The sequence below is a fragment of the Synechococcus sp. W65.1 genome, assembly GCF_047461615.1.
Taxonomy (GTDB): Bacteria; Cyanobacteriota; Cyanobacteriia; order Thermostichales; family Thermostichaceae; genus Thermostichus.
Genome location: NZ_JANSHI010000001.1, coordinates 160,295 through 214,310, shown reverse-complemented (window position 1 = coordinate 214,310; position 54,016 = coordinate 160,295). Strand labels below are relative to the sequence as shown.

The following is a 54,016-nucleotide window of genomic DNA, read 5'->3' as shown; positions in this document are numbered from 1 at the left end:
GATCCCAGGTAAAGTGATCCTTGCTGGTGGGCACGCCGACAAAGCCAGTTTGCACAAAGTAGGTGGCGGGGTAGTTGTACTCCTTTAGAAGCGGGTAGGCGTTCTCGTACAGGCCAAGGTAGGCGTCGTCAAAGGTCAGCAAAATAGCCTTTTCCGGCAAGGGATCCCCGTCCCGCAGGTGTTTGTACAGTTGGTCAATGTGGATGGGGGTCAGCCCCGCCTGCTTAATGGCCTCGAAGTGCTGCCGCAGCTCGGCTACCGTGGTGTCAAACCAGACCTGTTTGCGGCCAGCTACCACGTCGTGGTACATGATGGCCGGCACGTAAGAGAAGCTGGCTGTGGGATGAAGGGCAAAGGGATCCCGCTTTTGGGGGAGGGTCAGGCGCTGTTGGGCCGCCTTGGCTTGGGCGCGGGGAGCTGGTATCTCGGCTGCAGGCCCTAGCCCCAGCAGGCGGCTGGCCCAGTTGGGATGAGCAGTTACCCAGGCCGCTAGGGCGCCGGCTCCAAACCCCAGCACCGTGACTAATAAGGCCAACAAGCCGAGGAGCCGGAAGCGCAACTTCGTTGGCAGTTGCCGTACGGAAGCAGAAAAACTTCGGTGGCGGAAGGAGGAAGGAGGGAGCTGGCTTCCCCTTTTTGCGCTAGGGACTGGATAGCCACCCCAGCGCCTCGGCGGCTGTCGAGACGTCATGTTCTCCTCCTCACCGGCAAAACCAGCGTTAGCCTACCACCCTCATCTGCTGGTGGGGATCCAGCAGAGCCACAGCTCACCGCCCCAGCTGCCTTCTGGGCAAGTTAGCTGAGGTTGCTCAACAAATTGGACTCCGTAATGCTGACGATTTTGCCTCCCATTTGGGTAATCCGCTTAACTTCTTGGGAGAGCCGGCTGAAGGGCACTTTGTACTCGACAACGCTCTTGCGCACGCCTCCTCCTACCAGGCCGGATACCTTGATGGTAAAGACCTTATCGCGGTTGGACGCCGAGGGGCCTGAGGCAGGGCTAGCTGGGGCAGCCTTGGATGGGGAAGCTGCAGCTTCCTGAGGGATCTCGGCAGTTGCCCGCTCCAAGAGGAGTCGCCAGCTGCGGGGATAGGCAGGTGCCAAACGATAGACCACCTTGTAGGAGCCCGCTATGTGGTCATCCTCGGACTCCACCCTCACCACCGTTCCTGGGGGGATATCTAGCTTAGCTCCCTTGGACATGACTTTAATTCCAGGCCAATTGGTGGGCACATCCGTTAGCAGCTCCACCTCAAAGGACTGATCCCCCAACAACAACTTGGCCATGGGAATAACTCCGTTGTGCTCGCTAGCGTCTGCAGCCAGGGATCTGCCCTCGGCCGCCCCTTCACCGCTAGACATTTTACCGTCGCCAGGTGTTCCCCTGAAGCCTCTGGCTAGCCGCTGTCATCCAGGGTAGGTTTGTTGTAGATTTGTTACAGACTGTGGGTTTGTGGCGCTAGTGGAGGGATCCCGATGTTGGGCTTGGCCTTGCCCGATCTGTCGGCAGTTTCCGAGTCGCTGACGGCTGCCTTGCAGCCAGTAGCCCAGTTCTTTGCTGGCTTCAACCTGCCCCAACCAGTTGTGCAATGGGGACATCCTCTGATGATGGGCATTGTGGTAGTGGTCATGGGCAGCTTTGTTGGCCTAACGGGCTGGCGGGGGCGGGTCTTGCGCCTGGCAGGCGGGGGCTCCCTATCGGAATCGGCCCAAAAGCCCCTCTTGGATCACCGCAAAGTAGCCCCCTGGATGGCCACCTTCATTGCCTTGGGCTACACCGGCGGCCTTCTTTCTCTTGTGATGCAGGGCCAGCCCCTGCTGAGGAGCCCTCACTTCTGGACGGGATCCCTGGTGTTGCTGCTGCTGGCGGCCAACAGTGCTTTGTCCCTGAGCGGTTTTGGCGGCAACCGTGAGACCTGGCGCACAGCCCATGCCTATTTGGGCAGCCTCATTCTTTGCTTGCTCTTTACCCATGCCCTGCTGGGCCTGAAGCTGGGTCTATCTCTGTAGCGAGTCCTTAGTAGCCCCTGGAGCCAAACCTAGCGAAGGTACTGCACCAAAGTTCGCGAAGAACGGCCCACCCGTAGCTTGCGCAAGGCATCCCGTTCGATCTGCCGAATCCGCTCCCGCGTCAAGTTAAAGTGATCCCCCACTTCTTGCAGGGTTCTTGCCCTTTGCCCGTCTAGCCCATAGCGCAACTCCAACACTTGCCTCTCAATGGGCTTCAGGGTCTGCAGGGCAGAACGCACATCTTGCCGCAGGGATTGCTCCAGGATCTCCTCAAAGGGTTGCTCCTGCCGTTCATCCGGCAGCAGATCTCCCAGGCGGCTTTCCCCTTCCTGGCCAACCGGCACATCCAACGACAGAGGCAAAGCGGCAGCCTGTTGGATCAGGCGCAACTTCTTGATCTTGATGCCCAGTGCCTCAGCCAGCTCGGCTTCGGTAGGCCGCCGTCCTCGGGCCTTCATGAGCTCGCGGTTGGTGCGCTTGAGCAAGCGCACTTTGTCCACCATGTGCACTGGCAGGCGGATGGTTCGGGCTTGGTTGGCAATGCAGCGGGTAATGCCTTGGCGAATCCACCAGTGGGCGTAGGTGCTGAAGCGAAAACCTCGCTCGGCATTGAATTTCTCAGTGGCTCGAATGAGGCCCATGTTGCCCTCTTGGATTAAGTCCAGAAAGGGCACCCCCCGGTTGAGGTACTTCTTGGCCACACTAACCACCAGACGCAGGTTGGCGTTGATGAGCTTGCGCTGAGCTTGCTCTCCCTGGCGGATGCGCGAGCGCAGAGTAGCTACAGGGATCTGCAGGGCTGCCGCCAATTCCTCATCGCTGGGATCCTGCCCCCGCTGCTGCCGCCATTCCTTGCGGGCTTGATCAATGAGCAGCTTCTGCTGAATTTTGCGCGCCAACTCGATTTCTTCCGCGTGATCGATGCGGGGCACCCGGCCAATCGTATTCAAGTAGTGATCGACCGCATCTTCATTGAGGCGCCGGCTACCGGCCTCTAAATCAGCCTCTGCAGCCGAATCCAGAGCCTCCGGCCAGGGCTCCTCGAGCTCCTGAGGGGATAAAGGACGAGAGAAAACCACAGCCACCTGAGGAGAGAACTTCACTCCCTAGTCTAGGAAAGTTTCTCCTCCTGTGTAAGCGAAAATCGATCATGCTAGTCATTCTTGCTAAGAATTCTCTTCCCTGTAGGCGGGAGTAACGGAGATTGATAGGTCAAGCATCCTGGACATAAACGGCTGTGAGCAATTTTCGATCCAGAGCTTGATGTAGGATGCCTAGGAGACAGCTAGGCTACCTGCTCCGACAAAATCGTGCTAGCTTAGGCTATCATGGGGCGCCGGAGAAGCCATCAGACCCCCCAAGCTGGAAAGGACCAGCACCGCCCTGCGGCCAACTTGATTGGAGAGCGGGTGCGCTGGGTACGAGAGAAGTTGCAGCTAACCCAAGATCAACTGGCGGGTCGCCTGGCCAAGTACGGTGTGCATTTGGACTACGTCAAGGTTGGCCAGGTGGAAAAGGGCAAACGGCGCGTCATCGACAAAGAACTGGTGGCTTTTGCCAAGGCGCTGGGAGTCTCGGTTACCTGGCTGCTGAGCGGCGACGAGTCCCACCTCTAGTTTGCAGCAGCAGGAAGAGCAGCCCCTGCTGGGCCTGGGCTTAGTCTGGCCTGTAACTGGTAGCAATCGTTACAGATAGTTGAGAAGCTGCAGCAGAGCAAAGCAGAGACTGGCGCTGCCCAATGGCACAGTCAGATTGTCCAGCCCCCACCAAGACAACATCTCCAAGCCCATGGCCACCCCCCCCACCCCGACGCTGACAGCAAGCAACAAGGGGGAGAAGCCAAAGTACCCCACAAGCAGCAGTGCCATCACCAAACTGCTCACCACCCACATGGTCAGGGATCCCTCCCAGCTCTTTTGGAGAGATCCCAGTTGATAGAGGTGTTTGCCCCAGCTTTTGCCCACCAGCCCCGCCAGGGCATCGGCCCAGGTCATCACCAGAATGCCAATGACAGCGAAAACTTGTTGCTGGGGCCGCCAAAACCAGAAGATCAGTAGACCAATGCTGACAGCGTAAAAAAAAGTACCGAAGCTGCGCCGCCCAACGCCGTTTAGGCTAGGCAAGATGGCCACCCGGTAGGAGAGCAGCGCCAAGCCCGCAAACACCAGGGAGAACCCCACTCCCACCCAGCGGGGCACCTGGAGGGCCCAGGCCAGCAAGATGATGTTGCCTACGCCAATGTGGATAACTTTGCGCACCCATTCGCCGTCTACCTGCTGGGAGCGCAGCCATTCCGCAAAAGCAAAAACGGAGGCCAGCCAGAGAGCATAGCAAGCAAGCTGCTGTGTCAGGCCCATGAGCCGGCCTCAGAGCGTTTTCAGGTAGCTAAGCAAGTCTGCCATTGCTTGGGGATCAGGCTGAAACTGGGGCATGGGCGGGGTTTTGCCGCTAGTTACTTGGTAAATAATAAACCGGTCGGAGCGGCGGCTGCTTACTCCCCGCAGGCTGGGGCCCACACGGCCATCCCCTTCTTCGCCATGGCAAGCCGCACAGTTAAGGGCAAATAGCGAGGCTCCCCTGCTGGCTTGCCCTTCTAGACTTAAAACAGCCTCGGTGTAGGGATCCGGCCGCATGGCTGCCGCTAGCCAACTCCAGCCAAAGACCGCTAGACCCACAAGAGCTAGACTCAATCCCAGGTTCCTCGCCCAGTCAACTGACCACATCGCCTGCAGGAGGGCAAAAAATGGGCTCAGGGGCTGCCACCTGGAGGGCTGAGAGCAGGCTTGCCCTCCTCCCTTGCCAAAAGCCAAGCGAGGGCTACTGGAAATGTCGAGGTGGGGGAAGAAGAAAGGCACAGCGGACAACCCTGAGAGAGACGTTTCAATCTTTTACATTTCCACCAATACAATAGCTTAGGAGCCCCTTCCTGCCAACAATCCGTAACGGCATTAACTTTCTCTTAATGATCTGCAGCAGCTTGCTGAGGCCTGGACTTCTCCAGCATGAGTCGGCTGGGAAACAGGCGTTGCATGACTGTCAATTGAGCAAGGGGATCGGCGTTGAGGCTGTGGATGGCGTTGGCCCATTGAAAGTAACTCTGGAGGCGATGACAAACCGCCAAGTTTCCATAAGTAACAACGGCTGCTATCCGCTCCCGCCACCGCCCCAGCCAATCCACCACGTAGTTGGGCAGAGCCTCGTGGACAAAGGCCTGGAAAATCAACTGGCCGCCGCTACTGAGGGCTGCCTCCAGCAAGCTCAAGGGGGTAAGGGAATGGCTGAGTAGGGGCGGAAGACCCAGGCTAGCGGGAATGCTCAGGGCAGGGGACTCGGCTAGGAGCGCCGCCTCAGCGCCCAGGGAGAGATCTTGCCAGATCCAGTTCCAACTGCCAGGCGGCAAGGGGAGAGGCAGAGGCTGACCGCCGGTCACTCCGCCGCGGGCCATGGCTGCCTGACAAGGGGCAATGTCGCTCTCGGCTAGAAGAGATCCCAATTGGGCAGCCCTAGGAAGGTGGGAGCGGGCGCTAAACAGCTTGGCAAGGGGTGAATCCTTGGCGAGGGGATCCCCCAGCAGCAGGGGTTTTAGGTGCTCGTCGGGAAAACCGCGGTTGACCCGAGCCCCCATCCAGCCAGGCAGCAAGCTAAAGTCCGTTTCTGCCAGGGGCGGCCACACCTGCTTGAGTAGGGCCGAGGCGGAGGGAAAAAGCCGCTGCTTGGCCCGCAGCAGCCGCGTTACCGACTGGGCAATGGCCTGGGGGTCTAGGGATCCCCGCTGCACAGCTTCCACAACGGCTGCGAGAGCCGCCAAAGGGTCGGGAGGGGCCAAAAGGAGGTCGGCGCCGGCCTGGAGAGCCCGAACCGCCAGCAGGGGGGGATCAGCCAGGTTGGCTAGGAAGTTTTGGTCGAGGCCCTCTGCCACAATGAGACCGCTAAACCCCCACTCTTGGCGCAGCAGCTGGGTCAGCCGCCCCGGCAAAAGAGAGAGCGGCCAGCGCTCGTCCCACTCCGGCAGCACCACTGGCGCAACCGAGATGGCTCCTACCTGGTCCACCAGACCGCGGAAGGGCAGCCAGGGTCCTGCTTGCAGCTCCTCCAAGGTGAGGCTTAGGCGAGGACACCAGGGGTCAGCAGTTGGCTTTAGCAACAGCAGGGGGTTGGCCCGCCCCTCTGCCCAGCCCTGGCCGGGGAAGGCTCTGGCGGTGGTTAGAATCCCCTCCGGAACCGCTTGCTCGCAGCCGCGCACAAAGGCCCGCGCCAGTTGCAACGCCAGCTGTGGCTCCTCCGCCAGCGCCAGTCTTGCTAGACCCTGCCCCAGGGGCTCAGCCACCGGGCCAAGCAGCCAGTTGATGCCGATGGCCGCCGCCTCCCGCGCCGTGATCCTTCCCCACTGTTCCGCCCAGCGCTCGGCCTCAGAGCCCAGGCGGCTCAGGCCTAGGGGGTGGGGGAAGGAAGTGGCTCCCTGCAGAGCCAGGCCGCGACTGGCCTCGGCTGCCACAAGAAGGGGCAGAGTCGCCCAAGACTGCGCCTCCTCAATGAGGAGCAGGGCCTCAGCCACATGACCCTCAGTAATCCAGATGCCTCCAATCTCCACCTCTTGGATCAGCCGCTTGAGAACCTCTCGGGGAGGAGCCTGGGATCCCAGGCGGGCCGAGACCGGCACCACTAGCAGTTGCGCCACCTGCTGCGCCAGGGACAAGGGCTGCTCAAGCGCTGCAACCGGGGGTCCAGAACTACCCATGGACACTCCAGGAAAGTCTTCAGCGAGGGGATCCTATCGCTGGCCACAAGGCTGGGCAAGCACCCATCAGCGCCTTTGGGAAGCCCGGCAGCGGTCGCAGGTGCCGCAGGGCAGGCCAGGCTGGTTCTCAGGGTAGCCAAAATGCCGCAGGATTACCTGCCAGCGACAGCCGCGGCTGTGGATGAAGTCGTCCATCCCCTGCCAGGGATCCTGCCGCGGCGGCGGCTGCCAGCGGCGGTGCAGCACTTGAAAGTGAAAGGGATCTGGCCAGTGCAGACAGCCCATCTCCTGCAGCAGGCCCAGGGCCACCCGCGTCTCTCCGGGGGGCAAGTCGGCGTAGGATCCCTGGGGGGGCAGCGTTTGCAGCAAACGCCGCGCCTGGGCCAGCAAGCGCTCCTGCTGGGAATAGGAATAGGCTTGGCGCTGGCGATCGGTGGGATCCAAGAGGCCTGTCGGCTCGGAGACCAACATCAGGGCCTGGCAAGGGCCGCCATCCCGCCCGCCTCGACCCACCTCCTGCAGGTAGTCCATTAAGTTGGGGGGCGGGTGAAAGTGCAGCACCCAGCGCACGTCGGGCTTGTTGATCCCCAAGCCGAAGGCGTTGGTGCAGACCAGAAAGCGCAGCTCGCCCTCCAGCCAGGCCCGCTCCAGCCGACGGCGGGATCCCGCCTCCAGGCCGCCGTGGTAGGTGGCGGTTTTCTGGTTGTGGCGGCCCAACCACTCGGCCAGCTCCTCCCCATCCCGTCGCGTGCGCACGTACACCAGGCCCGAGCCGGGGTTTTCCGCCAGAAAGCGCAGCAGGCGCCGACGGCGATCCGCTGGGCTCCAGGCCACCGCCACGTTGAGAGAAATGTTGGTTCGCAGCGGGTCAGCGCGAATGCATTCCGGATTCTGCAGGTCGAGGATGTGGCGCAGGCGGCTGAGGGTTTCGGGATCGGCAGTGGCGGTAAAGGCGGCAATGGGAAAGGTAGGCTGGCCCAGGGCAGGGCGGACCAACCCCAGACGGCGGTAGTCGGGCCGGAAGGATCCCCCCCAGTGCACCAAGGTGTGCGCCTCGTCAACAATGAGGCCGTTGAGGGGCACCTGCTGCAGCCGCTCCCAGACTGGCGGGCTGAAGAGGGTTTCCGGCCCCAGATACAGTAGACGCAGCCGGTTCTCCTCCAAAGCCCGCAACACCCGCTTGCGCAGAGCTGGATCCAGCTCGCTGTGCAAACAGGCCGCCGGCAGACGGCGCTTCCAGAGATCCTGCACCTGGTCTTCCATCAGGGCAATCAGAGGCGAGACCACCAGGGTCAGCCCTGTCTGCAGCAGAGCCGGCAGTTGAAAGCACAGAGACTTGCCAAAACCCGTCGGCAACACCACCAGCGCATCCCGCTTCTCCAGCAAGGCGCGGATGACCTGCTCCTGAGGTGGGCGTAGCGCCTCGTAGCCCCAGTACTGCTTGAGGGCCCGTTGAACTTGCTGCCAATCCTGCAAGGAACACTCTCCCCCTCTGCAACCTGAGCCCGCCTGCCCCCCTTGCCAAAGACGCTGATTCTGACACCCCTACCTGTGCGATCCTAGAGCTGGGACTTCCTAGTGCTCCCCTACCCTTGCCATGACAGCCATCGACTCCCCCCGCCTACTGCAGCCCAGGACGGCCTCGGTTCACCGCCGCACCAACGAAACGGACGTTCAAGTGCATCTCAACCTCGATGGCAGAGGGCAGTACGAGATCGACACTGGGATCCCCTTCTTGGACCACATGCTGGCTCAGCTCAGCACCCATGGGCTAATTGATCTCCAGATCAAGGCCGTGGGGGATCTGCACATCGACGACCACCACACCAATGAGGACGTGGGCATTGCCCTGGGACAGGCGCTGGCGCAGGCGCTGCAGGATCGGCGCGGCATTTACCGTTTTGGCCATTTTTGGGCGCCTTTGGATGAGGCCTTGGTGCAGGTAGTGCTGGACTTTTCCGGGCGCCCCCACCTCAGCTATGGTCTGGAGCTGACTGTCGAACGCATTGGCCGCTACGAGACCCAGTTGGTGCGCGAGTTTTACCAGGCGGTGGCCAACCACGCCCAGCTTACCCTGCACATCCGCCAGGTGGCGGGTCTCAATGCCCACCACATCGTCGAGGCCAGTTTCAAGGCCTTTGCCCGCGCCCTGCGCATGGCCGTAGAACGGGATCCGCGCCGACAAGATGGGATCCCTAGCTCAAAAGGAGTGCTGTAAGCCTAACTCCCGCCCAAGCCGAGGACGGCGCGACTGGCCAAAACAGCACTGCCGCAAGTGGGCCAACTCCGCCTCGCTGAGATCTTGCCACTGGCCAGGAGCCAGCCCCGCTAGGGAAAGGGGGCCTAGTCCTACCCGAACCAGCCTTAGCGTCGGGATCCCGACCGCAGCAGTCATGCGGCGCACCTGGCGATTGCGACCTTCCCGCAGCGTCAGCTCCAGCCAGGTGGTGGGGATGGAGCGGCGAAAGCGAATGGGCGGATCCCGCGGTGGCAGATCCGGCTCCTCGGCCAGAACTCTAACCTCAGCCGGTCGGGTCTTTCGCCCCTGGATGATCACTCCCTCTTGCAACTGTTGCAGAGCCTGCGGCGTAGGGATCCCTTCCACCTGCACCCAGTAGGTGCGCTTGTGGCCAAATTTGGGATCGATCAGGCGGGCGTGGAGCTGGCCGTCATCGGTGAGCAAGAGCAGTCCTTCGCTATCGCGATCTAGCCGCCCCACCGGATAGACGCTGGGCACTGGGATGAAGGCCTTGAGGGTGAGGCGCCCTGCCGGGTCGGTAAACTGGGTGAGCACGCCGTAGGGTTTATAAAACTTGAGGTAGCGCATGGCAGACGGCTTCCGTCTTTGGACTAGGCAGTGCAACTTCAACGGTAAGATTCAGGAAGCAGTATTTCTCCACAGGCAGCAGCGTTTGGTGGATTGCACCTAATGGCGATAGACAACACTCTACTCTGGGTTTTAGTGGCAACGGCAGGGCTCTCCCTTCTCAGCTTGGTCTATGTCTGGGTGGACGAAGCCCTCAAACGGCGCCGCTACGAGCGGCAAAAGCAAGAAGAAGCCGTTCCCTCCACCGCTGCTGCTTCTGAACCTGAAGCCGAGATCCCCCCTGCTGCCCTAGAGCCAGAAACCGAGCCTAGCCCTCCTGCTCAGGAAGTAACGGCAACCCCTGAAACCCTCGACACCACGCCCGAGCAAGTCGATAAACCAGGGGAAACGCCGGAGACCTAAGGGCAACCTCCTTTCTAACCTCGCTCCAGGAGCAGCTGCGCTAACCTGAGACAGAACTGCCCTAGCCACCGCTAGCGACGCGTCGGGCAGGTGGGGTATGCTGCGCCTGTTGCGGATTGAAAACTTCGCCCTGATTGAGCAGTTGGAGATCCCCTTTGGGGCAGGGCTCAACGTGCTTACCGGGGAAACGGGGGCAGGCAAGTCCATTATTCTCGAGGCTCTCGATGCGGCTTTGGGGGGGCCAGCGCGGGCTTTGCGCAGTGGCAGCCAGCGGGGCCTAGTGGAAGCTATTTTTCAACCCAATGCCGATCTGGAAGCCTGGCTAGAGCAGGAACAGATCGAGCCCCTGGAAGAGGGCCTGGTCTGCAGCCGCGAACTGGTGGTGCGTAGCGGCAAGCTCACCAGCCGCCTGCGAGTCAACGGGGTGGTGGTCAACAAAGCCCAGATGCTCAGGCTGCGCTCCCAACTGCTGGAGATCACTGCCCAAGGGCAAACGGCTCAAATTCAGTCTCCCCAAGCCCAGCGCCGCTGGCTGGATGCCTTTGGCGGCGAAGAGCTGCTGCGGGCACGGACCCAGGTGGCAGCTTGCTACCAGACCTGGAGCCAGCTCAAAGCTGAAATGGAGTCCCGGCAGCAGACTCAACAACTGCGCCTGCAGCGCCTAGATCTGTTGGAGCTGCAAGCCCGAGAGCTGGCTGCCCTGCGCCTGGAGGATCCCGAGGAGCTGAGCAAACTGGAGCGGGAGCGGGAGCGCCTAGTCCACCGGGTGGAGTTGCGGCAGCAAAGCCATGCCGCCCACCAACTGCTCTACCAAAATGACAGCGGCTCGCCAGCCATTGCCGATCTCTTGGCCCAGGCCGAGCGGCTGCTGCGGAGCATGGCTCAACGGGATCCCGAGCTTGCCCCCTTGGCGGAAATGGTTAGCAACGCCCTCGTGCAGGTAGAGGAAGCGGGGCGGGAGCTGCTGCGCTACAGCGAGGCCCTGGAGGCCGATCCCAGTCGGTTAAGCAAAATTGAACGGCGCTTAGCTCAACTGCGCCAGGCCTGCCGCAAATACGGCCCCACCTTGGCGGAGGTGATGGCTCATGCGGAGCGGGTCCAGGTGGAGCTAGCCCGCCTGCGGGACGAGAGCACCGACTTGGAGGAACTAGAGGCGCAGCTGAACCAAGCAGCCCAGGAGCTGGAGCACCACTGCCAGAGGCTCTCCCAACTGCGGCAGCAGGCAGCCCGGAAACTGGAGAGAGCCCTGCTGCAGGAACTCAGACCCCTGGGGATGAGCGGCGTGCAGTTCCAGGTGCAGATTCAAGCCGGATCTCCCACTGCCGAAGGGGTGGATCAGGTGAGCTTTTGGTTTAGTCCCAACCCTGGGGAGCCCCTGCAACCGCTAGCCGACATTGCCTCCGGCGGCGAGATGAGCCGTTTTCTCCTGGCCTTAAAAGCAGTCTTCAGCCGCGTCGATCCGGTGGCTACTCTGGTCTTTGACGAGATCGACGTCGGCGTATCCGGCAAGGTAGCACAGGCCATTGCCGCCAAACTGCACCAGCTTGCCCGTAGCCACCAAGTTCTCTGCGTTACCCACCAACCCTTGATTGCTGCCCTAGCGGATCACCACCTGCGGGTTCACAAAGTGGTGCAAGAAGGGCGAACTTGCGTGCGGGTGGATCCTCTAGGAGAAAAGGAGCGCCGGGAAGAACTGGCCCAACTGGCTGCCGGCCACTCCGCCCAGGAAGCGATGAGCTTCGTGGAAGCTCTTCTCAAGCAAGCAGCCCAACTGCGCCAGCTGCAACTAGCTAGCTCTGCTTAGCTCCTGTCTCAGCCCCCCAAAAACAGCTCCAGCACCTGGGGGTTGCGCAACAAGTTGGGGCCAGTATCTTCAAAGCGGTTTTCTCCCATCGAGAGGACGTAGCCCCAGTCCGCTAAGCTCAGGGCCTGCTTGGCATTTTGCTCCACCATCAGGATGCTGACGCCAAGGCGGTTGATTTCTTGCAAGAGGGCAAAGGTCTGCTCGACATACAGCGGCGACAGGCCGGCTGTCGGCTCATCCAGCAACAACAGTTGCGGCTCCGCCATCAACGCCCGCCCTATGGCTAGCATCTGCCGCTGCCCGCCGGAGAGGGATCCCGCCGCTTGCTTTCGCTTTTCCCTTAGCGGCGGAAACAGCTCGTAAACCCGCTCCCGTTGGGCAGTGTAGTCGTCTCGTCGGATAAAGGCCCCCATCTCCAGGTTTTCCTCGACGGTGAGGGAGGGAAAGACATTGTTGGTCTGAGGCACAAAGCCGATCCCCCGCCGCACCAGTTGCTCGGCAGCAAGATGCGTGATGTCAGAACCTTGGAACAGCACTCGGCCCGAGCGGATGGTGGCCAACCCAAAGAGGGATTTAAGCACTGTCGATTTGCCTGCTCCGTTGGGGCCGATGATCACCACGATTTGCCCCGGGTTGACCTTGAGGCGGATCCCTTTGAGGATGTCCACGCCGCGGTAGCCGCTGTAGAGATCTTGAATCTCGAGCAAAGGAGTCATGGCGGGGATCCCTCCGGCGAGAGGGTGGAGGCTGGCCCCGAGCTGAGGGCATCTGCTAAAGCGATGGATCCCAAATAGGCCTCGCGCACGGCAGGGTTCTGCCGAATTTCCTGCATGGGTCCCTGGGTTAACACCCTTCCCCCCGCCATGACCACCACGTGGTGGCAAAGGCGGGTCACCAGATCCAGGTCGTGTTCAATGATGCAGAAGGTGCAGCCGCGCTCGCGGTTGAGGTACTCAATAAAGCGGATTAGGTCTGCCAGCAACGTGCGGTTGACCCCAGCCCCCGGCTCGTCCAAGAGGATGACCCGCGCATCGGTCATCAGGGTGCGTCCCAGTTCCAGCAGCTTCTTTTGCCCGCCCGAAAGGTTGACTGCCAGTTGATCCCGCAGGTGGATGAGGTTGAGCCGTTCCAAAACTTCTTCAGCCCGAGCCTGAAGCTGGCGCTCCTGCCGCTGTACTCGCCGCCAGCGGAACCAGGCGTTAAATAGGTTTTCTCCAGCCTGATGGGGAGGAACAACCATTAAGTTTTCCAGAACGGTCATGCGGCCAAACTCCCGCGGGATCTGGAAGGTGCGCACCAGCCCACGTTGAAACAACTGGTGGGGAGGCAAGCCCGTGACGTCTTCCCCATCTAGCCAGATGCGTCCGCTATTGGGCCGAATAAAACCGGCAATGATGTTGAAAAGAGTTGTTTTCCCCGCCCCGTTGGGGCCAATCAAGCCCGTGATCCGACCAGCTTCGATGCGGAAGGAACAGTGATCTAGGGCATTGACGCCGCCAAACTGTTTGGAGATGTCGTCAATAACGATCACACCGCTACCCTGGGAAAGCTCCATTCCCTAATGGATTCACCATTTTATGAGCTTTCGTCGTAGGGTAAAGAAGCTTGCTTAACCAAATGCGGGTAGGTTTGCCAAGAAGCCCTTCCGCGGGGGTTGGGCTGGCTCTTGGAGGGAACCCTTTGAGGTGGGCCAGCGTCTACCTCTATACCACCGACCTTTGAGAATTGCAGTTTTATTCCCTCATTGGAGCTCATTGGAGGTTCTTGGTTATGTCTCCCATGCACAAACTGACCCGGCGGGCCTTCGCGACGGCGGCAGCCCTGACGGCAGCGGCGCTGGCCACCACCCTGCTGCCAAGCACAGCTCAGCAAGCAGCCAAAGCCCCGATCAAGATAGGAGCGCTGCTGTCTTTGACGGGCGACCTGCAGGCCTATGGGGAAAACTGCCTCAAGGGCATCAAGCTGGCCCTCCAGCAGATCAACGAAGCTGGCGGCGTCCTCGGATCTCAAGTTCAAGTGGTGGAAGCGGATGACCAGACGTCAGCCCAGCCGGCTATTGATGCGGCCAAGCGGTTAGTGAACGTGGAGAAGGTGGCCGCCATTGTTGGCGCTTTGGGCAGTGGCGTTACCATTCCGGTGGCCACGACAGTAACGGTTCCCAGCAAGATTCCGCAAATTTCACCGGCCTCTACCGCGCCCACCATCACCACCTTGGACGACAATGACTTTTTGTTCCGCACCGTTCCTTCCGATGCTTTCCAAGGGGTAGCCCTAGCGCAGATTACCCGTGAAGAGAAGCTGGATCGCCTGGCTGTTATCTACATCAACAACGACTACGGCCAGGGTCTAGCCGACAGTTTCAAGGCTGCCTTTGAGAAGCGGGGGGGCAAGATCACCAAGGCCGTCCCCTACGAGCCAGGCAAAGCTTCCTACCGCGGCGAGCTGGATCAGCTCAAGGAAGGGAACCCCCAGGCGCTGGTGGTCATTGGCTATCCAGAAAACGGCGCGGTTATCTTGCGGCAAGCCTTGGAAGGGGGGCTATTTAAGCGCTTTGTCTTAACAGACGGCATGCGCTCTCCTGATCTGGCTGCCCAGGTGGGGGCAGATAAGCTAGAGGGATCCATTGGCACTTCGCCCCAGGCCCGTACTGACACCAAGGCTTACCAGAGCTTTGTTCAAGCCTACAAAGCTGCCTACGGGGAAGTGCCCCCCACTCCCTACATCGACACTGCCTACGATGCTGCCTTCCTTCTGGCTCTGGCCATCCAAAAAGCAGGCAGCACCGATGGCACTGCTATCCGCGATGCCCTGCGGCAAGTGGCCAATCCCCCTGGCACCGAAATCCTGCCTGGCGAGTGGGCCAAGGCGGTGGAGCTGCTGAAGAAAGGGGAAGACATCAATTACACTGGCGCTTCTGGCTCGCTGGACTTCGATGAAAAGGGAGACGTAGCCGGAACCTTTGCCCACTGGACCTTCAAGGGCGGGAAGATCGTAGACTTGAAGGTGTTTGAGCCGAAGAGCTAAAGACTGGGCTGCTGTCTTCGACAAGTAGGGGTTTGCCGGGGAGATGACTGGCAAGCCCCTGCTTTTCACTGCCAGCGCAACTCCCACTCGTTGGATTTTGGGGTAAGGCCAACCTTGATTGAGGGGAGGACGTCACGCGTACTCGGCAACAACGACCGTGATGTTGTCCCGACCTCCTCGCTCTTTGGCTGCCTCGATTAACTCGAGGACAAGCTGCTCCAAGTCTGGCACCTTCAAGCAATATTCGGCAATGACTTCGTCGTCCAGCTCCTCGGTTAGTCCATCGCTGCACAACAGGAGGCGATCCCCAGGAAGCAGGGTAATGGGTTGGATAGCAGGTGGCCCTGTGTCAGGCCGGCCCAGGCAGCGCTCAAGGATGTGCCGCCAGGGGTGGATGCGGGCCTGCTCTTGGGTTAACTCCCCCTGGCGAACCGAGCGGGCGACTAGCGTGTGATCTTCCGTCATCTGCTGCAGCTGGGATCCGCGCAGGCGGTAGAGGCGGGAGTCGCCGATGTGAGCACTCCAGCAATTGTTTTTGGGATCCACCATCGCCACCACCACAGTGGTGCCCATGTCTGCCCGTTGCGGGTTTTCCCGCTGATCTTTGAGAATGGCCTCGTTGGCGGCTTCCACTGCTTCGCTAAGGAGCTTGGGCGCCGGCACCATCTCCCAGCCTCGATCCAAATAGGCTCGAATGGTCTCAACTGCCAGCTGGCTGGCTACGGCTCCTGCTGCATGTCCACCCATGCCATCGGCAACGATGAAGTAGCGACCTTCCGGATCGCAGTAGTAAGCATCCTGATTGCCGCTGCGAACCTTGCCCGGATCCGTAGCGCCAGCATAGCGTCGCATCACCTCAGCCGATCCAATTCCTTTGCCTTTAAGAGTACCCTGAGCAGCGCCGCGGCAGCCAAGACAGCCAAGGCCAGGGCGACAATCGCTAAAGTAGCATGCCCAGCCAAAAATAGCTGCGTGGCGCTAAGAAAAAAAGTTGCAAACAGCACCGCGTAAGTGGTGCCCCAGCCCGTCGAGTTGAGCTGACGCAGCAGGCGTTCCGTCTCACTGGAGCGAACCCGCAGGCGCAGCTCCCCCTGTTCCAATTTACTTAAGGCCGTCTCCAGACGGCGGGGCAGGCTGAGGCTGGTGCTGGTAAACTCTACCGCCTGGCGGCTGACCCGAGCCAGCAGGGTTTCCCTCTCGGGGTGGCTACTGTTCATGAGCTCCTCTGCAAAAGGCTTGGCCACCTCAATAAAGTTAAACTCTGGATCCAGCCCTTTTCCCAGCCCCTCCAGGGTCGTGAGGGCTCGCAGGACAAAGGTAAAGGTGGCGGGGAAGCGAAACGGCTGCTCATAGGCCAGCTCGTAGAGGTCTTCGCTGATGGCCGCCACCGAGATCTTATCCAGCTTGCTGGAGAAGGGTTTGTCTAGGAAGTGATCCAGAAGGTACTGCACCGAGCGGCGTACTGGTGCCAGATCGGCAGTGGGTACTAGAACACCCAGCTCCACCAACAGGGCCACCACCTGCTCGGCATCTTTGGCCACCACCGCTGCCAGCATACCTGCCAGTTTTTCCTTGATGCCGGGACGAAGGCGCCCCATCATACCGAAGTCGTAGAAGATCAGCGTGCCATCTGGCTTGACGGCAATATTGCCAGGGTGGGGATCGGCGTGGAAAAAGCCGTCTTTGAGCAGTTGCCGCAGATAGGCCTCCGCCCCCAAGCGGGCCAAAGCCTTGCGATCCAATCCCGCCGCGCTCAGTGCCTCGTAGTCGCTAATTTTGATCCCTGGCAGGTATTCCAATGTCAGCAGACGGGGGGAGGTGTAGCGCCAGTACACCTTGGGAACAGCAATCTGGGGCATGTCGCGAAAGTTGCGGCGGAAAGTGTCGGCGTTGCGGCCCTCGTTGAGATAGTCCACCTCCTCCCAGAGGGTGCGGCGACACTCTTCGTAGATGCCAAGCCAGTCGCGGCCCGCTCCACCCCACGGGGTGTGGTGCTGAAAAAACTCAGCAATGCCGCGACCGATCTCCAGGTCAATGGTAAATAGCTGCACCAAGCCCGGTCGCTGTACCTTCACCACCACTTCTTCGCCGCTTTTCAGCTTGGCGCGATGCACTTGCCCCAAGCTGGCTGCTGCCAAAGGGGTGGGATCGAAGTAGCTGTAAATCTGCTCAATGGGCTTGCCGAGCTCCTGCTGCACGATGGCCGCCACCTGTTCGTAACCAAAGGCGGGCACCTGATCCTGCAGCTTGGACAGCTCCTCGACGTACTCGGAGGGGAAGAGATCAGCGCGGGTGGAGAAAAACTGCCCCACCTTAATAAAGGTAGGGCCGAGGTGGAGCAACGTCTCGCGGATCCAAATGGCTCGGGCGCGGCGGCGTTTAGCCTTTCGCTCTGGCGTGGGCTGCCCCCCATAGCTCCAGGCCTGCTGATCCAGCCAGAGATAGAAGAGCCAGGTCAGCACAAAGCGCCAGATGTCGAAAAGACGGCCCCAGCGGCTGTAGTTCTCTCGGGCCCACCGGTAGGCGGTATAGGGCTTAGCAGGCTTGGATCCCTTTGCTGTGCTTGCCTTCAAGCGCTTCGATTCCGGTACTTCTGCAACTCAGAGCGTAGCTGCGCCACCTCGGCCCGCAGGTCATCTAGAGTTGCCTGCAAATCCTCCACCTTGTAGGTGGACGAGGCCATCTCTTGGGTAGCTAGCGATGCTTCCGCCTCAGCTCGGGCCATGACATCCTGGGCAAAAGTCTGCCAGCCCTCCTGCAGCTCTGCCCACAGCTTGCCCACCTCCGCAGCAAGGTCGGCAAGAGCGCCTTCCCAACGCTCGCGCAGAACATCGGCCACTGCTTTGCCGACGAAAAAAGCTCGCACAACGGGATTCCTCATGCAGCCCAAGTGTTAAGAAGCATCACCCAGATTATAACGAATCTTGCCGCAACCGAACTGCCGAGCCCCCCCAGCCAAACAGCCTCGGAGCATCGGCCCGGCAGTCCCGCAAGCAATTGTCCTAGAGAGCTTGTCTAGGGCTAGCGACGGTTGGTGGTCATGTCGGGGATCTTCAGATCGAAGACGCTAATGTTTTGCCGCGCTGCCGGCTTGGGGTTGAGCATGCGAGCCATGTTGAGGAAGTTCTCCGGATCGCCGGGCTTAGGCAAGCGAACAACCCGATAGGTGCGCACCACCTCCCGAGCCGAGGGCCTCACGCCGGAGATATCCCGCCAACGGGCTCCGTAGCGGGGGGTAACCAAGTTGGTCGGTTTCTCCGAAAGGCGGCGGCGCTGGTAGGGCACCACATCGTCCCCAAAAGCAGCGTCGTACTCCTCGCTATCGACAATGGCGTCGATAAAGCCGTCTAAGCCGCGGGTGGCCAGAATGATGGAGTACTTGATGCGCTCCATTTGGCTGTAGGTGGGCCGACCCAGGAAGCGCTGGAAGGTGATCTCAACGAAGCGGTAGTTGTCGTTGGGAACCATGACCAAGTTGCGGTAGACCTCCGACTTGCCCAGGCCCCGGATAAACTCTTTTACCGAAATTGCCCCGTTGCGCAGCTGGGATTCCAGCGCTTTCTGCCGGTAGCTCTCCAGCATCAGGTGCTCGCTGAAGATTTGGCGGTAGGCAGCGCGGATAACATTCTCAATGCCCGCCGGGTCATCGGGGCGGTAGACGGGGGGAGTTTCGTCGCTGGGTACAAAGTAGCGGTTTACCCGCTCGTTTTGCGTAGTGGGGCGATCGGCAATCAACGGAAGAGACATGGGCTGTGCTCCTAACAAGAAACAAACAACAAAGAAGAGAGCCTACGCCTCCCTAGCCAGTTCCTGCTGGCTTAGGCGAGCGCGGAGAGGGATCAGAGGATCCGCATCCTGCAAAGCTATCTGAAGGGCTGCCTCGGCAGCAGCTCGCAGAGAAAGTTCTCCCAGGCGGGCTAGATCCGTTAGGGCTGCAACGGCGGCATAGCGCACTCCCCAATCGGCATCCCCCAGGCATCGCCGCAGTAGCTGCAAAGCTTGCTCTTGATCGGACAGGGGTCGCTGGGCAGCCACCCGTCCCAGCCCGCGCGTTGCTGCCCGCCGCACGCTGGGGGCAAAATCGGCCACAATGGCCTCGACCAAAAAGGGGTAGGCATCCCCATGGCCAATGCGGGCTAAAGCTCGCACCGAGTAGGCCCGCGCCCCGTAGTCAAAGCCGTCAATGTTGGCCAGCAAGGGCTGTACTGCCGCTTCTCCAAAGCGCAGCACCTCCTCCAGAGCCGCCTCCCCTACAGCAGGACGGTTGAAGCCAAAAGCGCGAATGAGCAGGGGGATCCCTTCTACCTGTCCTAGGGATCCCAGGGCTCGCACCGCCCCTAGCAGCTCTGCCTCTGAAGTGGCCTGCTCCAGCTGGGTAGCCAGTTGGGCCACAGCAGGAGGAAGCCCTTGTGCAGCTGATGAAGAGGACATGACCAGCCTAGAAGCTAAGGTAGTAAGGTTAGAGGTTCCAGGTCTAAAACAGCTTGTCCAGCTGGGGGATAATTGCCGCTGCCACCTGATCTGGCGGCACCCACCCCAACTGCAAGGCCACGTCAAACAGCCGCTTTAAAGCATTGAGGCGCAGGTTGAGGGCTACGTTGGCGGTTGCCAGCGGGGATGCCCCCGCCAGCCAGCCCGATTCAGCCAGATCAAAGAGGGCCGCCTGGCGCAAGCTAAAGTTAGGGTGGGCTAGCAGCGCCACCAAAATCTGGGTCAGCTCCTCCGCTTGGGTAAAGCGATAGAGTACCCAAGCTGCTGCCGAGCGCACTCTTTCTGAGGGGTGATCTAAGAAGGGCCGAATGGCTGCTTCCGCTTCTGTGGCGTTGAGGTGGCCCAGCGCCTCAATGAAAGCCTCCCAAGGCTGCTCCTCTTGCGACCTTAACAAAGCTAAAAGAGGCTGCACCGCTCGCCTGTCTCCCAACTGGGCTAGAGCGTAGGCCGCCTCCTCTCGCACCAGCAAATCGCTACAGCTAAGCGCCTCAATTAGCCCAGGTACCGCCCGGACATCGCCAATCTGCCCTAGAGCTTTAGCGGCACTGCGCCGCAGCGGATAGCCTCCCAACGCTGTGCGATCCCGCTCGTCCTGCAGCGCCAATAGCAAAGGCTCCACTGCCCGCGCCTCGCGAATCGTGCCCAAGTACCAGGCTGCATAGTAGCGATCCTGCGGATCGTCTCCTTGCAGCCAGGCTATTGCCTGCTCCCAGGTAAGCTGCTGGGGCAGCACCGCCGTGTTGGAGGCTATGCGAGCTGTTGCCGAACCGTTCATGAAACTAGGGCAGCTCTCTCAACGACTGCTTGCCCAGAGCCACGCTCCAGCGCAGCCAGATCCTTCACTGGGAAGTAGGAGATCCCGTAAGAGGAGTAACCCGGAGAACCTTGCCACCCATCCGGAGAATGCGCTGCATCTCAGCAGACAGCCGGCTGTAGGGAACTGTAAGCGTAGCGGTGCTGCGGCGTACCTTCGCTGAGGTGGTCAGGGCATCGGGCGGGTTAAGGAGGCCAGTGTACTCAATCTTGTAAACCCGGCTACCGGCTTCTGTTAGAGCTTCCGGGCTGCTGGTGCTTTGACCAAACATGGCTTTCCCCCGCTGTTAACACTCCCGCTTATCAAAGTCGCATGGGCAAAAAGGAGCTTTTCCAAAGCGCTATCAAGCTGCTTTGCAGCAAGTTTAGGAATGCTTTCCCTCTGGCTTGAGCCTGCAGGCAAGCAACCCGGCTTTCTCCAGGCTGCTGCCTGCCAGGCAAACTGCTAGAAGGAATTGCTCCCCTGCCTAAGGAGCCCTAGCTTAGCCTCCCCTAGCTAAGGGCGTTGATGGCGTAATCGAAGTAGATGGCAGCTTCATTGGCCGCTTGGCCCTTCAGCATGCCCAGAGCACGGCTCTTCATGTGTTGCAGAGCCACAATGTACCAGCTGGGGGAAAGGTTAAAAGCGCGGTTCACTTCCCGCAGACCGGCCACCAGGTATTCATCGAGAGGACCAGTGCCACCGGCAACCAGCGAGTAGGTGATAAAGCGCAGGTAGTAGCCGATGTCACGGGCACACTTGGCCTGGAAGACCTCGCCATGCCCCATTTCACCCGGCTGGCTCAAGTAGGGGAAGCGCTTGAACACTTCCTGCACCGCTTCGCGCACCAGCGTCTGCTGGTTCTGGGTCAACACCCGAGCCGCTTCTAGGGAGGCAGCAGCCCGCTGGTAGCGACCGCTCACCGCCTGCAGCTCGCTGGCGTTGAGAAAGCGCCCTTGATTGTCAGCAGCGGCAATTGCTTCGGTGATAACGGTTTTCATTTGCAACTCCTCAATACGTTGACTGTTAGTAAAAGCAACCAACAGGCAGCTCCTTTACTGCCCCGTTAGATTCTCGGCTGGCTATGAAAGAAACTGACCCTCGCCGAAAACCGAGATACCTTACAGAATGGCAGCAGCCGCCTTATCGAAGTAGCTGGCCACTTCGCTTTGGATTGCTGAGCAGTCGCCAGGGGTGATGCCGTTTGGATCCATAATCTTGGCCAGGGCTTCCCTCTTCATGGCCGCAATGGCATTGGCCATGGAGCTGGTGGGCACCCCCAGGGCAATGTAAGTTTCTCGCAGACCGTTCAGGCAGCGATCTTCCAGCACTGAGCTGTCCCCTGCCAAGGTGGCGTAGGTAATGTAGCGCAGGATAATCTCAAGGTCGCGCAGGCAAGCAGCCATGCGACGGTTAGTGTAGGCGTTACCGCCAGGAGCAATGAGATCTGGCTCCTGGGCAAACAGAGAACGGGCTGCGTTGACCACAATTTGAGCAGCGTTGCTGGTCATGCGATTGACGGCATCCAGGCGCTTGTTGCCTTCTGCCACCAAAGCTTCCAAACGGGCAAAGTCTTGTTCGCTTAGAAAAGCCCCACGTGCATCTGCCTGAGTAATCACCCGGGTAAAGGCGTCTTGCATAATGGATCTCCTTTTGTTTTTTTCCAAAGTCAAGGATGAGCGACTGGCTGATCCTCTCAAAAGCCAGCTACCGAGCCTTGCTGGATGCGGAATCTGCTTCCCAAAAACCGGGGATCCCGTGGAGGTTGCTTGAAACTCCCCCACTGAAGCCCCAGAGTTTGAGATCGGTCGAGAACTCCTGCAACCTTCAGACAGCCGAGCATCCAGGTCAATTTTATAGCGCGGGAGCGATGAGGATTTTGTGAAGATTTACAAACAAGCCGACACCGAAAGGTCTAGTCGGCTGCCGAGTTTCCAGTTCTAGAGTCCAGCGAGCAGGGAATTGGCCGGCAGGGGGCTAAAAGGATGTAAATATTTGTTTCATTCCCTTTGAGGGCTCCGGCTGCAGCCGTCAAAGGTGCGGAGTTCCCACTCCTTGCAGGGCAGCCTTGAGATCGCGGCAGAAGTGAGCAATTTGTTGCAGCCCCTGGGCAGGGGTGGGAGCTCTGGCCAGCCGCTGCACAAAGGCGCTGCCAACAATGGCTGCATCTGCTCCCCAGAGGGCGATCTGGCGGGCTTGCTCAGGGGTAGAGATGCCGAAGCCCACCCCAATCGGCAGGGAGGTGGATTGGCGCAACTGCTGCAGCAAGGCGGGGAGCCGCTGCTCCAGAGTGGATCGCTCGCCAGTGACGCCGGTGGTGCTGACCAGGTAGATGAAGCCGCTGGAGTGTTGGGCAATGCGCCTCATGCGCTCAGGGGGGCTGGTGGGGGCCACCAGTAAGATGAGGTCGATCCCCTCTGCCTGCGTTGCTTCCCGCAGGGGTTCAGCCTCTTCTAGGGGTAGATCGGGGACGACTAAGCCAGCACAGCCAGCCCGACGTAGCTGCTGCACAAAGGTGGGAATGCCGAGCTGGTAGATGGGGTTGTAGTAGGTAAAGAGGATGAGAGGGGCCTGCAGCGAGAGGCCCCGCAGACCCTGCAAAATGGCGCCCAAGGTCACGCCCCGCCGGAGAGCACGGCTAGCTGCTGCTTGGATCACCGGCCCATCGGCGAGGGGATCCGAGTAGGGCACCCCCAGCTCGATAAGATCGGCGCCGCTCTGATCCAGAACCTGCAAAGCCTCAAAGGTGGTTTCCAAGTTGGGATCCCCAGCGGTGAGGTAGGGGATGAGGGCTGCTTCACCACGGCTGCGCAGCGCCTGAAAGCAGGCTGTGATCCGAGTGGGCATGGGATCCATTCGACTCTGAGGAGATTGAGAGCATCCCCCACTGTAGCGTCTGCCGGGATCCCTAGGGGAGAGGCACAAAATCGTAGCCGGTACCGGAGCGGTTGCCGGGCTCAACCCGCACCAGCACATAGGGAGCATTGCGGTCGCCGGAGGGCAAGAAGCGCACTTCTCCGGAAGCGCCGTCCGGCAAGCGGAAGTTCGGGTCGCCCAGGGCGGCGAGAACAGCGCTACGGCTGGGGGATCCCTGCTGGATGGCTCGCAAAAAAGCCCGGGTGGCGTCGTAGGCCAGAGCGGTGCGCCAGCTCACCTGCCCTCCCCAGAGCTGGGCTGCCTTCTGGGCAAACTCGCGGTTGCGCGGCACCTGGGGATGCCAGGGTACCGCCACCACCAAGCCCTCTACCGCTGCTCCCCCTTCTTGCAATGTGGTGAGGCTGAAGAGCACATCGCCGCCCAGAAGAGCAAGGGGCCTACCAGCTACAGCGTTCTCGCGGGCTACGGCCAGCGCTTTTTCGGCTACGGAAGCCGTGGGAGCTAAAAAAGCTACCTGGGCTCCTTGGCCGACGGCCCTTTGCAGGCTGGCCTGGGGGTTGAAGTCCGACGCCGATAAGTCGAACTCCGCCAGCACGATGCCCCCTTCGCTGGTCAGGGTGGAGGCAAAGGCGTCCCGCAGGCTGGTACTGTAAGCGCTGTTGGGGTTGTAGAAGATGGCCACCCTTTGCAGCCGCAACGTGTTGAGAGCATAACGGGCCAGTTGTGTGCCGGCCACTTGATCCGAGGGCACGGTGCGAAAAATGGCATCCCCCAGCATGCTGATGCGAGTGCTGGTGGAGGTGGAGGAGATCATCGCCAAGCCGGCAGGCTGATAAACCTCGGCTGCAGCCAGGGTGGCGTCGCTGGTGTTATGGCCAATCACCCCCAAGATCTCAGGCTGCGCCACCAGGGCTTTGGCCACCGCTGCTGCTCGCTCAGGGTTATCGCCATCGTCGGCAATCACTACCCGCAGCAGCCGTCCTCCGATTCCCCCCTGTTGGAAAAGCTCCTCCTGAGCTTGCGCCACCCCGCGCAGGGTCTCTTTGGCGCGGTTGGGGTTGCTGGAGATGGGCACCACCACCGCCAGGCTCAAGGGACTGCCCTGCTGCTGGGCGCGGGCGTTGTTCAAGAAAATGCGAGCTTCTGGGTCGTTGCGGTTGCTTTGCAGCCCCATCTCCAACACCGGGATGGCTGCGCTGAGGTTACCTTGGCGCAACAGCTCTGCAGCGGCAACGGCAGCGGGACTGCTATCGGCAAACAAGGTGCGCTCGCCGCTGGTCAGGAGCAGATCTTGTGCTCCACCCCCCAACCCTGGCAGCGATACTGGCGGTAGAGAAATGCCTTCCGGCCAGCGAACATAGCCCGCCTGCCAAGCGCGATGACCGCCCCAGAGTAGCAATAGCCCCAAGGCAATGTAGACAATGGGTGGTGGAGACTTGGCAACCATATATAGAGAGAGAAAACGCTAGCTTTTGGCCAGCAAAGACACTGCTTGTATCCTCAGGAATCCTCAAAAGTCATCTTTCCAAGGATCTCTATCCGACTATGCATCAGCATGAGTGCGGGAGTATGTCACGGATCGGGACGGTAGGAAGGGCTGTTGCGGTATTGGCGCTCTAGCTGCTCCACAATGGAAATGGGAACGGATGAGGTCTCGGAGGGCTCTTCTGGCGAGGTGCCGATCTGCGTCTCGGTCTCCACATTGAACTGCCGAGATGTTGCCCAAACCACTGCTGCAATCAGCAAAAGGACAATAGCGGCACCGTAGAGAAAGGCGACGGTGGCCATCGGGTCAATGGTTTAGCTTTCCCCTTCCATGATAAAGGCTGTCGAGAATTACCCACTTCAGGATCCCTTAGAGCAAGCCCTATGGGACTGGCACCGAGGAGAGGCCAAGGGATCCCTGCGCTTGTACGCCTACAGTCTGGAGGGGATCCCTCTGGCGGAAAAGCCCCAGGTGGTCTCCCCCGAGGTGTTCTTCACCCAAGAGCTGCCGGAGGTGGAGGCCCTGGCTTTGGATCTCTGTCGGGGTCGGGTGTTGGACCTGGGCGCTGGCACAGGCCGCCACAGCCTGCTGCTGCAGGAAGAAGGGTTGGCGGTGGCCGCTTTGGATCGCTCGCCCGTGGCGTTGCAGATCATGGCCGAACGGGGAGTGCGCTGCCGCATTGCTGCCGACCTGTTCCACTGGGCAGGGCCGGAAGAGCCCTTCGACACGCTGCTGTTGCTGATGAACGGCGCTGGCCTACTGGGATCCCTAGCGGGGTTAGAGCGTTTTTTGTGCCGGGCTCGCCATTGGATTCAGCCCACCGGCCAGTTGCTTGTGGACTCCACCGAGCTCAGCGACTTCAGCGAAGAGGGCGACTCGGCGCCTCTGGAGGATCTGCTGCCAGATCCAGAGCCGACCGTTCCTAGGGACTTAGAGGGGGGGAAAGCAAAAACCAAGGTAGTGAACTTTGTGGCTGAATACAACGGCCGGCGCGGGGATCCTTTCCCCTGGCTTTTTGTGGACCCGGAAACCCTGCTGCACTATGCCCACGCCAACGGCTGGCAAGGACAAATTCTCTACCAAGAGGCGGAGGGGGCTTTCCTAGCGCGGCTTACCCCTTTGTGAGCGGCTCATCTCTAGGGAGGCCAGCCAAACCCCACAGCGGGGCTCTAGGCGATACTCTAGAAGGTGTTCTCGAGTTCAACCGGTGCAAACGATGGCTCAGCCTGCCCTGCGCATCCTGCTTGTGCGCCACGGTGAGAGCACCTTCAACGTCGAAAACCGCATCCAAGGCCGCTCCGATCTCTCTCGCCTCACCCCCAGTGGAGAAGCGCAGGCGCAACGGCTAGCTGAGGTCCTGACCGGGATCCCTTTGGACTATGTCTACTCTAGCCCTCTCTCCCGCGCCCTCGACACTGCCCACATTCTTCTCAAGGAGCGAGCGGGAGTCCCTTTGTTCATCAGCGAGCAGCTGCGGGAGATCGACCTAACGGAGTGGGAAGGCCTGACCTTTGCCGAGGTGAAGGAAAAGTACCCAGAAGAGTACTCCCGATGGCGGTACCGTCCCGACGAGCTGGAGCTAGGGGGACGCTTTCCAGTGCGGGATCTCTGGCAGCAAGCCCAGCGCTTTTGGCAACAGTTGGCTGAGCAGGTGCAGGCGGATCCCCGCTCAGAGCGGGGGGGGGATCCTAAGCATCCCCTCAACGTTCTTATCGTCGGCCACAGCGGCCTCAACCGTGCCCTGGTCAGCACGGCCATTGGCTTGGGGCCAGTCCACTACCACCGCCTGGGGCAAAACAACTGTGCCATTAGCGTCCTCAACTTTCCCCAGGGCCTGGGGGGGCCACCCCAACTGGAATCCTGGAACATCACCGCCCATCTGGGCCAATCCCTGCCCCAGCGCAAGCAGGGGATGCGCATTCTGCTGGTGCGCCATGGCGAGACGCAGTGGAACCGGGAGCAACGCTTCCAGGGGCAGCGGGATATCCCCCTCAACGCCACCGGTGAGGAGCAGGCAGCCAAGGTAGCCGAATTTCTGGCGGATCAGCCGCTGAATCTAGCCTTTTCCAGCCCCCTCAAGCGGCCCTGGGCTACTGCTGATGCCATTTGCCGCTACCACCCCAACCTCATCCTGCGTCCAATGGTGGAGCTGCAAGAAATCTGCCACGGCGACTGGGAGGGCAAGCTGCAGAGCGAGGTGGAGGCCCAATACCCCGGCGAGCTGGAGCGCTGGCAGCGGGATCCTGCGGCTGTGCAGATGCCCAACGGGGAAAATCTCTACCAAGTTTGGGCCCGCACCCGCTCAGCCTGGGAGGAAATTTTGGCCACTACTGCTGCTCAGTTTCCTGAAGGTACGGCAGTGGTGGTAGCCCACGACGCCATCAACAAAGCCATCATCTGCCAGTTGTTCGACCTTTCTCCCCATGCCTTTTGGATCTTCAAGCAAGGCAATGGCGGCATTACCGTCATCGACTACCCGGAAGGAAAGGAGGGTGCCCCAGTCTTAAGAGTGCTCAACCTCACCACCCACCTGTCCGGCCAGATTTTCGACTGCACCACGGCGGGCGCTCTCTAGGGGGTAAAAGATGGGATCCCCTCTTCTTGCCGACCTGGGTTTGCCAGACATTTGCCTCCAAGGGGTACGCCTGTTGGATCCCTGCCGCCAGCGCGATGGCGTGGCTGACGTTTGGCTACGTCGGGGCCGCCTCCTGCTTGTCGAGGCAACGGCAATCCCCGCCAAGATCCCCCGTCTGGACGCCGCCGGCTGGGTGCTGGGCCCAGGCCTGATCGACCTGTACACCTCCAGTGGCGAGCTGGGAAACAATGGCCTCTCCGCTGGCCGCGAGACTCTCACTTCCTTGGCAGCAGCGGCGCGGGCAGGCGGCTTTACCCAAGTTGGCCTGCTGCCCACTCCTCTTGCGGGGACGGCAGCCTTTCCCGTGCTGGATCAGCCAGAGCAGCTAGGTCGCTATCGTCGCCGGCCTGGGGATCCCCGCTGGCTGCCCTGGGCTGCCTTGAGCTTGGGTGGGCGGGAAGAAGCTCCCAGCCCCTGGGGAGAGCTGGCCCGCGCTGGAGCCATTGGCTTTGTGACCCGGCTTGGGCGAGCAGAGTCGCTGCGCTCCCTGGCCCTGGTGCGACAAGCTCTGGAGTACTTGCGGCCCTGGAACAAGCCCCTGCTGGTTTGGGCCTGGGATCCCACCCTGGCTGGCTCGGGCAGTCTCTACGAGGGGGTGTGGGCCCTGCGGCTGGGGCTAAAGGGCATCCCAGCCAGTGCCGAGACCGCCGCCCTAGCCCGCCTCCTGGAAGTGCTGCGCAGCGTTCCCTCGCCGCCGCCAGTGCATGTGATGCGCCTCAGCCAGGCCCGCAGCCTGGAGCTTATCCAGCAGGCGCAGGCAGAGGGGCTGCCGGTTACCGCCAGTACCACCTGGATGCACCTCCTCCTGTCTGAGGAAGCTGTCTTCGAGAGTGGCTACAATCCCAACTTGCGCCTACTGCCTCCTCTTCCCCACGCCGCCGACCGGAAGGCCCTCATCGCTGGGATCCGCAGCGGCAGCTTGGGCATTGCCGTCGATCATGCCCCCTACACCTACGAGGAGAAGACCCTGCCCTTTGCCGACGCACCCCCTGGGGCCATGGGTCTGGAGCTGGCCCTGCCGCTGCTGTGGCAGAACCTGGTGGAGACGGGAGCGCTGACGGCGCTACAGCTCTGGTCGGCCCTTAGCCTCTACCCAGCCCGCTGCCTGGGGTTGGAGCCGCCCAGCCTGGAGCCCGGCAGCGATTGGGTGCTCTTTGATCCAGCCCATACCTGGACAGTTTCGGCAGCCACGCTCCGCTCCCACTCGCAGGCCACTCCCTGGCTGGGCAAGACCCTACGCGGCAGGGTGCTGCACACCCACGTGGAGGAAGAGAGCAAGCGCTGAGCTGCAGAAGGAGACATTGCCCTCCCCCTGGCTTGACAATGGAGGTAGGAAGGGGATCCCCAGCTTGCCCAATGCCAACGCAGATTCTTCCCCCCACCCCCGAGCACCTTGCCCTAGCCGCTGAAGCCCTGCGGCAAGGTCAACTGGTAGCCATGCCTACGGAGACGGTGTACGGCCTGGCGGGCCACGGCTTCAACGAACAGGCGGTGGCCACCATCTTTGCTGTCAAGGAGCGTCCCCGTTTCGATCCCCTGATCTTGCACCTGCCAGCTGGGGTCTGCCTTGAGGCGCTGGACGGGGAGCTGGTGGATCTGTCGGCTTTTACTGCCGCCGCCCGCGCTCGGCTGGGATCCCTTGTCGACACCTTCTGGCCGGGCCCGCTGACGCTGGTGCTGCCCAAGGGACCCCGGGTGCTGGATCTCGTCACCAGTGGCTTGCCTACAGTGGCGCTGCGGATGCCTGCCCACCCCGTGGCCCAGGCTTTGCTGCAGGCAGTTCAGGTGCCTCTAGCTGCCCCCAGCGCCAACCGCTTTGGCCGCCTTAGCCCCACCTCCGCCCAGGCGGTCTATGCCGAGTTGGCGGGGCGGATCCCCTACATTTTGGACGGAGGAGAGTGCAGCGTGGGCTTGGAATCGACTGTGCTTAAGCTCAGCCCTGACGGCACGCCCACGCTGTTGCGCCCTGGCGGGATCCCGCGGGAAGTGCTGGAAGCTCATCTCGGCCTGCCCCTCCAGACTGCACCGGACAGCAACCTAAGGCCCGAGGCACCGGGAGGGCTTAGCAGCCACTACGCCCCCACCAAGCCCCTCTGGTTGTTGCCTGTTGCCTTTGACCAGCTCCGCCCTGAGGAGTGGCAGCGGTTGCGGCAGGAGACAGCTGAACATGCCCACCTGGGCGTCCTCAGTTTCTCAGCCGATGCCCAGGCGCTGGCGGAAAGCTTTGCCCACCACTGGCCGGGAGTTGCGCTGACCTTTGAATGCCTGGGGCCGGATCCCACTGCGGCAGCGCGGGCTCTCTTTGCCAGCCTGCGCCGCTTGGACGAAGGGGCAGCCACCCTGCTGCTGGCTGAGCCCCCCCCGGTTTTGACAGGGCTGGGCTATGCGATTATGGATCGGCTACGACGGGCCAGCAAGCCATGGAAGACTCCCCTCTTGTCGCCATCGTGATGGGCAGCGATTCGGATCTGCCCACCTTGGCCCCCGCCGCTCAGGTGTGCGAGGAGTTTGGGATCCCCTATCTCCTCCAGATCCTCAGCGCTCACCGCACCCCCGAAGCGATGGTGGAGTTTGCCCGCAGTGCCCACACCCGCGGCATCCGCGTCATCATTGCCGGCGCTGGCGGGGCGGCCCATCTGCCGGGGATGGTAGCCTCCCTTACCCCTCTGCCAGTCATCGGGGTGCCGGTGTTCAGCCAGTCCCTGCAGGGGCTGGACTCCCTGTATTCGATAGTGCAGATGCCCAAGGGGATCCCCGTGGCTACCGTAGCCATTGGCAACGGCTATAACGCCGGTCTCTTGGCGGTGCAGATCCTAGCCAGCGGGGATCCTGAACTGCTACAGCGGGTGCTTGCCTACCGGGAAAACCTCAAGCAGGCTGTGCAGGAGAAAAATGCCCAGTTGCAAGCTCAGGGGTGGAAAGCCTATCTCCGCTCTGCCGACAGAGCATAATTAAAGCGTTGACCTGTCTTGGCAGAGAAAAAGTTGGGAGAGTTGCCGGCGGTGAAGAAGGGATCCAGTCGCCCCTCTTCTGGCCAGGGATCCTGGCAGGAGTATCTTCAGCGGGTTCAGAAAGGGGCAGAGGAAAGGGGAGCCCAGGCGGCGGGGTGGCTGCTGGGGGGATCGCAGGGGCGGGTTTTGGCGGTGTCAGGCTTGGCGTTGGCGGGGCTAGCCTTTTGGCACTGGCGCCTGGCCCTTTCCCTAGCAGTGGGCACTGGGGTGATGCTAGGGGTGTACGCGGCTTGCAGCCCTGAGTTTAGCCGCCGCTGGCAGGAGTGGCAGGCTTGGTTTCGCCAAGCTGACCGCTCCCTTTTGCTAGCCGTTACTGGTGGGGCAGCCGCCACCCTCGGCACCTACCTTGCAGTCTCAATCTGGGCAGAAGCCAACCAGCGCTGGCTGGCCACGGGCGCTATTGTGCAGGGGCTAGCCACCTTTGCCCTGCTGTCACTGCTGTTTTGGGAGTGGCTCAGCCGCCGGCAAGAGCGGCAGCGTTCTCAATGGGAGCGGGATCTTAGCGACATTGCTTCCCCCGATCCCTACAGGCGGCTGCTGGGGGTACGCCGGCTGCAGAGCCGCCTGCCCCATCTGGATCCCGAACAAACTCGGCTGGCAGTGGATTATCTGCGCCTGGCTCTTGACCAAGAAACCGTGGCCGTTGTGCGGGAGGCCCTCTTGGAAGCCCTGCAGGGATGGGGGATCCTGCGCCGCCTCAACGATTTGACCAGTTCCAACCCAGCCGAAAGCAGCGGCGATCCCTCGGCAAGCCGCAGGGGCAACGCCTAAGCAGCTAGCAGCTCCACCACGGGAAGTAAGGAACTCGAGCCAGAGGCTGTCCGTCGTAAAGGAGTGTAGACCTACTCTTTACGGAGGGTTACATTCCATGGTTCGTAAGCTCTTCACGCTCTCTTTAGCCGTTGCCTCGGCCACGGTGTTGGCTGCAGCTCCCGGAGTCCAGGCTAGCAGCCCCAGCCCTAGCCCAGCGCCTGCAAGCGCGAAGACTGCGGCTCCTGCCCAAAAAGCCAAAACCATTGTGGATGTTGCTGCTGAGGCTGGCTCCTTCACCACCTTGCTCAAAGCCCTGGAGGCTGCTGACCTGGTGAAGACGCTCTCTGGGAAGGGCCCCTTCACCGTTTTTGCCCCTACTGATGAAGCCTTTGCGGCCCTGCCGAAAGGCACGCTAGACGACTTGCTCAAGCCAGAAAACAAGGAGAAATTGAAGCGAGTGCTCAGCTACCATGTCGTGTCTGGCGAGCTTCTCTCTCAAAATCTAAAGGCCGGTAAGGTGACTACCCTTGCTGAAGTGCCGGTGGAGATCTCTATCAAGGATGGGATCCGGGTCAACGACGCCAAGGTGGCAACCCCCGATCTCAAAGCCTCCAACGGCATTATCCACGTCATTGACAAAGTCCTCCTGCCACCGGAGAAATAGTCTTCTCGGCCTTGCAATCCTAAAATCTAAGTCTGTAGAAAGCCTTCCTAGCACCCCCAGCTTCAAGGCTGGGGGTTTCGGGCGCGATCCCTGGCTTGGCTCTTGGGATTCCTACAAGTCAATACCAACGCTGGAGTTGTAGATTGCCTCCACCGACACACCGGCCACCCGCTGGGGACGCACGATCATGTACTCATTGTCCATTTGCTTGGGCAAGGTGATGAACTCGTCCCCACCCACCATCAGTTGGTTGATCAGCTCTGTGTATTCTCTGGCTTCCTTGACCCGTACCTGTAGGGTCTGACCCCCTTCCAGCATGATGTGAACGAGGTAGCCATCGGGTTTTCTGGGCATGGGCGCTCCTGCTTGGCTGCAGCAAAGGTCGATAAACATTATTCCCCCCTTCGAGAAACTTGACCAACCTCCGGCTCCTCCTGTCGGCAGGAGGCCATAACAAGCGGTGGATAGGAGAGGGGGCTTCCCCGGGGTGGTCGATGGGCCTAGAGTAACAGGATGTGCCTATCTTGGGTTCTCTCCCGCTACCTCTTGTGGCTGGAATGGCTGACACGCCTTGTCCTCAACGGCTGGACTGGCGCAACCTCAACACCCTCTGGGGATCCGTTTTGGCCGAGACCTTGAGCCGGCTGGGCTGTCGGGTGGCCGTGGTGTGTCCGGGATCCCGCTCTGCCCCCCTCACCTATGCTCTAGCGCAGCACCCTGAGATCGAGGCCATTCCAGTGCTGGATGAGCGGTCGGCGGCCTTCTTTGCCCTTGGCTTGGCCCAGCAGCTGCGGCAGCCCATCCCGCTAGTGTGTACCTCTGGCAGCGCCGGCGCCCATTTTTTCCCCGCTCTCATCGAGGCGGCGGAAAGTGGTTGGCCACTTCTGGTTTTGACGGCGGATCGGCCGCCGGAGCTGCGCCACTGCCGTGCCGGGCAGACCATCGACCAGGTGAAGCTCTACGGCCACTACCCCAACTGGCAGGCGGAGCTAGCCCTGCCCAGTGCCGACCTAGAAGCTCTGGCCTACCTGCGCCAGACCGTCATTCACGCCTGGGAGCGTGCCCTCTACCCTTTCCCGGGTCCAGTGCATCTCAACGTGCCCTTGCGGGAGCCCTTGGCTCCCATTGCTGACGGCAGCACCGCGCCCCTGGCCCGTTGGCAGAAAAATCCGGAGTTTGAGAAGACCTTTTTTCGGGGGGTTGCTCCGGCCGGGTCTTCCTGCCAGGCGCTGCGGGGCACTCTTCAGGTGGAGAGGGCTTCCTTTTGGCAGGAGTGGTGCGGCTGTGAGCGGGGAGCGATCTTGGCAGGGCCGGCCCAAGCGGCGGATCCCCGCGCCTACGCTGAGGCAGTGGCCCGTCTGGCCCTAGCCCTGGGCTGGCCGGTGTTGGCAGAAGGCCTTTCCCCCCTGCGCAACTACGCTTCCCTTAACCCCTACCTCATCACCACCTACGATTTTCTCCTCCAGGGAGAGCAGCCCCATCTTTGGCCGGAGCAGGTCATCCAACTGGGACCCTTGCCCACCAGCAAGGCCCTGCGGCAAGCCCTGGCCCAAGTCCAACCCCGCACCTGGCTACTCGATCCCCGACCCCAGAACGCCGATCCTCTCCACAACTCCACGACCCACTTGCCCTTTGCCTTGGAGGAGGTGGCGGCAGGGATCCCGGCAGGCAAAGCCAAAACAACCGCTTTTCTGCAAGCCTGGCTGCAGGCGGAAGCAAAAGCTCGGGTTGAGCTGGATCGGCTGCTGGCAGCTCTGCCGGAGTGGTTTGAGGGCAAGATTGCCTGGTGGCTGGCCCATCACCTGCCGCCGGAGACGCCGCTATTTATTGCCAACAGCACACCGGTGCGGGATGTGGAGTGGTTTTGGTCACCCAACGACCGCCATATCCGGCCTTACTTTAACCGCGGCACCAACGGCATCGACGGCATCCTCTCGACCGCCTTTGGGGTGGCCCATCGCCAGCGCCCGACGGTGGTGCTGACCGGGGATCTGGCCTTTTTGCACGACTGCGGTGGCCTGCGTCTTGCCCAATGCCTTCAGGGATCCCTGACGATTCTTCTCATCAACAACCAGGGGGGCGGTATCTTTGAGCTCTTGCCCATTGCCAAGGCGGCTCGCCAGGAGCCCAACCCTCCCTTTGAGCCCTACTTTGCCACCCCCCAGGCCGTGGATTTTGCCCTCCTCTGCCAGGCCCATGGCATCCCCCACCGGCGGATAGAGACCTGGGAGGAGCTGGCCCAAGCCTTGGATCCCTTGCCGGCCCAGGGGGTGCGGGTGTTGGAGATCCTTACGGATCGGCGGGCGGACGCGCAGCGACGGCAGGACTGGTTTCAGCGCTGGTCTGAGCGGCCATCCACGCCGTAACCCGGCTCCAGATTTGCTCCGGCAGATCCTCGGCCTCGCAGTCCAGCCACTGGATCCCTGGCATGGCCCGAAACCAGGTCATCTGCCGCTTGGCAAACTGGCGGGTGCGCCGCACAATCAAAGGCTGCAGCTCTGCTTCTGGGATCCGCCCTTCTAGGTAGGCGCCAATCTCCGCGTAGCCCAAGGTTTGTAAGAGGGGCAGGTCTGGCCCGTAGCGCTCCCGCAGCGTTTTCACCTCCTCAATCCAGCCTGCTGCCAGCATTTCTGCCGTGCGCCGAGCAATGCGTTGTTCCAGACGGGGCATTGGGCAGCGCAGCCCCAAGATGAGGATGGGGTAGCTGGGAGGATGGGCCTGCCTCAGGCGGGAAGCTGGCTTGCCGGTGGTGTAGATGATCTCCAAAGCCCGCAGGGTGCGCACCGTGTCATGGGGATGGATGTGCTCGGCGGCAACGGGATCCAACTGCTGCAGCCAGGCGTAGCGGATCTCGGGCGGCCACGTCTCTAGTTGAGCGCGCAACTCGGGCTGCGGCGGAACTGCCGGGATCCCCAACCCTGCAGTAATGGATTGGATGTAGAGCCCCGTCCCCCCTACCAGAATGGGAGTCTGTCCCTGCCGATGGGCCTCGGCAATGCGCGACTGGGCCGCCTGCTGAAACTCGGCCACGGTGTAGGTGTGGCGGGGATCCACAAAGTCCATCAGCTCGTGCGGCCAGAGGGCCCGCTCAGCGGGGGTAGGCTTGGCAGTGCCGATGTCGAACTCCCGGTAGACCTGGCGAGAGTCGGCATTCAGCAGAGGGGATCCCAGCCGCTGGGCCAGCAGCAGCGCCTGACGTGACTTGCCAGTGGCGGTGGGGCCGGCAATAACAATTAGGCCTGGAGTTACCATGCCGGAAGTGTTACTTGTTGTACTGGGTGGCAGACATTCAGAACCTGCAAAAATTTATGCAAGGCAACAAAATTTCTAAAAGGCTTTAGCTCTGTGGCTAGAATAGACTTCCTAACAGCTTTGGGCTCTTTGAAATTGCGGTGATCTCATCTTACGTTCCAGCTTTTGTTGGGTTGGACACTCAGCTTAGGCTGTCTCTCCAGCTCCCGAGGCTAGCCCCATGGCTGCTTGCCTTGGTCAAGCCTGGTCTCGGCTACCTGGGCCGGGCAGTTGGGGCAGGGGTCCTAGCGGCGTTGCTGGCGTGGAAACCTTGTCCAGCCCTGGCGGAAGTTTTGGTGCTCAAGCAAGGAGAAGTGCGCACTCTGCCCTTGTTGCAAACGCGGGCCCGACCCTCCTTGCAGATGGAGATGCTTTATCTAGGCATGGTGGAGGAGCGCTTCTTAGGCTACGCCCACGCCAACAACTGGGAGACTATTTCCAGCGACCGAGAGGATCCCCGCTGGAGCCGCTGGCAACTGCGACCGGGCGGTGAGGCCCTCTATCCGCCGGCTGCCCCTCCGTCGCGGGATCCCTCAGAGCCCCCCCTCTATGCCCGCGGGTTTTATGTAGAGGCCTACTTCATGGGCGGGCGGCTAGTGGGGATGCACCTCATTTACAATCCGGAAGAGCCAGGCTTCAATTTCAGGCAACTGCAAAGGCTTGTTCGCGCCTGGTTTCCCGATAACCGCCTAATGTTGCACTACCAGGTGCTGCCAGAGGATCCCGACCAGCATGTCCTAAGGGCCTACTGGGGCACCATCCCTCCCCCTTACCTTGCCGACATTCAGCGCAAGAGCCGCCTGCCCTTCTGCCAGGTTTTTTTCAGCCCTACCTCGCCTCAGCCGCTTGTTCCCCCCTCTGCGCCTCCTCACTGCCTAGGTCAAGCTGAAGCAGGTGCCTCCCCTGCCGCTGCCCAGAAGAAGACGGCCGCTCTGCGCTAAAGCTTTGCGCGGGCTAGGGCTTGAGCTGAGGCTGCTTGCAGCGTTGCCGGCCTACGGGAAGAAAGCCCTAAACCGTCACCAGCTCGGGGCGGTGGCTGTGGCGAATGGCGCGAATGGCTTCCCCGTAGTCCTTGGCCTTGAATACGGCTGAGCCCGCCACCAGGGCGTTGGCCCCCGCCTCGATGACCTGCCAGGCGTTGCTGGCCTTGATGCCGCCATCCACCTCGATCCAGGGATCCAAGCCCCGCTCGTCGCACAGGGCCCGCAACTGGCGAATCTTGGGCACCACCGCCGGGATGAAGCTCTGGCCGCCAAAGCCAGGGTTGACGCTCATGATCAACACCAGGTCCACCAGATCCAGCACGTACTGAATCAGCTCCAGAGGGCTGGCCGGGTTGAGCACCACACCTGCCTGTTTGCCCAGATCCTTGATTTGGCTGAGGGTGCGGTGCAGGTGGATGGTGGAGCTGGACTCGGCGTGAACGGAGATGATGTCGGCCCCCGCCTTGGCAAAGTCGGCCACATATTTCTCCGGCTCCACAATCATCAGGTGGACATCCAGAGGCTTGGCCGTAACCGGGCGCAGCGCTTCCACCACCAGCGGGCCGATGGTGATGTTGGGCACAAAGCGGCCATCCATCACATCTACGTGGATCCAGTCGGCCCCCGCCTCGTCCACTGCCCGCACTTCTTCCCCCAAGCGGCTAAAATCGGCTGAAAGAATAGAAGGGGCGACAACGATCGGCTTTTGCCCAGAGGCTGCTGAGGGCTGAGTCATGGTGAGTACCCAAGGTGTAAACCGCAAAACAGGGGAGCCTGCTCCTCTATGGTACGGAGTTTGATCCCCTTTGCAAAGCACCACCCGGCTTCTAGGGGATCCCGACAAAGCCGGCCCTGGCCAGTTGCACCCTCCGGAAAACTTGGGCCAGAGGCTCTCAGCGACCCGGCGGCTGCGCGTTGCTCTGAGGCTCTGGAGAGGCTTGCTCTGAGGGAGCTGGCTTCACCTTTTCTTCTAGCCGCAGGGCAAGCTGCTGCAACTGCATATAGATGCTGTTGGCGGCCAGCATGGCCAGGACAGTGCCGAAAAACTTGGTGCGGGATCCCATAGACCAACCCCTGGGCAAGGCCAAACACTCGTTGCCCTAGCTCCAACTTAGCGCACAGGCGGAACAGACCCTCAGAGAAGAACTTCAGAAGAACTTCATTAGACCTAGCGTCATGACTGCCTATCAGCACTTACATACTGCCCTTTGGGTTAGCGATCTGGCCAGGGCTGAGCATTTCTACAGGACGGTGCTCGGGCTCCCCAAAGCAGAGCGGTTTCCCTTTGACTTTCCCGGCGCTTGGTACCAGGTGGGCTCCTCTCAGATTCACTTGATTGTTACTGAGGAGCCGCTTGACCAAGGGCAGCCAGCCAGTTGGGGCAGCAAGGCGAAGTGGGGGCGCCTTCCCCATGTGGCGCTGGGCGTGGAAGACCTGGAAGCGGTAAAGGCCCGCCTGCTGCAGGCAGGCTACGAGGTGCAGCCAAGCGCTTCCGGGCGAGCGGCGCTGTTTGTTCGGGATCCCGACGGGAACGTGATCGAGCTAAGCTCCCTAAGTCCTCCTCAGCCATGACTGCGATGACAGTGCCCTGTTCGCCCCAGCGGCGCGGCGCCCTGCCCCTCTTTGACCCCTCCACTGCCCTAGTCAGCTCGGCCCAAATGCGGCGCCTCGAGGAGCAGATCTTCGCTGCCGGCATGCCTGTGGCCGCTCTCATGGAAAAGGTGGGCCTGGCCGTTTTTGCCCAGTTGCGGCAGGATTTCCCCCATGCGCAGCGCATCGGCATCCTCTGCGGGACAGGGCACAACGGCGGCGACGGCTTGGTGGTTGGACGAGAGCTGCGGCTGGCCCAAAAGGGGGTGAAGGTTTGGCTGGGCAAGCCGGATGATCTCAAGCCCCTGACTGCCGACCACGCTCGCTATCTCAGGGCGCTGGGGGCGGAGTTTGTGGATCGGCTGGAGGAGTTGGCCGACTGCGATCTACTGATTGACGCCCTGTTTGGCATTGGCCTAAACCGACCCCTGGGGGATCCCTGGGCAGAGGCAGTGGAGTGGGCCAACGGCAGCGGCATTCCCATCCTCAGCCTGGACCTGCCCTCTGGCCTCAACGACCAGACAGGCAAGATCTGGGGCTGCTGTATCCGCGCCAGCCATACCTATGCCCTGGGCCTCTGGAAGCGGGGCCTGTGGCAGGAGGCAGCTCTGCCTTGGGTAGGACAGCTGCGTCGCATTGATTTTGGGATCCCCCCTTGGGCCTGCCCGGCGGAGGCGGTTCCCCAGTTGTTGCTGCAACCCTGGCTCCATTTCCCCCCCGACCCGCCCTTGGACACCCACAAGTACCGCCAGGGATCCCTGCTGCTGGTAGCAGGCTCGACGGCCTATGCCGGGGCGGCAGTGTTGGCCGGCCTGGGATCCCGCGCCAGCGGCGTGGGCATGGTAACCCTAGTGGTGCCGGCGGAGTTAAAGGGGATCATCCACAGCGCTTTGCCGGAGGTGTTGGTGCACCCCTGGGAAGGGATCCCTTCTTTGCCGCTAGTAGCTGAGAAGCCCTTCCAGGCGGTGGCGGTGGGGCCGGGCCTTGGGGAAACCCGCCAGCTGCTTTTGGAGATCTTGCTGCGGGATTGGGCCGGGATCCCCTGGGTGATCGACGCCGATGGCCTCAATGCCTTAGCGGAGATGGGGGTGGAGCGCCTGCCAGAAAACGGGATCCAAGCTATCCTCACCCCGCACCTGGGGGAATTTCGCCGGCTTTTTCCTGGGATCTCGCTTGAGGATCGCCTCGAGGCAGCCCAAAAGGCAGCAGCCCAGAGTGGGGCGGTGGTGGTCTTGAAGGGGGCACGGACGATAATCGCCTCTCCCACAGGGGAATGCTGGGTAAACCCGGAGAGCACACCGGCCTTGGCTCGCGGCGGCAGCGGCGATGTCTTGACTGGCCTAATTGGTGGACTAGTGGCGCGCAGAAGGGCCCAACTGGGTCAGGCGATGGGGATCTCAGAGCTACTGAGTTGCGCCTGTGCCGGGGTGTGGTGGCATGCCCAGGCAGCTATCCAGCTGGTGGGGGAGCGGGGTCCGACAGGGGTGGATCCAGTCCACCTAGCGGAGCACCTGCCCAAAGCGCTGCAGATTCTGCGGGGACAAAAGTCGGTCTAAGGTTGCAAGAACCCCAGCGCCAGCCCCAAGAAAATGAACAGGCCAAAACCCATCCGATAGACAACAAACAGCCAGGTGCTGCTGCGCTGCAAAAATCGAATGAGCCAATCGATGGACCAGTAGGAGAAGACAAAGGCCGAGAGCGCCCCCAGCCCCTGCGCTAGCAGCGCCTCTGTTCTGAACTCGGAGACAAACTCTTCCACCCCGGCCAAAACGAGGGCGGGGATTCCCAGCAAGAAGGAGTAGCGGGCGGCAGCCGAGCGCTGCAAATCGAGCAACAGAGCCGCCGTCAGCGTCACGCCGGAGCGGGATACCCCTGGGATCAAAGCCAAGGCCTGGGCCAGCCCCACCCAGATCCCGTCCCAAATGCCTAGGCTGTCTAGGCCTCGCCGGCGTTTCCCCACCCGTTCTGCCCAGCCCAAAGCCAGGGCCAAGCCAATAGCGGCAGCAGCAATCACCCACAACTGGCGGGGCGGAGATCCCCAAATGGCCTTGACGGCCCATCCGGCCACCACAATCGGCAACGTTCCCACCAGGATCCCCGTGAGCAGCCGCCAAGACTCCTGCTGGAAGTCTCGCTCCTGCCAAGCCCTCCAGGAGCCAAGGAGCAACTGGCGCAGGTCAGAGGCAAAGTAGATCAACACTGCTCCCAAACTGCCCAGCTGGATCACCGCCGCAAACGAAGCTCCCGCATCTGGCCAGCCCAGCAAAGCTGGAAACACCCGCAGGTGGGCTGTGCTGCTGATGGGCAGGAACTCGGTGATCCCTTGCACCATTCCCAAGATCAGGGCCTGCCACCAATTGGGATACCAGATGTCGGCCAGCACCAAAGACCGTCTCTCTCGATAGACCAGGCTGCCGTCTGGAGGAGAGTTCCCCTTAGAACGTGAGCCGCTCGGGATCGTCGATGGTAATCAGCCAGTTGCCCACCTTGCGGAAGAGGGGGTTGGGCTCTGTCCCCCGCACCCGCGCCTCTACCCGGTAGATGCCAGCAGCGGAAGGATTGCGCACATTGGAGAGCACCAAGCGGATCTCCTGGCCGGCGGCAATGGGTTGACGGGCTACCACCTCCAAAGAGCGAAACTCCTCGTTCCAGTACACTTCCGCCAGCTCCACCGGCTTGCCCTCCGCCTCTAGGCGCACATTCTTCGGGTCGATGACGGCATCGAAATTGCTATCCGCCTTGATCTGCACCTCTGCCACCGCCACATTTTGGGGTGGGATCTTCAGGCGATAGCGATCCAGCCGGCCGCGAATGCCGCGAAAATCCAGCCGATAGCTGAGGACAGGCACCCCCTCGCTGCCAGTGATGACAAAGCCCGACTGCGCCCTTGCCGAAGGGAGCAACAGCAGGGATCCCACTAGGCCTGCCAAAGCCAACCTTGCCCCCAGCCAAGGCAAGCAAAGACTCTGGGAATACTTCACCGCTCTCAACACCCAAGCTTCCCGAAAGACTTCGACTCAAGCAACCCCTGCTGCCGACCGAGCAAGCAGCAAGGCCATGAAGATGGAATCAAGTTGCTGTCTATTGTAAGGGGGTGAGATCCGCTCTGAAAGACTTATACAACGCTGGACAAAAGCGGACTTTTGCTCCAGGTTGACGCTTTCTTCCTGCTTCCACGACCCGTAGCTAGTGGCAGAGTCCACCCCTACCACCTCGCCAGAGGGATCTCCACAGGCGTCACTTCCCATCAAGCTGACGGGAGTTGTTCCTGATCGAGCACACTGGCTAAAGACGGAGCCAACTTTAGCCTAGGCAAAGTGCCTACCAGAAAGGATGTACTCGCAAGCCTACTAGCTCAGCCCATCTACGTCAAGACAGGAGGTTGGCTATGCCACAAAGTGGCTGATTGTCCAGTGAATCAAGGACTAGAGAAGAGCCCTTCTAACGAGAGCGCCCAGAGCTCAGTCGGGTGCGGGAATGCGCAGTTTTTTCGCCGCCCTAATGCCCTACAACATCCAGAAGCTTGGGGGATGGGTGTCGAAGGATCCCGCTGGAGGGATCACTTCAAGAAACTAAGTACCCCCACCCCGAGTACCATCAGCACCCAGAGCAGGGATCCCACCAAAAGGACATTCTTGGCCCGGCTCCAGTCGCTGGCCGAGCTAAGGAGCACCGGCACCGCCACCACCAACAGCAAGCTGTAGAGCACCAACACCAACAGAGCGATTTGGAAAATGAGCATCATCTTTACGGATCCCTCCCAAAGGTTCTGTTTTGGATAAAAGCTCCCAGCAACAGTGGGCGACTACTCACTGCGCACCGGCAGCAGGGTGGATAGGATCTGACTATACCAAAACTGGGGCCCCTCCCTCTGGCCCGCCTGGCAAGGGAGCAGCTTTATTTGGATACAACCTGGATTCGGAAAGGGTTGAAGTCCGTTGCCACGTCAAAGTAGTCCTCCTGCTCTTGCTGCTTCAGCCAGCCGGTAATGGCGTAGGTGAGGGGAGTACAGGCTGCTTCAACGGCACACTTGAACACGTAGTTGGAGACGATGAGGCCCATAAGACCAGGGAACACCCCCCAGAAGGCGATGAGAATAAACAGGCCCGTATCCACCGCTTGGCCCACCAGGGTCGAGCTAATGGTGCGCGTCCACAGCCAGCGTCCCCGCGTCCACACCTTCAGGCGCGCCAGCACATAGGCATTGGCAAAGCTGCCGCTCCAGTAGGCAATTAGACTGGCCAGCACGATGCGGGGGGTAAGGCCGAGGATCTGGTCGTAGGCTTCCTGGTGGGGCCAATCAGGGGCTGCCGGCAGGGATCCCACGATCATCAAGGTCACGGACATCAGGGCTGCCGAGAAAAACCCCAGCCAGATCACCCGCCGCGAGCGAGCATAGCCGTAGACCTCGGTGAGGATGTCGCCGAAAATGTAGCTGAGGGGGAAAAGAATGGTGCCGCCATCGAAGGTAAAGGGCCCCAAGAGCACGATCTTGGCCGAGGCGATGTTGGAGATGAGCAGCACCGCCACGAACAGGGCCGTCACCGCATCCAGGTGTCGGTAGGCGCGCTCAAAGCTTTGCTCAGCCATCAAGACCCCCCAACAGTTTACGGATATGCCGCAGCTCTTTGACGATTAGGGCTAAGCCCTGGCTGTGCCGTTCCACTTCGCTGGTGAGCTTACGGATTTGCTCTTCTAGGTTAGCGCTGTGAGACTCCTGACGATCTAGGCGCTGGTTGAGGTTGGCAAGCCGCGTCACTACTTCCCGCTGGATCAGGTTTTCCGTACCTTGGATAAGCAGCGTCTCGATGGCGGTGAGCTTGTTCAAGAGCAACTGGGTGTTGGTTTCTGATCCCGCTTCCGCTGCCGCCGCAGGAGTCACCTGCAGGGCCTTTTGGATTTGAGCCAGAAGAGTCTCCGCTTCAAACGGCTTTTCGATAAAATCGAAGTCGACAAAAGGCTCAGGGATGCGGGCTGTCACTTGTTCCTTCATCCCCGACATCATGATAACGGGGGTATTTTTCAGACTGTCTTCGCGGCGGATAGCTTGGAGGGTGTCGTAGCCATCCATCTTGGGCATGACAAAATCCAGCAGGATCAGGTCGGGGTGATGCTTTTTGGCGACCTCCAAGCCTGTCGGTCCGTCTTTGGCCTCCAGCACCTGGAAATGGTCAGCCAGGATGCTGGCCACCATCTTGCGGATCATGATGCTATCGTCAATGACCAACACCGTTTTGGTCGCCATGGCTTTTCCCATCAGTTCAGCCTGATCTGCCCCTTCCTTGAGCTCAGGAGGCGAGGGGAAACCCACCATTAGAGTACTCTCCTGCTTGGCGGAGGTTGTGCTCAGGGATCCAATTTGCCGGCTTCTCTTGCCGCCTAGCGGTTGTCGGCCCACCCTGGCCGCCTTGCTATAATCTACTATCGCATTGTAAACAAACGTTAAGAACCCGTTTGCACTGGCAGGGTCATGAGCTTCCAGTTAAGCCCTGAGCTGTCGCTGCCTATCCCATCGCCGGTGGGGGAGGCTGCTTACCGTGCCTTTCAGTGGGGCAAAAACCTCTTCGGCTTTGCCCACAAGGCTCTCTCCACCCAAGCTGCCGAACTGATGCTCTCTGCCCTCAGGGAGCTGCAGAGCTTTGTCTCCGGCAAGCCTCTGCCACCGCGGGAGCGGGTGAAGGTGAGCGCAGCCACTTTGCAGGAGTTGCGGGCTCGCTACGAGCGACTTCTAGAAGTTGATTGGCAAGATGCGGAAGCAGGCTACTACCCTCACGCGCTTCTCTTCGACAACCCCTGGCTGGACTTTGCCCGCTATTACCCAGCGGTGTGGTTGGAACTGCCCCAGATTGCCCGACGGGTACACGGCCGGCGCTACCAAGAGTTTTCTCCAGACATCTCCACAGAGGGCTACCCAAAATACTACCTTCAGAACTTCCACTACCAAACCAACGGCTACCTGAGCGATCGCTCGGCTGAGCTCTACGACTTGCAGGTGGAGTTGCTGTTTGGGGGTACGGCGGATGCGATGCGGCGACGGGTGATCCGCCTGCTCAAGGATGCCCTCGATCCCAACCTATCTGCTCCCCACATCCTCGACGTAGCCTGTGGCACAGGGCGGATGCTGCGCCTTTTGCGGGGATCCCTGCCCAAGGCGGCGCTGTATGGCTTGGATCTTTCTCCTGCCTATCTGCGCAAGGCCAACCGGCTGTTGCAGGAGTTGCCCGGGGAGCTGCCGCAGCTTATTCGCGCCAACGCCGAGGCCATGCCCTACGCTGACGCTTTCTTCGATGCAGTTGTCAGCGTTTTTCTTTTCCACGAGCTGCCTGGCCCGGTTCGGCAAAACGTCATCAACGAGATCAGCCGGGTGGTGAAGCCAGGGGGCGTGGTTGTCGTCTGCGACTCGGTGCAGCTGCTGGATTCGCCGGAGCTGGAGGAGACGATGGAAGCTTTTGCGCAAACCTTCCACGAGCCCTACTACCGCGACTACATCCGCGACGATCTGGGGGCGCGCCTGCAGCGGGCAGGCTGTGAGGTGTTGCGCCGAGAAACCCACTACGTTAGCACTTACCTCTTGGCCCGTAAGAGTTGAGCGCCCTTGCCAAAAGCTTAAGAAGAGATTCGCAGTAGTCTACCTAGGGGTATAGTAGTAGCAGGCACCAAACTTGATACGAAGCCAGGCCACCAAGCCCTTGGGCGGGAAGGTGGTTGGTATCCATTCCTTTACTTAGGCTCATGTCTCCTCCCTATGGATCCCTCCGTGCCGGCATCACTGCACTGAAGCAGGAGCGCTACCTAGAGGCGATCAACCTTCTTGAGTCTTTCTGCTACTGCTGCTCGATTCAAGGAAGCTCGCCGCGCCAGGGGGAGCGCAGTAGCTCCAGGGTAAGCTCGGAAGAATGTGCTCTGGCTCGAGTGGCCCTGGTCATAGCCTATCAGGGCAGTGGCGACTTGGAGCGATCGACAGCCCTCTGCCAGGAGCTGCTGGAGCAGGGGGAGACTCCTTCAACTCCCCCCTGGGCACGGGAATGGGCAGCGCAGGCTCTTGCTACCCTCAAGCAGGCAGCAGAACACCCTATGCCCCCTGAGGAGGTGATGGCACGGTTGCCTGTCCTCCAGCAGTTGGAGGCCTGTCAGCCCCACTGTAGCTCTCGCGACCCGGCCCCCCATCTGCTCAAGGCCACCCACTGACTGGCTGAATTTAAGAAGCTGGACTTTGGCAGCTAGGTTCTATCCTTTTCGCAGTAGGAAAGCTCCGAAAGTATGCCTGCCACTGAGCCCACTACCTATCACTTCATCGTTGGCAGTCTAGATTTTTTGCGGTCTGAACCTCTGGAGGAGGTGCTGGAGGAGCGTCGGCGACATTACGCGGAGCAGCATCGCCCCATTGATTTCCACTGGGTGCCCCAGCCAGCTTTCATGGAAGCTCCCGAGTTAAAACCCCTGCGCAACAAGTTGAAGGAGCCGCTGGGGGCAGTGGTCTCGACTAACGAGCATTTCATTCGCTGGCTGGCGGTGCGCCTTGGCTTTGTGGAAAAGGGCAGCTTTGTGGCCCCCAGTGAGTCGATTCCGGATCCCTTGCGCTCCCTGTCGTTGTCGGAAAGCTGAGAGGCTTGTCCCCATTGCTGCCTTGGCACCTTGCTGCGCTCAGAAGGACAAGCTGGGCAGCGAGGGGTAAGCTGCCCTAAAGGTGGCCGGAGAGGCGGGTTTGATTGCAGGCTAGGTCAAAATTTAAGATTAGGGCTTAGGGCACCTCTCCCGCTCCAGCAGCAGCAAGGCTGTCGGGCAGCAGGAAAGGTGGGGGAGGGAGATAGGCTGGGCGGGGGCACCATGACTTGGGAACAACGAAGGGACTGGCTGCAAGAGGGAGCGGAGCTCTACTTAGTGTCAACAGCGGCTATGGAGACGCTGAAGTCAGAGGAGCTGGGTTCTCCCCTTGAGCCGATAACAAGCCCTGCCTCTAGCTTGCCAGGGGGCCCAGCCGGGGATCCCTTGCCAGAGCCGCCTCCCGAGGATCCCAAAGAGAACAGCCCAACGGAGAAGCTAGAACAGGCGGATCCCCCTTTCTCAGGGACAGGCCTGGGAAACTTCGCTGCTGTGCTGGGCCGACGCAATTTCCTGCTGCTGTGGATGGGGCAGGTGTTTTCCCAGCTGGCCGACAAGGTGTTGTTGGTGCTGCTGATTGGGGTGACCTCCAAGCGGTTTCAGCCAGAGGGGGCTTCCATCAGCGGCTGGGTAGCGGCGGTTATGCTGGCCTTTACCCTGCCGGCAGTGTTGTTGGGCAGCTTGGCAGGGGTATTTGTGGATCGCTGGCCTAAGAAGGCCGTGCTGGTGCTCTCCAACGTGGTGCGCGGCATCCTAGTGCTGCTGCTGCCGCTGCTGCTCTGGCTGACGGCGGGGCGTGACCTTTGGCCAGGGATCCCTTTGGGCTTTGGCGGGCTGCTGCTGATTAGCTTTGCCGTCTCTGTCTTGACCCAGTTTTTTGCCCCTGCCGAGCAGGCCACTCTGCCGCTAATCCTGCCCAGGCGGGAGCTGTTGGCGGCCAACTCCCTCTACACTACGACGATGATGGCTTCGCTGGTTGTCGGCTTTGCCATTGGCGAGCCGCTGTTGACGCTGGCGGATCGTTGGGTGCGCGCCTGGTTGCCTGGCTGGGAGGTGGGACCAGAGCTGTTGGTGGGGGGAGCCTACCTTTTGGCGGGATCCCTGCTGCTGCTGTTGCAACCTCACGAGAAGCTAGACTCCCGCTCCTGGGAAGCTCCCCATCTCTGGGAAGATCTCAAGCTAGGCCTGCAATACATCGGGCAAATGCCCCTGGTCCGCGCAGCCCTGCTGCAGATGGTGGTGCTCTACTCGCTGTTTGCGGCGCTGGCGGTCTTGGCAGTGCGGATGGCGGAGGTGATGGCGGAGCTGGAAGCCGATCAGTTTGGAGTGTTGCTGGCTGCTGCCGGTCTAGGCATGGGGATTGGCGCCTTTTGGGTAGGGCACATAGGCCGAGGAGTAAGCCGTCGGGCCTGGAGCGGGCTGGGATCCCTCCTGCTGTCTCTGGCGCTGGTGGCTTTGTCGTGGACAGAGAGGAAGCTGTTTCCCAGCTTAGCCTGGATTGCCCTGCTGGGCTGTGGAGGGGCTTTGGTGGCGGTGCCGATGCAAACTCTGCTCCAGGAGGAAACTCCTGAACATCTGCGGGGCAAGGTGTTTGGGTTGCTCAACAATGCCGTTAACATTGCCCTCAGCTTGCCGCTGGTGTTGACAGGGGTAGCGGAAACCTATCTGGGCCTTTCCTGGACGTTTCTTGCCCTGGCAGTCTTAAATGCGTCGGCAGGAATGTACTTCTGGAGTTTGTTGAATAGAGAGGCTTGACTTCTTCGCCAGCTCTAGCTAAGTTGCTCCTTCCCAGCAGCGGTGCCGGCCTCCCCAAGCCCTCCGCGCCGCTGACGGCAGGGCAAGGCAGAGCTTAGGAGCAGCCCCATAGCTACGCGCCGTCCTGCTGTCGGGCTGGTGCTAGCTTTCCCCCGCCAGGCAGCAAGCAAAGCGAGGATCCGCGTCTGCTAACCTTATGGGAGGTTTAACCGTTCTAGCAGCATAGGGATCCACCCATGCACATTGCCTGGATAGGCAAGAAAACACCCTTTTGTGGCAACGTCACCTACAGCCGCGAGGTAACCAACGGCCTTTTGGAGCGGGGCCATCAGGTGAGCTTTTTCCACTTCACCAACGAAGAGGCCGCCGCTGAGGGGGGATCCCGTCCGGGGAGCAACTGGCGTGCCGAGCTGGAGGGGCGGGATGTCTCTCTGCCCTGTCTCTACAAGTCGCAGATCTACACGATCCCGGCTCCCAACGCCCGGCGGTTGCTGGAGCAAGCCCTGCGGGAATTGCAGCCGGATTTGGTGCATGCTTCTTTGACCATTTCGCCCATTGATTTTGCGTTGCCGGAGATCTGTGCTGAGCTCAACCAGCCCCTAGTGGCCACTTTCCACCCAGCTTTTGACCGACGGCGGCGCAACATCGCCTCCCGCACCCAATACTTGGCCTATCAGCTCTATGCCCCCTGTTTGGCCCACTACGATCGCACCATCGTCTTCTCGGAAACGCAGCGCCAGGTCCTGGTCAAACTGGGGGTGGGCAGCGAGCAGGTGGTGGTCATTCCCAATGGCGTCGATGTTGACAAGTATTCGCCGGGGCCCTCCACCCTCAAGCAACGGCTAGGGCTAGAGCGGGTCTTCGTCTACCAAGGGCGGATCTCGCCGGAAAAGAATGTCGAGGCCCTGCTCAAAGCCTGGAAGCAGGCTCAAATGGGGGAAAAGTGCGGCCTGCTCATTGTGGGGGATGGACCCCTGCTCAATACCCTCAAGCCCTTCTACACCCGCCAGCACGGGATCTACTGGCTGGGCTATGTTGCGGACGAGCAGGAGCGCATTGAGATCTTGCGGGGATCCGACGTGTTCATTCTCCCCTCCTTGATCGAGGGGCTGTCTTTGTCGCTGTTGGAGGCGATGGCCTGTGGGGTAGCGGCGGTGGCCACTGACGTCGGCGCCGATGGCGAGGTTCTGGCAGACGGAGCCGGGATCCTGTTGGATCCAAGCCGAGTGACGGTGGAGCTGCAAACGCTATTGCCCCTCTTGCGGGATCAGCGGGAGTTTACCCAACTGCTGGGAATGAAAGCCCGCCAACGGGTTCTGGAGCGCTACACCCTCAGCCACAACCTCAGCCGCCTGGAACAGCTCTACCGAGAGGTGTGTCAGGGATCCCGTCAGCCCAGAAGGGCGTAGCCGCCAATGACCTCGACAACATCTCGACAACATTAACTCAAGCAGAGCTCTTGGGAGAAGACGGGGTAGAGCCTGTGCTATCTTTGCTAGACTGCATCGTTATGTTTCTGAGGGATTGGCTCTACCTTCCCCATGGAGGAGCACAGCCCGCAAAAAGCTTTACCGGCCCAGCCGCCCGCCGGGCGAGCAGGTTTGTCCTGGTCGGACTCCTTGCTTCCTCCCAAAGTTCTGCCTGCCTCGCTGCCGTCCACAACCGACCCGAGCACTCCCAGCTCAGGGCAGGAGGATCCCCGCTCTAGGCTTGGTACTGCCAAGGAGAAGGAGCCGCCAGCCCTCTTGCCCAGCCGGGCCAACAAAGCTGAAGTGGGGGCAGACCAGCAGTCGATGCTGTACTTGTTGGGAGGATTGGCTTTTGCCCTGCGCTCCTTCAATAACCTCAACCAGATCCTGGAGTTCACGGCTTTTGTGGCCAGCCAACTCACTGGGGCTGAGGGGGGAGCGCTGGTGTTGTTTAACCCCAACGGCACTATTCAGCTAGATCAACTGCACTGTTTCGATCTCGAGCGCCGCGAGCAGATTCGCGCCGAGATGGAGCAGATTGCCCAAGCCCTATCTGCTCAGGAGCCTCTTCTCAAACTAGAGGGATCCCTGGCGGTGAAGATCCCAGCTCTTGAACATCTTCTGGACGAGCGTCTGCGCCAGAGCCTGGGGCCGGATGGGCGCCTATTTGGCACGCCGCTGTTGATCCGTAACTCTGTCCAGGGTCGCTTGTACGTCTTCAGCCGCCAGCCCAACTACCACTGGACCGAGCCTCGCCAGCAACTTTTGCGCCTAGTGGCTGACCAAGCGGGTGTAGCCATCGAGAATGAGCGCCTGCGGACAGCCTTGCGCCGCAGAATGGCCCTGGAAAAAGAAATGGAGATCGGCTCCTACATCCAGACCCAACTGTTGCCCCGCCAATACCCCCAAGTTCGGGGCATTCGACTGGCAGCCCGCTGCCGCGTAGCCAGCAAAGTGGGGGGCGACTACTACGATTTCATCAAGATCCCGAGGGGGCCTGCCTCTGCAGAGCCGGCCAGCAACCGGGCGGAACCGCCTGAGCCCTCCGCAGACTCTCGCCTAGCGATTGTCATTGGGGATGTCATGGGCAAAGGTGTACCTGCCGGGCTGCTAATGAGCATGACCCGCGCCATGGTGCGGGCAGAAGCTCTTAACGGCCACTCGCCGGCCCGCGTTCTCCAACATCTCAATCGGGCCATGTACAGCGATCTCAAAAACTCCAGTCGCTTTATCAGCCTGTTTTACTCGGAGTACGATCCCTGCTCCCGTCGCCTGTGCTTTGGCAACGCCGCCCACAACCCTCCCCTCTGGTGGCAGGCCCGCACCCGTGAGATTCAGCCTTTGGATACAGAAGGGGCGCTGATTGGCTTGGAGGAGCACAGCCAATACTCAGAAAGCTGTGTGCAACTGCAGCCAGGAGATGTTGTAGTCTACTACACCGATGGCTATATTGAGGTTGCCAATACCCGCGGGGAGCGGCTGGAGACTGCCGGTCTAATGGATGCTATCCAGCGGGCTGCCAGCTGCTACGAGTCGCCAGAGGAGATCCTGGAAAGTCTCTTTGCGCAGATGGATGCTTTCCGAGGCCGCCAGGGAGTCCACTTTGTTGTCCCAGAGCCAGCGGTGGAGCTAGAGCTCCTGTTCCGGGAGGAAATTTCCCTGCGACCTATGCCCGTGGACGATACCACCCTGGTGGTGCTGAAGGTGTTGCCGGAGCCTGAGGCCGCCTAGCTCCAGAAGGTCTGTAGTTGGATGGCCAAGGGTAGGGCTACCGTTTGCGCTAGTGGGACGGAACCTCACCTGCCCTAGTGTGATGTGCAGAGTTTACAGTACTCTCTACCTAGGGGAATTTGTCCGTCTTTACTTGAGCTTTACCGGAGGTATGGGCATGAACTTCACTTCCTCTTACCTGCCAGCTCCGCCCGCCTTGCAGACAAAGGCCATCGTTGCCCAGGTGTTCCGCCAAGATGTGCTGGGCGATATCCGAAAAGGTTGGAACAACTTTGTGGAATCAGGCCAAATTTGGGCGCTTCTGATAGGGCTGGTGGCGGGCTACATGCTCAAGAGCATCACCAGCTCCCACTAAGGCTAGGTGGGCTTTGGCAGGGGTCTTCTAGCCGTTGCAAGGCAGGCTTTTGTTTCCACGGCAGTCATCTGGTTCCTATGCCTGAGCCAACCTCACCTTCCACCCCCCGTCCCTGGAGCAGCCGCTTCGAGGGATCCCTACACCCCCAAATTGCCCGCTTCAACGCCAGCATAAGCTTTGACATTCGCCTTTTGCCCTACGATGTGGCCGGATCCCTGGCCCACGTGCAGATGCTGGGGGCATGCGGCATCCTGAGCCGGGAAGAGGCGGAGCAAATCCGGCAAGGGCTGGAGCAGATCCAGAAAGAGGCAGCCGAGGGGAGTTTTCAGCCTGACCCAGAGGCTGAAGATGTCCACTACGCCGTCGAGCGCCGGCTGGTAGCGTTGGTAGGGGAGGTGGGGAAAAAGCTGCACACCGGCCGCTCCCGCAACGACCAAGTGGCCACCGACTTGCGCCTTTACCTGCGGGATCAAATTGACGTCATCCGCCATTCTCTCTGGGAGCTGCGAGGGGTTTTGCTGGAGTTGGCTAGCCAGCACGTGGAGACAATCCTGCCCGGCTACACTCACCTGCAGCGGGCCCAGCCCGTTAGCCTAGCCCATCACCTTTTGGCCTACGAAGAGATGTTCTGGCGGGACTGGCAAAGGCTGGGGCGAGTGCGGGAGGAGGTCAACGTCTGTCCCCTGGGATCTGGGGCGCTAGCCGGCACTTCCCTGCCCATCGACCGGCAGTTTGTTGCTCATCTGCTGGGGTTTGAGCGCATCAGTGCCAACAGCCTGGATGCAGTGAGCGACCGCGACTTCCTCGTAGAGTTCCACGCCGCCGCCAGCTTGATCATGGTTCACCTTAGCCGCCTCTCGGAAGAGATCGTCCTCTGGGCCTCGCAGGAGTTTGGCTTTGTCACCCTCACTGATACCTGTGCTACCGGCTCTAGCCTTATGCCCCAGAAGAAAAACCCCGACGTGGCAGAACTGGTGCGGGGCAAAGCCGGGCGGGTGTTTGGGCATCTGCAAGCCCTCCTGGTTACCCTCAAAGGGCTGCCCCTGGCCTACAACAAAGACTTGCAGGAGGACAAGGAGGGGCTTTTTGATACTGTCGATACTGTCAAAGCCTGCCTAGAGGCGATGCGGATCCTCCTGCGAGAAGGGATCCAGTTCCAAACCCAGCGCCTGGAGGCCGCGGTGCAGGCAGACTTTTCCAATGCCACCGATGTAGCCGACTACCTGGTGCGCAAAGGAGTCCCTTTTCGCACTGCTCACGACTTGGTGGGGCGGATTGTGCGCACCTGTCTTGCGGAAGGGATCCTGTTAAAGGATTTGCCCCTGGAGCGCTGGAAAAGCTTTCACCCGGCCTTTGAGGAGGATATCTTCACGGCCATCGATCCCCGTCGGGTTGTGGCTGCGCGGCTTAGCCCCGGCGGAACTGGCTTTGCCGCAGTGCGACAGGCCCTGCAACGAGCCCATGCCCGCCACCAGCAACCAGAGCTAGCGTAAACTCTGGCTCGGCCCACCCTAGGAGAAGCTCCCTAGTGGCGGCAGGATGCGATCCCGAACCATCTCCCCACCCCCCTTCCCTCTGGGGGAAGCGGGAGCAGCAGCCCCAAGTTTTAGCGACTTCCGCGCCGCCATCGCCGGCTTTTTCAGTATCTGCCGCCGCGCCCGCCCCTATTCCTGCTCCGAGGGCCAGGTGCGGGAGTTTTTCTGCGCCCCCTGCTGCACATCCACAGCATTCCCAGCAACGAGCTAGTGGCTGCTGTCATCCGCCAGCCCTTTAGTGCAGGCAGGGCGGCAGTTGAGCTGGCTGCGGCGGGGGGGTTACGAGCGCCTGAGTGCAATTTTACGAAAGATTGAAGCCTAGGCGAAGAAATATTGAGAACAGCTCTGAATCATGCCGAAATAGCCTCTGAGGATGGTAGCCTGAAACAGACTCTGGGAAACACTCTTTACCTTCTCTTGGGTTGAAATGTCTAACAAGTTTAACCCCTTTGACAAACCCTCCAAGGGTAATTGGGCAGGCCGCACTTTTTCTGCTGCTGTTGGCGCCTCCTTGGCTGCTGGGGTTTGCATAGCTCACGGCAAGCCCCTTCTCTTCTCGCTGCTGGTGGCCACTTGCGCAACGGTGTTTACTCTCATCTGTGACGAAATGGAGTGGATTTAAGCCTAGCAGTAGCTTTGCCTTCTCCCACAGCCAACATTTCTACTATCATTTTGTGCGATAAAAGCTGAAAGAAGATCGTTAAAACCTAACCTAAAGAGAGGGATTCTTGTTCCTCCGCTTCGACTTCGGGGGCTGCAGGATCCCTCTTCATCTGTTCTAGTGGGCGGGTGGAGGTGGAGCTGCCACCAGGTTGCCTGTTGACAGAGCTAAAGTGGGGCAGGTCTTCACGACAAGGGCGGCTATAGTCTCTGTTGAGAACCCTGCCGACCAAAGGCCCTCCGGAGCAGATTAGTCCATTGCCCTTGATCCCATGGCTTCCCCTCCTCTGGTTTCTGTAATCTTGGGTACGCGGCCCGAGGCCATTAAGCTGGCTCCAGTGATCCAGGCCCTGCGGGCCAGTCCCTACCTGCGCACCGAGGTCGTCCTGACGGGGCAACACCGAGAGATGGTGGATCAGGTGATGCGGCTTTTTGGCCTCCAGGCGGACTGGGACTTGGGGATCATGCGGCCTCGCCAAAGTCTAGCTGATATTACCGAAGCCACCCTGCGCGGCCTAGAACCCTACTTGCAGGGGAAACAGCCCCAACTGGTTTTGGTTCAGGGTGACACCACCACAGCCTTTGCTGCCGCCCTGGCTGCTTTTTACCAACGCATTCCCGTGGGGCATGTGGAAGCCGGCCTGCGCACCGACGATCTTTACCACCCTTTTCCCGAGGAGGCCAACCGCCGCCTCATCTCCCAGTTGGCTACCCTCCACTTTGCCCCCACGCCGCAGGCCGTGGAAAACCTCAAGCGCAGCCACGTGGTGGGATCCATCTACTGCACGGGCAACACCGTCATCGATGCCCTACAGCAGGTGGCTTCCCTTGGGATCCCTTGTCCTATCCCCGGCCTAGACTGGGAGCGCTATCGCGTTTTGCTGGTTACCATACACCGGCGGGAAAACTGGGGGGATCCCCTTCAAGCCATTGCCAAGGCTCTCCTGCGACTTTTGGCTGAGTTCCCTGATACGGCTATTCTTTTACCTCTCCACCCCAACCCAGTCGTGCGGGAGCCCCTGCAAGCGCTTTTGGGATCCCAGGAGCGGGTCTTTCTCACTGATCCCTTGGACTATCCCTGCTGGGTAAGCGCCATGCAGCGCTGTACTTTCATTCTCACTGATTCGGGTGGCATTCAAGAAGAGGCCCCTGCCCTGGGCAAGCCGGTGCTGGTGCTGCGGCAAACCACTGAACGCCCCGAGGCGATTGCTGCTGGCACCGCCCGCCTGGTCGGCACCCACCCCGAAAAAATCCTGGAGGCGGCTCGGGAGTTGCTTACCGACCCTCAAGCCTACGCCCGCATGGCACAAGCCAAAAACCCCTTCGGTGACGGCACAGCCGCCCAGCAAATTTGCCGCCTCATCGAGAGTCAGTTCACCTCAAGAGCTAGTATTCTAAGCAGAGATTAGCTTACAGGAAGATACCAGCCTGTTTTAAGGGCAACGGTCTATCCCCTTCAGCTCTATGTACTGTAGAGCATATGGGTTCGTAGGCAAGTTAGCATTCCTAGAAAGCTCAACTTCAAGGGGG

General features: G+C 60.7%; 58 protein-coding genes (1 of these 58 only partly in view). 27 read left to right on the top strand and 31 right to left on the bottom strand.

The window, feature by feature from the left end; translation table 11 throughout:
* A protein-coding gene (locus tag NW806_RS01065) for a polysaccharide deacetylase family protein (RefSeq protein WP_414409684.1) crosses the window boundary here: on the bottom strand, positions 1 to 538 show its 5' portion. It extends 1,625 nt beyond the left edge of the window; the window shows 538 of its 2,163 coding nt (coding positions 1–538); it begins with the start codon at positions 536 to 538; its stop codon lies off the left edge, out of view.
* Between the two features lie 257 nt (positions 539 to 795).
* Positions 796 to 1,362, bottom strand: a complete 567-nt coding sequence (locus NW806_RS01060) for a phycobilisome linker polypeptide (RefSeq protein ID WP_414409683.1) — start codon at positions 1,360 to 1,362, stop codon at positions 796 to 798.
* Between the two features lie 114 nt (positions 1,363 to 1,476).
* Here NW806_RS01060 and NW806_RS01055 point away from each other — a divergent pair, with 114 nt between their 5' ends.
* Positions 1,477 to 2,010, top strand: a complete 534-nt coding sequence (locus NW806_RS01055) for a DUF4079 domain-containing protein (RefSeq protein ID WP_414393251.1) — start codon at positions 1,477 to 1,479, stop codon at positions 2,008 to 2,010.
* Positions 2,011 to 2,039: 29 nt separating this feature from the next.
* Here NW806_RS01055 and NW806_RS01050 read toward each other — a convergent pair whose 3' ends face one another.
* Positions 2,040 to 3,113 carry an RpoD/SigA family RNA polymerase sigma factor gene (locus NW806_RS01050; RefSeq protein ID WP_414393253.1) on the bottom strand — a complete coding sequence of 358 codons (1,074 nt, stop codon included), beginning with the start codon at positions 3,111 to 3,113 and terminating at the stop codon, positions 2,040 to 2,042.
* Between the two features lie 225 nt (positions 3,114 to 3,338).
* On the opposite strand from NW806_RS01050, the gene NW806_RS01045 reads away from it, so the two are divergent.
* Positions 3,339 to 3,626 (top strand): helix-turn-helix domain-containing protein, encoded by a 288-nt coding sequence (locus NW806_RS01045; RefSeq protein WP_414405467.1) that lies wholly within the window; start codon positions 3,339 to 3,341, stop codon positions 3,624 to 3,626.
* 69 nt (positions 3,627 to 3,695) lie between these two features.
* Here the strand turns inward: NW806_RS01045 and NW806_RS01040 are convergent, their stop codons facing one another.
* The 4 genes from NW806_RS01040 to NW806_RS01025 all read right to left on the bottom strand — a co-directional run bounded on the left by NW806_RS01040 (position 3,696) and on the right by NW806_RS01025 (position 8,224).
* On the bottom strand, positions 3,696 to 4,367 hold the full coding sequence (locus tag NW806_RS01040; protein WP_414409682.1) for a diacylglycerol/polyprenol kinase family protein: 672 nt from the start codon (positions 4,365 to 4,367) through the stop codon (positions 3,696 to 3,698).
* A gap of 9 nt (positions 4,368 to 4,376) precedes the next feature.
* A complete protein-coding gene (locus NW806_RS01035) occupies positions 4,377 to 4,733 on the bottom strand; it encodes a c-type cytochrome (protein WP_414409721.1) in 357 nt (118 codons plus the stop codon).
* A gap of 236 nt (positions 4,734 to 4,969) precedes the next feature.
* On the bottom strand, positions 4,970 to 6,748 hold the full coding sequence (locus tag NW806_RS01030) for a glycoside hydrolase family 3 N-terminal domain-containing protein (protein ID WP_414409681.1): 1,779 nt from the start codon (positions 6,746 to 6,748) through the stop codon (positions 4,970 to 4,972).
* Positions 6,749 to 6,814: 66 nt separating this feature from the next.
* Positions 6,815 to 8,224 carry a RecQ family ATP-dependent DNA helicase gene (locus NW806_RS01025; RefSeq protein WP_414409680.1) on the bottom strand — a complete coding sequence of 470 codons (1,410 nt, stop codon included), beginning with the start codon at positions 8,222 to 8,224 and terminating at the stop codon, positions 6,815 to 6,817.
* A 121-nt stretch (positions 8,225 to 8,345) separates the two neighbouring features.
* Here NW806_RS01025 and hisB point away from each other — a divergent pair, with 121 nt between their 5' ends.
* Positions 8,346 to 8,966, top strand: a complete 621-nt coding sequence (hisB, locus tag NW806_RS01020) for an imidazoleglycerol-phosphate dehydratase HisB (RefSeq protein WP_099812743.1) — start codon at positions 8,346 to 8,348, stop codon at positions 8,964 to 8,966.
* Here the strand turns inward: hisB and NW806_RS01015 are convergent.
* Positions 8,949 to 9,575 (bottom strand): pseudouridine synthase, encoded by a 627-nt coding sequence (locus tag NW806_RS01015; protein ID WP_414409679.1) that lies wholly within the window; start codon positions 9,573 to 9,575, stop codon positions 8,949 to 8,951. The genes hisB and NW806_RS01015 overlap by 18 nt on opposite strands.
* Before the next feature lie 102 nt (positions 9,576 to 9,677).
* On the opposite strand from NW806_RS01015, the gene NW806_RS01010 reads away from it, so the two are divergent.
* Complete coding sequence (locus tag NW806_RS01010) at positions 9,678 to 9,977, top strand: hypothetical protein (RefSeq protein ID WP_414409678.1); 300 nt, start codon at positions 9,678 to 9,680, stop codon at positions 9,975 to 9,977.
* 97 nt (positions 9,978 to 10,074) lie between these two features.
* A complete protein-coding gene (gene recN / locus NW806_RS01005; protein WP_414409677.1) occupies positions 10,075 to 11,781 on the top strand; it encodes a DNA repair protein RecN in 1,707 nt (568 codons plus the stop codon).
* 8 nt (positions 11,782 to 11,789) lie between these two features.
* Here recN and NW806_RS01000 read toward each other — a convergent pair whose 3' ends face one another.
* Together NW806_RS01000 and NW806_RS00995 are read right to left on the bottom strand one after the other, a co-directional pair.
* On the bottom strand, positions 11,790 to 12,497 hold the full coding sequence (locus NW806_RS01000; RefSeq protein WP_414409676.1) for an ABC transporter ATP-binding protein: 708 nt from the start codon (positions 12,495 to 12,497) through the stop codon (positions 11,790 to 11,792).
* On the bottom strand, positions 12,494 to 13,336 hold the full coding sequence (locus NW806_RS00995; RefSeq protein ID WP_414409675.1) for an ABC transporter ATP-binding protein: 843 nt from the start codon (positions 13,334 to 13,336) through the stop codon (positions 12,494 to 12,496). The genes NW806_RS01000 and NW806_RS00995 overlap by 4 nt, the downstream gene beginning before the upstream one ends.
* A 224-nt stretch (positions 13,337 to 13,560) precedes the next feature.
* Here NW806_RS00995 and NW806_RS00990 point away from each other — a divergent pair, with 224 nt between their 5' ends.
* Positions 13,561 to 14,805, top strand: a complete 1,245-nt coding sequence (locus NW806_RS00990) for an ABC transporter substrate-binding protein (RefSeq protein ID WP_414409674.1) — start codon at positions 13,561 to 13,563, stop codon at positions 14,803 to 14,805.
* A gap of 132 nt (positions 14,806 to 14,937) precedes the next feature.
* Here NW806_RS00990 and NW806_RS00985 read toward each other — a convergent pair whose 3' ends face one another.
* From NW806_RS00985 to NW806_RS00930, 12 genes are all read right to left on the bottom strand, one after another.
* Positions 14,938 to 15,657, bottom strand: coding sequence for a Stp1/IreP family PP2C-type Ser/Thr phosphatase (locus NW806_RS00985; protein ID WP_414409720.1), 720 nt, complete (start codon positions 15,655 to 15,657; stop codon positions 14,938 to 14,940).
* Positions 15,657 to 17,378 (bottom strand): ABC1 kinase family protein, encoded by a 1,722-nt coding sequence (locus NW806_RS00980; protein ID WP_414409673.1) that lies wholly within the window; start codon positions 17,376 to 17,378, stop codon positions 15,657 to 15,659. The genes NW806_RS00985 and NW806_RS00980 overlap by 1 nt, the downstream gene beginning before the upstream one ends.
* A complete protein-coding gene (locus tag NW806_RS00975) occupies positions 17,375 to 17,686 on the bottom strand; it encodes a DUF6825 family protein (protein WP_414409672.1) in 312 nt (103 codons plus the stop codon). Before NW806_RS00975 ends, NW806_RS00980 begins: the two co-directional genes overlap by 4 nt.
* Positions 17,687 to 17,826: 140 nt before the next feature.
* Positions 17,827 to 18,552 (bottom strand): phycobilisome rod-core linker polypeptide, encoded by a 726-nt coding sequence (locus NW806_RS00970; RefSeq protein ID WP_414409671.1) that lies wholly within the window; start codon positions 18,550 to 18,552, stop codon positions 17,827 to 17,829.
* A 42-nt stretch (positions 18,553 to 18,594) separates the two neighbouring features.
* A complete protein-coding gene (locus NW806_RS00965) occupies positions 18,595 to 19,236 on the bottom strand; it encodes a HEAT repeat domain-containing protein (RefSeq protein WP_414409670.1) in 642 nt (213 codons plus the stop codon).
* Positions 19,237 to 19,279: 43 nt separating this feature from the next.
* Positions 19,280 to 20,071, bottom strand: a complete 792-nt coding sequence (locus tag NW806_RS00960) for a HEAT repeat domain-containing protein (RefSeq protein WP_414409669.1) — start codon at positions 20,069 to 20,071, stop codon at positions 19,280 to 19,282.
* Between the two features lie 64 nt (positions 20,072 to 20,135).
* On the bottom strand, positions 20,136 to 20,381 hold the full coding sequence (locus NW806_RS00955; protein WP_414393284.1) for a phycobilisome linker polypeptide: 246 nt from the start codon (positions 20,379 to 20,381) through the stop codon (positions 20,136 to 20,138).
* 220 nt (positions 20,382 to 20,601) lie between these two features.
* Positions 20,602 to 21,090 (bottom strand): phycocyanin subunit alpha, encoded by a 489-nt coding sequence (locus tag NW806_RS00950; RefSeq protein ID WP_414359365.1) that lies wholly within the window; start codon positions 21,088 to 21,090, stop codon positions 20,602 to 20,604.
* 120 nt (positions 21,091 to 21,210) lie between these two features.
* Positions 21,211 to 21,729, bottom strand: a complete 519-nt coding sequence (locus tag NW806_RS00945; protein WP_414393286.1) for a phycocyanin subunit beta — start codon at positions 21,727 to 21,729, stop codon at positions 21,211 to 21,213.
* 391 nt (positions 21,730 to 22,120) lie between these two features.
* Positions 22,121 to 22,936, bottom strand: coding sequence for a tryptophan synthase subunit alpha (gene trpA, locus NW806_RS00940; RefSeq protein ID WP_414409668.1), 816 nt, complete (start codon positions 22,934 to 22,936; stop codon positions 22,121 to 22,123).
* Positions 22,937 to 22,997: 61 nt separating this feature from the next.
* Entirely contained in the window at positions 22,998 to 24,413 is a 1,416-nt protein-coding gene (locus NW806_RS00935) for an ABC transporter substrate-binding protein (RefSeq protein ID WP_414409667.1), read from the bottom strand.
* A 125-nt stretch (positions 24,414 to 24,538) separates the two neighbouring features.
* Positions 24,539 to 24,754: a hypothetical protein gene (locus tag NW806_RS00930; protein ID WP_414409666.1), complete on the bottom strand. Its 216-nt coding sequence runs from the start codon at positions 24,752 to 24,754 to the stop codon at positions 24,539 to 24,541.
* 28 nt (positions 24,755 to 24,782) lie between these two features.
* Between NW806_RS00930 and NW806_RS00925 the strand changes: the two genes are divergently transcribed.
* From NW806_RS00925 to NW806_RS00895, 7 genes are all read left to right on the top strand, one after another.
* Complete coding sequence (locus tag NW806_RS00925) at positions 24,783 to 25,577, top strand: class I SAM-dependent methyltransferase (protein ID WP_414409665.1); 795 nt, start codon at positions 24,783 to 24,785, stop codon at positions 25,575 to 25,577.
* A 91-nt stretch (positions 25,578 to 25,668) separates the two neighbouring features.
* Positions 25,669 to 27,027 carry a histidine phosphatase family protein gene (locus NW806_RS00920; protein WP_414409664.1) on the top strand — a complete coding sequence of 453 codons (1,359 nt, stop codon included), beginning with the start codon at positions 25,669 to 25,671 and terminating at the stop codon, positions 27,025 to 27,027.
* A 10-nt stretch (positions 27,028 to 27,037) separates the two neighbouring features.
* Positions 27,038 to 28,372 (top strand): dihydroorotase, encoded by a 1,335-nt coding sequence (locus tag NW806_RS00915; RefSeq protein WP_414409663.1) that lies wholly within the window; start codon positions 27,038 to 27,040, stop codon positions 28,370 to 28,372.
* Between the two features lie 71 nt (positions 28,373 to 28,443).
* Entirely contained in the window at positions 28,444 to 29,538 is a 1,095-nt protein-coding gene (locus tag NW806_RS00910; protein ID WP_414405381.1) for an L-threonylcarbamoyladenylate synthase, read from the top strand.
* A complete protein-coding gene (gene purE / locus NW806_RS00905; protein WP_414405382.1) occupies positions 29,508 to 30,038 on the top strand; it encodes a 5-(carboxyamino)imidazole ribonucleotide mutase in 531 nt (176 codons plus the stop codon). Before NW806_RS00910 ends, purE begins: the two co-directional genes overlap by 31 nt.
* Positions 30,039 to 30,056: 18 nt before the next feature.
* Entirely contained in the window at positions 30,057 to 30,869 is an 813-nt protein-coding gene (locus NW806_RS00900; RefSeq protein ID WP_414409662.1) for a hypothetical protein, read from the top strand.
* Between the two features lie 97 nt (positions 30,870 to 30,966).
* Positions 30,967 to 31,515 carry a fasciclin domain-containing protein gene (locus NW806_RS00895; protein WP_414409661.1) on the top strand — a complete coding sequence of 183 codons (549 nt, stop codon included), beginning with the start codon at positions 30,967 to 30,969 and terminating at the stop codon, positions 31,513 to 31,515.
* A 111-nt stretch (positions 31,516 to 31,626) separates the two neighbouring features.
* Here NW806_RS00895 and NW806_RS00890 read toward each other — a convergent pair whose 3' ends face one another.
* Positions 31,627 to 31,869: a hypothetical protein gene (locus NW806_RS00890; protein WP_414393306.1), complete on the bottom strand. Its 243-nt coding sequence runs from the start codon at positions 31,867 to 31,869 to the stop codon at positions 31,627 to 31,629.
* Between the two features lie 203 nt (positions 31,870 to 32,072).
* Between NW806_RS00890 and menD the strand changes: the two genes are divergently transcribed.
* Complete coding sequence (gene menD / locus NW806_RS00885; protein WP_414409660.1) at positions 32,073 to 33,881, top strand: 2-succinyl-5-enolpyruvyl-6-hydroxy-3-cyclohexene-1-carboxylic-acid synthase; 1,809 nt, start codon at positions 32,073 to 32,075, stop codon at positions 33,879 to 33,881.
* Here menD and miaA read toward each other — a convergent pair.
* Positions 33,805 to 34,767 (bottom strand): tRNA (adenosine(37)-N6)-dimethylallyltransferase MiaA, encoded by a 963-nt coding sequence (gene miaA, locus NW806_RS00880; RefSeq protein ID WP_414393310.1) that lies wholly within the window; start codon positions 34,765 to 34,767, stop codon positions 33,805 to 33,807. The two genes, menD and miaA, sit on opposite strands and share 77 nt — an antisense overlap.
* A gap of 233 nt (positions 34,768 to 35,000) precedes the next feature.
* Here miaA and NW806_RS00875 point away from each other — a divergent pair, with 233 nt between their 5' ends.
* Positions 35,001 to 35,747, top strand: a complete 747-nt coding sequence (locus NW806_RS00875; RefSeq protein WP_414409659.1) for a hypothetical protein — start codon at positions 35,001 to 35,003, stop codon at positions 35,745 to 35,747.
* A gap of 67 nt (positions 35,748 to 35,814) precedes the next feature.
* On the opposite strand, the gene rpe is transcribed toward NW806_RS00875, so the two are convergent.
* Together rpe and NW806_RS00865 are read right to left on the bottom strand one after the other, a co-directional pair.
* Positions 35,815 to 36,525: a ribulose-phosphate 3-epimerase gene (gene rpe / locus NW806_RS00870; protein ID WP_414409658.1), complete on the bottom strand. Its 711-nt coding sequence runs from the start codon at positions 36,523 to 36,525 to the stop codon at positions 35,815 to 35,817.
* Between the two features lie 157 nt (positions 36,526 to 36,682).
* The gene (locus tag NW806_RS00865; protein ID WP_414409657.1) at positions 36,683 to 36,853 is read right to left on the bottom strand and encodes a hypothetical protein; all 171 of its coding nucleotides are present in this window, start codon (positions 36,851 to 36,853) and stop codon (positions 36,683 to 36,685) included.
* Between the two features lie 112 nt (positions 36,854 to 36,965).
* Between NW806_RS00865 and NW806_RS00860 the strand changes: the two genes are divergently transcribed.
* On the top strand, positions 36,966 to 37,361 hold the full coding sequence (locus tag NW806_RS00860; protein ID WP_414409656.1) for a VOC family protein: 396 nt from the start codon (positions 36,966 to 36,968) through the stop codon (positions 37,359 to 37,361).
* Between the two features lie 5 nt (positions 37,362 to 37,366).
* Positions 37,367 to 38,935 carry an NAD(P)H-hydrate dehydratase gene (locus NW806_RS00855; RefSeq protein WP_414409655.1) on the top strand — a complete coding sequence of 523 codons (1,569 nt, stop codon included), beginning with the start codon at positions 37,367 to 37,369 and terminating at the stop codon, positions 38,933 to 38,935.
* On the opposite strand, the gene NW806_RS00850 is transcribed toward NW806_RS00855, so the two are convergent.
* The 5 genes from NW806_RS00850 to NW806_RS00830 all read right to left on the bottom strand — a co-directional run bounded on the left by NW806_RS00850 (position 38,932) and on the right by NW806_RS00830 (position 42,777).
* Entirely contained in the window at positions 38,932 to 39,762 is an 831-nt protein-coding gene (locus NW806_RS00850) for an undecaprenyl-diphosphate phosphatase (RefSeq protein WP_414409654.1), read from the bottom strand. The genes NW806_RS00855 and NW806_RS00850 overlap by 4 nt on opposite strands.
* A 52-nt stretch (positions 39,763 to 39,814) precedes the next feature.
* Positions 39,815 to 40,315 (bottom strand): DUF2808 domain-containing protein, encoded by a 501-nt coding sequence (locus NW806_RS00845; RefSeq protein WP_414405392.1) that lies wholly within the window; start codon positions 40,313 to 40,315, stop codon positions 39,815 to 39,817.
* A gap of 623 nt (positions 40,316 to 40,938) precedes the next feature.
* Positions 40,939 to 41,124 (bottom strand): photosystem II reaction center protein PsbZ, encoded by a 186-nt coding sequence (psbZ, locus tag NW806_RS00840; protein WP_414409653.1) that lies wholly within the window; start codon positions 41,122 to 41,124, stop codon positions 40,939 to 40,941.
* 152 nt (positions 41,125 to 41,276) lie between these two features.
* Positions 41,277 to 41,969: a queuosine precursor transporter gene (locus NW806_RS00835; RefSeq protein ID WP_414393324.1), complete on the bottom strand. Its 693-nt coding sequence runs from the start codon at positions 41,967 to 41,969 to the stop codon at positions 41,277 to 41,279.
* Entirely contained in the window at positions 41,962 to 42,777 is an 816-nt protein-coding gene (locus tag NW806_RS00830; protein ID WP_414409652.1) for a response regulator, read from the bottom strand. The genes NW806_RS00835 and NW806_RS00830 overlap by 8 nt, the downstream gene beginning before the upstream one ends.
* A gap of 72 nt (positions 42,778 to 42,849) precedes the next feature.
* Between NW806_RS00830 and NW806_RS00825 the strand changes: the two genes are divergently transcribed.
* The 10 genes from NW806_RS00825 (at position 42,850) to wecB (ending at position 53,895) form a co-directional block, all read left to right on the top strand.
* On the top strand, positions 42,850 to 43,968 hold the full coding sequence (locus NW806_RS00825) for a class I SAM-dependent methyltransferase (RefSeq protein WP_414393328.1): 1,119 nt from the start codon (positions 42,850 to 42,852) through the stop codon (positions 43,966 to 43,968).
* A gap of 143 nt (positions 43,969 to 44,111) precedes the next feature.
* On the top strand, positions 44,112 to 44,567 hold the full coding sequence (locus NW806_RS00820; RefSeq protein WP_414409651.1) for a hypothetical protein: 456 nt from the start codon (positions 44,112 to 44,114) through the stop codon (positions 44,565 to 44,567).
* 72 nt (positions 44,568 to 44,639) lie between these two features.
* On the top strand, positions 44,640 to 44,984 hold the full coding sequence (locus NW806_RS00815) for an MgPME-cyclase complex family protein (RefSeq protein WP_414409650.1): 345 nt from the start codon (positions 44,640 to 44,642) through the stop codon (positions 44,982 to 44,984).
* 222 nt (positions 44,985 to 45,206) lie between these two features.
* Entirely contained in the window at positions 45,207 to 46,736 is a 1,530-nt protein-coding gene (locus tag NW806_RS00810; RefSeq protein WP_414409649.1) for an MFS transporter, read from the top strand.
* Between the two features lie 236 nt (positions 46,737 to 46,972).
* Positions 46,973 to 48,145 carry a glycosyltransferase family 4 protein gene (locus NW806_RS00805; protein WP_414393335.1) on the top strand — a complete coding sequence of 391 codons (1,173 nt, stop codon included), beginning with the start codon at positions 46,973 to 46,975 and terminating at the stop codon, positions 48,143 to 48,145.
* A 384-nt stretch (positions 48,146 to 48,529) separates the two neighbouring features.
* Positions 48,530 to 49,936, top strand: a complete 1,407-nt coding sequence (locus NW806_RS00800; protein ID WP_414409648.1) for a PP2C family protein-serine/threonine phosphatase — start codon at positions 48,530 to 48,532, stop codon at positions 49,934 to 49,936.
* Between the two features lie 82 nt (positions 49,937 to 50,018).
* Positions 50,019 to 50,291: a hypothetical protein gene (locus NW806_RS00795; protein WP_414409647.1), complete on the top strand. Its 273-nt coding sequence runs from the start codon at positions 50,019 to 50,021 to the stop codon at positions 50,289 to 50,291.
* Positions 50,292 to 50,368: 77 nt separating this feature from the next.
* Positions 50,369 to 51,784: an argininosuccinate lyase gene (gene argH / locus NW806_RS00790; protein ID WP_414409646.1), complete on the top strand. Its 1,416-nt coding sequence runs from the start codon at positions 50,369 to 50,371 to the stop codon at positions 51,782 to 51,784.
* A gap of 469 nt (positions 51,785 to 52,253) precedes the next feature.
* On the top strand, positions 52,254 to 52,448 hold the full coding sequence (locus NW806_RS00785) for a hypothetical protein (protein ID WP_414409645.1): 195 nt from the start codon (positions 52,254 to 52,256) through the stop codon (positions 52,446 to 52,448).
* Between the two features lie 310 nt (positions 52,449 to 52,758).
* A complete protein-coding gene (gene wecB, locus NW806_RS00780) occupies positions 52,759 to 53,895 on the top strand; it encodes a non-hydrolyzing UDP-N-acetylglucosamine 2-epimerase (RefSeq protein ID WP_414409644.1) in 1,137 nt (378 codons plus the stop codon).
* Positions 53,896 to 54,016 lie beyond the last annotated feature (121 nt).

Excerpts from the sequence above, each read along its gene's own strand:
- NW806_RS01060 (WP_414409683.1), bottom strand. The coding sequence starts at position 1,362 with ATGTCTAGCGGTGAAGGGGCGGCCGAGGGCAGATCCCTGGCTGCAGAC.
- NW806_RS01055 (WP_414393251.1), top strand. The coding sequence starts at position 1,477 with ATGTTGGGCTTGGCCTTGCCCGATCTGTCGGCAGTTTCCGAGTCGCTG.
- NW806_RS01045 (WP_414405467.1), top strand. The coding sequence starts at position 3,339 with ATGGGGCGCCGGAGAAGCCATCAGACCCCCCAAGCTGGAAAGGACCAG.
- NW806_RS01040 (WP_414409682.1), bottom strand. The coding sequence starts at position 4,367 with ATGGGCCTGACACAGCAGCTTGCTTGCTATGCTCTCTGGCTGGCCTCC.
- NW806_RS01035 (WP_414409721.1), bottom strand. The coding sequence starts at position 4,733 with ATGTGGTCAGTTGACTGGGCGAGGAACCTGGGATTGAGTCTAGCTCTT.
- NW806_RS01030 (WP_414409681.1), bottom strand. The coding sequence starts at position 6,748 with ATGGGTAGTTCTGGACCCCCGGTTGCAGCGCTTGAGCAGCCCTTGTCC.
- hisB (WP_099812743.1), top strand. The coding sequence starts at position 8,346 with ATGACAGCCATCGACTCCCCCCGCCTACTGCAGCCCAGGACGGCCTCG.
- NW806_RS01015 (WP_414409679.1), bottom strand. The coding sequence starts at position 9,575 with ATGCGCTACCTCAAGTTTTATAAACCCTACGGCGTGCTCACCCAGTTT.
- NW806_RS01010 (WP_414409678.1), top strand. The coding sequence starts at position 9,678 with ATGGCGATAGACAACACTCTACTCTGGGTTTTAGTGGCAACGGCAGGG.
- recN (WP_414409677.1), top strand. The coding sequence starts at position 10,075 with ATGCTGCGCCTGTTGCGGATTGAAAACTTCGCCCTGATTGAGCAGTTG.
- NW806_RS01000 (WP_414409676.1), bottom strand. The coding sequence starts at position 12,497 with ATGACTCCTTTGCTCGAGATTCAAGATCTCTACAGCGGCTACCGCGGC.
- NW806_RS00995 (WP_414409675.1), bottom strand. The coding sequence starts at position 13,336 with ATGGAGCTTTCCCAGGGTAGCGGTGTGATCGTTATTGACGACATCTCC.
- NW806_RS00990 (WP_414409674.1), top strand. The coding sequence starts at position 13,561 with ATGCACAAACTGACCCGGCGGGCCTTCGCGACGGCGGCAGCCCTGACG.
- NW806_RS00985 (WP_414409720.1), bottom strand. The coding sequence starts at position 15,657 with ATGCGACGCTATGCTGGCGCTACGGATCCGGGCAAGGTTCGCAGCGGC.
- NW806_RS00975 (WP_414409672.1), bottom strand. The coding sequence starts at position 17,686 with ATGAGGAATCCCGTTGTGCGAGCTTTTTTCGTCGGCAAAGCAGTGGCC.
- NW806_RS00970 (WP_414409671.1), bottom strand. The coding sequence starts at position 18,552 with ATGTCTCTTCCGTTGATTGCCGATCGCCCCACTACGCAAAACGAGCGG.
- NW806_RS00965 (WP_414409670.1), bottom strand. The coding sequence starts at position 19,236 with ATGTCCTCTTCATCAGCTGCACAAGGGCTTCCTCCTGCTGTGGCCCAA.
- NW806_RS00960 (WP_414409669.1), bottom strand. The coding sequence starts at position 20,071 with ATGAACGGTTCGGCAACAGCTCGCATAGCCTCCAACACGGCGGTGCTG.
- NW806_RS00955 (WP_414393284.1), bottom strand. The coding sequence starts at position 20,381 with ATGTTTGGTCAAAGCACCAGCAGCCCGGAAGCTCTAACAGAAGCCGGT.
- NW806_RS00950 (WP_414359365.1), bottom strand. The coding sequence starts at position 21,090 with ATGAAAACCGTTATCACCGAAGCAATTGCCGCTGCTGACAATCAAGGG.
- NW806_RS00945 (WP_414393286.1), bottom strand. The coding sequence starts at position 21,729 with ATGCAAGACGCCTTTACCCGGGTGATTACTCAGGCAGATGCACGTGGG.
- trpA (WP_414409668.1), bottom strand. The coding sequence starts at position 22,936 with ATGCCCACTCGGATCACAGCCTGCTTTCAGGCGCTGCGCAGCCGTGGT.
- NW806_RS00935 (WP_414409667.1), bottom strand. The coding sequence starts at position 24,413 with ATGGTTGCCAAGTCTCCACCACCCATTGTCTACATTGCCTTGGGGCTA.
- NW806_RS00930 (WP_414409666.1), bottom strand. The coding sequence starts at position 24,754 with ATGGCCACCGTCGCCTTTCTCTACGGTGCCGCTATTGTCCTTTTGCTG.
- NW806_RS00925 (WP_414409665.1), top strand. The coding sequence starts at position 24,783 with ATGATAAAGGCTGTCGAGAATTACCCACTTCAGGATCCCTTAGAGCAA.
- NW806_RS00920 (WP_414409664.1), top strand. The coding sequence starts at position 25,669 with ATGGCTCAGCCTGCCCTGCGCATCCTGCTTGTGCGCCACGGTGAGAGC.
- NW806_RS00915 (WP_414409663.1), top strand. The coding sequence starts at position 27,038 with ATGGGATCCCCTCTTCTTGCCGACCTGGGTTTGCCAGACATTTGCCTC.
- NW806_RS00910 (WP_414405381.1), top strand. The coding sequence starts at position 28,444 with ATGCCAACGCAGATTCTTCCCCCCACCCCCGAGCACCTTGCCCTAGCC.
- purE (WP_414405382.1), top strand. The coding sequence starts at position 29,508 with ATGGAAGACTCCCCTCTTGTCGCCATCGTGATGGGCAGCGATTCGGAT.
- NW806_RS00895 (WP_414409661.1), top strand. The coding sequence starts at position 30,967 with ATGGTTCGTAAGCTCTTCACGCTCTCTTTAGCCGTTGCCTCGGCCACG.
- NW806_RS00890 (WP_414393306.1), bottom strand. The coding sequence starts at position 31,869 with ATGCCCAGAAAACCCGATGGCTACCTCGTTCACATCATGCTGGAAGGG.
- menD (WP_414409660.1), top strand. The coding sequence starts at position 32,073 with ATGGCTGACACGCCTTGTCCTCAACGGCTGGACTGGCGCAACCTCAAC.
- miaA (WP_414393310.1), bottom strand. The coding sequence starts at position 34,767 with ATGGTAACTCCAGGCCTAATTGTTATTGCCGGCCCCACCGCCACTGGC.
- rpe (WP_414409658.1), bottom strand. The coding sequence starts at position 36,525 with ATGACTCAGCCCTCAGCAGCCTCTGGGCAAAAGCCGATCGTTGTCGCC.
- NW806_RS00865 (WP_414409657.1), bottom strand. The coding sequence starts at position 36,853 with ATGGGATCCCGCACCAAGTTTTTCGGCACTGTCCTGGCCATGCTGGCC.
- NW806_RS00860 (WP_414409656.1), top strand. The coding sequence starts at position 36,966 with ATGACTGCCTATCAGCACTTACATACTGCCCTTTGGGTTAGCGATCTG.
- NW806_RS00855 (WP_414409655.1), top strand. The coding sequence starts at position 37,367 with ATGACAGTGCCCTGTTCGCCCCAGCGGCGCGGCGCCCTGCCCCTCTTT.
- psbZ (WP_414409653.1), bottom strand. The coding sequence starts at position 41,124 with ATGATGCTCATTTTCCAAATCGCTCTGTTGGTGTTGGTGCTCTACAGC.
- NW806_RS00835 (WP_414393324.1), bottom strand. The coding sequence starts at position 41,969 with ATGGCTGAGCAAAGCTTTGAGCGCGCCTACCGACACCTGGATGCGGTG.
- NW806_RS00825 (WP_414393328.1), top strand. The coding sequence starts at position 42,850 with ATGAGCTTCCAGTTAAGCCCTGAGCTGTCGCTGCCTATCCCATCGCCG.
- NW806_RS00820 (WP_414409651.1), top strand. The coding sequence starts at position 44,112 with ATGTCTCCTCCCTATGGATCCCTCCGTGCCGGCATCACTGCACTGAAG.
- NW806_RS00815 (WP_414409650.1), top strand. The coding sequence starts at position 44,640 with ATGCCTGCCACTGAGCCCACTACCTATCACTTCATCGTTGGCAGTCTA.
- NW806_RS00810 (WP_414409649.1), top strand. The coding sequence starts at position 45,207 with ATGACTTGGGAACAACGAAGGGACTGGCTGCAAGAGGGAGCGGAGCTC.
- NW806_RS00805 (WP_414393335.1), top strand. The coding sequence starts at position 46,973 with ATGCACATTGCCTGGATAGGCAAGAAAACACCCTTTTGTGGCAACGTC.
- NW806_RS00800 (WP_414409648.1), top strand. The coding sequence starts at position 48,530 with ATGCTGTACTTGTTGGGAGGATTGGCTTTTGCCCTGCGCTCCTTCAAT.
- NW806_RS00795 (WP_414409647.1), top strand. The coding sequence starts at position 50,019 with ATGTGCAGAGTTTACAGTACTCTCTACCTAGGGGAATTTGTCCGTCTT.
- argH (WP_414409646.1), top strand. The coding sequence starts at position 50,369 with ATGCCTGAGCCAACCTCACCTTCCACCCCCCGTCCCTGGAGCAGCCGC.
- NW806_RS00785 (WP_414409645.1), top strand. The coding sequence starts at position 52,254 with ATGTCTAACAAGTTTAACCCCTTTGACAAACCCTCCAAGGGTAATTGG.
- wecB (WP_414409644.1), top strand. The coding sequence starts at position 52,759 with ATGGCTTCCCCTCCTCTGGTTTCTGTAATCTTGGGTACGCGGCCCGAG.